This window comes from Dyella sp. (genome assembly GCF_035685805.1).
Classification (GTDB): Bacteria; Pseudomonadota; Gammaproteobacteria; order Xanthomonadales; family Rhodanobacteraceae; genus Dyella_A.
This window is the reverse complement of record NZ_DASSAB010000014.1, coordinates 1-57,671: the sequence shown is the minus strand read 5'-3', so window position 1 is coordinate 57,671 and position 57,671 is coordinate 1. Positions and strand designations below refer to the sequence as shown.

Genomic DNA, 57,671 nt, shown 5'->3' with positions numbered 1-57,671 from the left:
ACACGCCCGCCCTGCGCCGAGCCGGGTCGCATCGGCACCCTCGCACGCCGCGCTGTCGATCGTTCGATCCATGCCCACCGCACCTCCTGTCCCACCGCATCGTGCCGCCAGGGCTCCTGCCCCGCCGCAGTGTAACGGCTGTCTGCCAGGCCACCGGCCGCCGCCGAGGGCCACCACCGCAGCGACGCGACCAAGCGCCAATGGCGGGCCGCGCGCCATCCGGCATAGACTGCCGGTCCACGGGGGTTTCACCAGGGTCTGTCATGGATGTTGAGCCGCAAGGTCGGGGACGGTCGCCAGTGCCGCATGGCGCGGCCGCCCAGGCACAGGACGCATGGTCCGGGCGCGCGCGCCGGCTGATCGAGCGTTGCCGCACGCTGAGCGTGGACTGGCTGTCGCGACCGTTGCGCGTATGCCTGGATGATCTCGAGCGGCAGCTGTTCGTGCTGTCGGAGAATGCCCACGATCCATTCAACCAGCAGCGCCACTTCAACGTGCGCTTGCGGCTGTTGCGCGAGCGGCCGACGCTGGAAAAGCGGTTCATCGAGCAGGTCAGCAGCGCGTTCCAGTCGCTGGGCGCGCCGGCCCCGACGCCAGCGGACAACCCCGTCGGCCAGCCGCTGAGCCTGGTCGATCAGGCCGACCACGAAATGACCGTGGCACTGGACAAGCTGGCCTCGCGTGGCGAGGCCCGTGGCGGCGCGGCGATCTACGAACTCGGTTATCGCCTGGCGGTGCTGGTGGCCGCGCCGCCGCTTGAAGCGGGCGAGCTGCCGATGGGGCCGCTGACGCTGGCCAAGGCATTGCGCGAAGCGGTCAGCACGATGGAGCTGCCGGTCGAACACGACCTGTTGCTGCTCAAGTGCCTGGAGAACGCCTTGCTGCCGGAGCTGCCCCGGTTCTACGGCATGCTCAACGAGGTGCTGCAGAAAGAGGGCATCCTGCCGCAGCTGCGGCCCTATCCGCTGCTGCGTACGCCGGTGAAGCCGGCCCGTGCCGGCGGCAACGCCGAGCCGGCGCGGGCCGAAGCCGCCGCCACCCCGGCTGCGTCGGCCGCGGCGGCGGGTGCGCCGAATGAACCGATTGCGGTGCTCGACAGCCTGCGCGAGTTGCTGGCGCGCCGGCGCAGCGGCCAGACCACAGTGGGCGGCGAAGTCGCCGAGGTGGCCACCGCCGACGAACTGCAGACGGCGCTGTCGGCCCTGCAGCAACACCTGACCCAGGTGACCGACAAGGCCAGCCGCGAGTTGCGCAGCGCCCAGCTGCTGCGCGAGGAGTTGCTGACCCAGCTCAATGCGGGCAAGCCCCCCGGCGCCGCGCGTACCGGCCTCAGCGCCGAGCAGGGCGATACGGTGGAGCTGGTGGCGATGCTGTTCGAGCAGCTCTCGCGCCAGCTGCAGCAGGGCGAGGAAACCCATGCGCTGCTTGGCGGCCTGCAGCTGCCGGTGCTGCGCATGGCGGTGGGCGATCGCAATTTCTTCGAGCAGAAGGAGCACCCGGCGCGCCAGTTGCTGGGCACCGTCACCGAGGTGGCACACGAGTGGCTCGATGACTCCGGCAGCGAAGCGGACCGCAGCCTGCGCGCCAAGCTCGAGCAACTGGTCGAGCGGGCCAGCCGGGAACCGCCCAGCGCCGGCCTGTACACCACGTTGCTGGCGGACATCCAGCAGCATCTGGCGCTGCTTTCGCGCAAGGCGCAGACCGCCGAGCGACGACACGTCGAAGCCATGCAGGGCCGCGAGCGGCTCGACCAGGCGCGTCAGCGTGCCAGCGCGCTGATCGGCGAGCGCTTCGCCCAGGCACCGCCGCGCGGGCTGCTGCGCGCCCTGCTCGACCGCGCATGGTCCGACGTGCTGGCGTTGACAATCCTGCGCCACGGCGAAGACAGCGACGCCTTCGCCAGCCAGTTGCTGATCACCGACCAGCTGCTGGGGCGCAAGCCGGTCGACGATCGGGCACACCTGCAATCGGAGGTGGAAACCGGCCTGCAGCAGATCGGCATGCATCACGAGGAAGCCGCGCAGGTTGCCCAGCGCCTGGCCAATCCTGGCGAAGCCGCCATCCCCGCAGCCAGCGGCGAGACGCTGAGCACCACCGACCTGGCGATGCGGCTCAAGCAGCATCAGCGACTGGGCGAACAACATCCGCCCACGGCGGCCGTGCCAGCCGCTTCGGCCGAACCGGCGGAGCTGGCGGCCAACCCGGCCGAGCCGGCGCCGACTCCCGGTCGGCGTGCGCCTGCCGGCGTCACCGCGGCCAAGCGTCCGCAGCCGCGCAGCCAGCCGGTGCTGGACCCGCGCGAAGTGGAGCTGCAGGAGCGGCTGCGCCTGCTGCCGTTCGGGCGCTGGTTCGAATTTACCGACCCCAAGACCGGCAAGCTCTCCCAGCGCAAGCTCGCATGGTTCTCGCCCGTGTCCGGGCAGACCCTGTTCGTCAACCGTCGCGGCGTGCGTGCCGACGACATGACGTTGCCGCAGCTGGCCCACGAGATGGTCAAGGGCCGCGCGCGCGAGCTGACCGAGGTGAAGGAGTCGCTGCTGGACCGCGCCTGGCGCACCCTGACCGGCAGCCTGCTGCGCCCGCCCGGCGGCGGTCGCCCGTCCTCGAGCCGAGTCGGAGCCTGATCCCATGAACAGCCAGTCCGCCTCCAACGAGCAGCGACGCGCCCTGCGCAAGCGGGTCAATTTCACCGCTGCGGTCACCGACATGATCAGCGGCCAGCCGATGGGCTTCCTAGGCAATCTTTCCGCCGGCGGCATGCTCCTGATCTGCGCGCGCGCGCCGCGCCCCGACGCGATCTATCAGGTACAGCTGCCGCTGCACGGGCTGGAGGCACAGCCGCAGACGATCGAAGTGGGCGTGCAGGCGCAGTGGTACGACCCCGGCTCCGCGCCAGGCCAGATCTGGGCCGGGTTCCGCATCATCGCGGTGTCACCGAAGGATTCGGCAGTGATCGACCGCTGGATCGCGATGGCGCCGTAAGGCGTCCGCTTCACGCCTCGTCGGCGCGCACGCGCGGCGGGGAAATTTCTCGCTGCTACGGAGCCATGGCGCGTGCGCGGGTGGCGCGCGCGGGCGAGGGTTGCGATCATGGGCGGCGACCCGGCGCGCCGTTGTGCGCCTCGCCCCATCCGTCGGGCGCCCTGCCGGCACGCTTCCAGCTGCCGACGACCGATGCGCCCCCACCGGCCAAGGAATCCCATGACCGCTTCGCTCGCTCCGCTCTACGCCCAGCATCTGGCCACCCTCACCCGGCGCGCCGACGAGGCACTCGCCCGCGGCGGCTTCGATCACCTGCTGATCGCTGCCGGCATGCCGGGCGTGAAGTTTCTCGACGACAATCACTACCCGTACGCCGTGAACCCGCCGTTCAAGCACTGGCTGCCACTGACCCGCGTGCCGGGCAGCTGGATCGCCTACACGCCGGGGCAGCGACCGAAACTGGTGTTCCTGCAGCCGCGCGACTACTGGCACGTGGTACCCGAGGCGCCCAGCGGCTACTGGGTCGAGCACTTCGACATCGTCACCGTGCGCAGCGCGGAAGAGGCGATCGCCCAGCTGCCTCGGCAGAACGCCGCGGTGATCGCCGAAGCGTGCCCGCCCATGGACGGGTTACAGGCGAACAATCCTCAGCCCGTGCTCGACTACCTGCACTACTACCGCGCGTACAAGACGCCGTACGAACTGGCGCTGATGCGCGAGGCCAGCCGCATCGGTGCGCGCGCCCACCGGGCCGCCGAGCAGGCGTTCCGCGCCGGCGAGAGTGAGCTGGGCATCCACCAGGCGTATCTCGCCGCGGCCGGCCAGACCGACGCCGAGCTGCCCTACTCCAGCATCGTGGCGCTGAACGAGCACGGCGCGGTGCTGCACTACATGGACTTCACCCGCACGCCGCCCGAGGCGTCGCGATCACTACTGATCGATGCCGGCGCCAGCGCCAGCGGCTACGCCAGCGACATCACCCGCAGCCATGCCGCGCACGGTGCCGATGAGTTCCAGGCGTTGATCGATGCGATGGACGCCGTGCAGCAGCGCCAGGCGGCCAGCGTGCGCGCCGGCGTGGATTACGCCGCGCTGCACGTGGCTGCGCACCACCAGCTGGCCGAGGTGCTGCGCACGCACGGGTTGATCCGCATGAGTGCCGAGAGCGCGGTCGAGAGCGGCGTCACGCGGGCCTTCTTTCCGCACGGGCTGGGTCACTCGATCGGCCTGCAGGTCCACGACGTGGGCGGCTTCGCCAGGAACGACCGCGGCGAAACCGTGGCGCGACCGGACGGCCACCCGTTCCTGCGCATGACGCGCACATTGGAACCGGGCATGGTCGTGACCATCGAGCCGGGCCTGTACTTCATCGACATGCTGCTGGACGAAGTGCGCCAGACGCCGGCGTCCAGGGACATCGACTGGGACCGCGTGGAAGCGCTCAAGCCCTACGGCGGCATCCGCATCGAGGACGACGTGGCGTGCACCGAGGGCGACCCCGAAAACCTCACGCGTGACGCTTTCGCCCAGCTCGGCTGAAGACCCGCGACGGCGGTCGCGGCATGGCCGCGACCGTCGCCGTCAGGCGCCGACAAGCTCAGTGGTAGCCCGCATCATCGGCGACCTTGCCGCGGAACACGCGGTACGAGTACACCGTGTACGCCAGCACCGCGGGGATCAGGAACGCCGCACCGACCAGCACGAACCCCTGCGAACTCGGCGGTGACGCCGCTTCCCAGATGGTCAGGCCGGGCGGCACGATGTTCGGCCAGATTCCGACCACCAGGCCGATGAAGCCCAGCAGGAAAAAGCACAGTGCCAGCACGAACGGCTGCGCATCGCGCTGCTTCACCACCGAGCGCCACAGCATGACCGCCGTGAGCGCGGTGAGCAGAGGTACCGGCGAAAGGTAGAGAAAATGCGCGCCGGTGAACCAGCGCCGCATCAGCGCCGAGTGCAGGTAAGGCAGCGAGGCGCTGACCAGCAGCATGAACACGATCACCGCCACCATCAGCGGGCGCGTCAGGTCGAACGCAATGCGCTGCAACCTTCCTTCGGTCTTGAGGATCAGCCAGGTCGCGCCGAGCAGCGCATAGCCGCAGACCACCGCCACGCCGGTCATCATCGCGAACGGGCTGAACCAGTCGAATGCGCCATGCAGCTGCCCCGGCGCCAGCGGGGTGATGCCATCGACCAGCGCACCGAGGATCACACCCTGGGCAAATGCGGCAAACACCGACCCCAGATGGAACGCCACGCCCCACAACCAGCGCGAGGTGTGCGCCTTGAAGCGGAACTCGAACGCCACGCCGCGCAGCACCAGTGCGATCAGCATCAACAGGATCGGCAGGTACAGCGTCGACAGCACCAGCGCGTAGGCCTTGGGAAAGGCCGCCAGCAAGCCGGCGCCGCCGAGCACCAGCCAGGTCTCGTTGCCGTCCCAGATCGGCGCAGCGGTGTTCATCATGTGGTCGCGCTGGTGCTCGTCGTCGGCAAAGGGCGTGAGGATGCCCAGCCCAAGCACGAAGCCGTCCAGCAACACGTACATCATCACGCCGAAGCCGATGATGAAGTACCACACCACGGGCAGCACGGTAGCCAGATCCATCGGTCAGCCCTCCATCGAATCGCTGGGGGCAGACAGCGGGCGCGCCGGCGTGCGGCGATCGCTGCCGTGTACCGGCGTCGCCGGCACATGCTGCGGCGCCGTCACCGGGCCGGTACGGAACAGCTTGACCAGGTAGTACAGGCCGGCGCCGAAGATGCCCAGGTAGACGACCACGAACGTCGCCAGCGAGGCCAGCACGCTGCTCACCGGCAGCGGCGTCAGTGCCTCGGAGGTCCGCGTCAGGCCATAGACCACCCACGGCTGCCGACCCACCTCGGCCACCCACCACCCGGTCAGCACGGCGACGAAGCCGGACGGGATCATCGCGACCCACGCGCGCAGGTACCACCGCTTCTCCAGCGTGCCCCGGCGCCACCGCCACAGGCCGATCACCGCCAGCGCGAGCATGGCGAAGCCCAGCCCGACCATGATGCGGAACGAGAAGAACGGGATCTTCACCGGCGGGCGCTGGTCCTTCGGGAAATCCTTCAGACCCTTGACCTCGCCGTGCAGCGAGTGGGTGAGCAGGATGCTGCCCAGCTGCGGCACGTCCACCGCATAGTGGTTGGTTTCGTTGGCCTCGTCGGGCCAGGCGAACAGGGTCAGCGGCACGTCGCCGCGCGTCTCCCAGCGCGCCTCGATCGCGGCCAGCTTGGCTGGCTGGTTCTCGCGCACCTCCAGGCCCGACAGGTCGCCGATCACGATCTGCAGCGGAATCACGATGGCGAGGAACGCCAGCGCGAGCTTGAGCATCGCCCGCGACTTGTCCGCGAAACGATTCTTGAGCAGGTAGAAGGCCGACACGCCGCCGATCACCATCGCGGTGGAGATGAAGGCCCCCATCACCATGTGCGGCAGGCGCACCGGAAACGACGGATTGAAGATGACCTTCATCCAGTCGTCCGGAAAGAACACGCCGTCCTTGATCACGTAGCCGGCCGGCGTCTGCATCCAGCTGTTGGCCGACATGATCCAGAAGGTGGAGATCAGCGTGCCCAGCGCCACCATGCAGGTGGCGAAGAAATGCGTGCGGTCGCTGACCTTGCGCCAGCCGAACAGCATCACGCCGAGGAAAGTAGCCTCTAGGAAGAACGCCGTGAGCACCTCGTAGTTGAGCAGCGGGCCGATGACGTTGCCCGCGACCACCGAGAATCCCGACCAGTTGGTACCGAACTGGAAACTCATGACGATGCCCGAGACCACGCCCATCCCGAATGCCACGGCGAAGATCTTCAGCCAGAAGAAATAGAGGTCGCGCCAGAGATCCGTGCGTTTGACCAGCCACACCCCTTCGAGGAACGCCAGCCAAGACGCCAGCCCGATCGAGAACGCGGGAAACAGGATGTGGAACGACACGACGAAGGCAAACTGCAGTCGTGACAGGAATTCAGCCGTCAACATGATCGACACCTCGTGAGGTCGTGCTGCAACGCAATATACGCCCGCGCATGGAGGGCGGTTGCGCTGCGCGACGAAACGCCGTGCGTCCATCGGCCACGTTGAAGCGACCGGCACGGGCGAGACGATGTCGGCGTAGTCTTGCCTCTCCGGCGTGGAGATCACATGAGAAGTCGCGAGGCAGCGTCCGACCCTCAGCAGCACCGACACCGCCGGTCCACCGGTTTCGGCCATGCGCGACGGCCGGTGCGCCTGCTGCTGGAACTGGCGCCCGTGCTGCTGGCCAAGCTGGTCGCGGCGCTGCTGCTGTGGTGGCTCGCGTTCGGCCACGCGCAGTGAGCCAGCGCGCCGTCAGCGCGCCGCGAGCAGGGCCTCCAGCGCCTCGGGCTCCTTCGGCACCGCCGCCGTGAGCACCTCGCAGCCGCGGCGCGTCACCGCCACGTCGTCCTCGATGCGGATGCCGATGCCGCGCCAGCGCTCGGGCACGCTGCGGTCGTCCAGCGGCACGTAGATCCCGGGCTCCACCGTGACCACCATGCCCGGCTCCAGCACACGGGGCTCGCCGTCGACGCGGTAGTCGCCCACATCGTGCACGTCCAGGCCAAGCCAGTGCCCGGTCTTGGCCGGAAAGAAGTGTCGGTAGCTGCCGGTGGCGACGGCGACCTCGGCTCCCCCCTTGAGCAGGCCGAGCGTGCACAGCCCCTCGGCGATCACCTGCACCGCCGCCGCATGCGCCGCACTGAACGGGCGCCCCGGACGCACCTCGTCGATCGCCGCCAGCTGGGCGGTCAGCACGATGTCGTAAAGCGCACGCTGCTCGCGCGAGTAGCGCCCCGCGACCGGAAAGCTGCGGCTGATGTCCGACGCATAGCAGTCCACTTCCGCGCCCGCGTCGATCAGCAACAGCTCGCCGGCGTCGAGCCGCGCGCGGTTGGCGGTGTAGTGCATGGTGCAGGCGTTCGCGCCGGCAGCCACGATGGGCGGGAACGCCGCCACCGCGCCACGCAGCCGCATCGCGCGCAGCAGCTCGGCCTCTACTTCGTATTCATGGCGGCCCGGCATTGCCACCTGCATCGCCGCCAGGTGTGCCTCGGCGGCGATCGCTGCCGAAGCGCGCATCAGCTTCAGCTCGGCCGGCGACTTGAACAGGCGCAGGTCGTGCAGCAGGTGCCCGAGCGCCACGAACTCCTTCGGCACCACGCCACCGCCGCGCAGCTGGCGCAGGCGGCGCATCCAGCCCAGCAGTTGCGCATCGAACTGCGGTTCGCTGCCGAAATGGCAGTAGACGCGGGCGCGACCCTCGATCATGCCCGGGAGGATGTCGTCGATGTCCTCTACCGGAAAGGCATCGTCCATGCCGTATTCGGCCACCGCACGCTCGGTGCCGATCGACGCGCCGTGCCAGCGCTCGTGCTCGGCATCGCGCTCGCGGCAGAACAGCACCGCCTCGCCGTGCCGGCGCCCGGGCAGCAGCGCCAGCACCGCGGCCGGCTCCGGGAAGCCGGTCAGGTAATGGAAGTCCGAATCCTGCCGGTATGGCCAGGCGGCATCGGCGTTGCGCATGCGCTCCGGCGCGGCGGCGACCAGCACCACGGCATCCTCGCCGGCCATCTGCATCAGCTGGCGGCGACGGCGGGAAAATTCGGCCGGCGTGATCAACGCGGGCGGATCAATGCACGGTATCGTTGCCGGCCGCCGGGTCGCCGGCGCACTCGGTCTGCAGCAGCATTGCGCCGACCCGCACGAACTCGTGCAGCTCGATCAACGCGTCCTCGTCGTCGGCTTCGTTTCCGAGGTCGAGACTGGTGGCGGCAATGGTGCCCAGGTCGCGCAGAATCTCCCGGGCCTCCTCGGACAGGTTCGCATGCGCGTCCGTGCCGGCCAGGCCGAATCCGCCGAGGAATCCCCGGCACCACTCCACGGTAGCCTCCGCGCGCTCGGCCAGCGGCCGGTCGTCGGCCGGCAGCATCGGCTCGAAGCCCAGATCCGGATCCGCCAGCTGACTGCCCGCCTGCACCGAGAGCCGCTCCAGCAGCGCGGCGTCGGCCGGCGCCGGGGCCGGTGCCTCCCCATCCAGATGCAGCAGCGAAAGCAGCGGCTGCCTGCCCACCCGCCCGCCACCGGCCAGGTAGCCGCAGAGCGACCCGTGCAATTCGCTGGCGCTGGTGCCGAGCTTCAGCCGGTGGATCAGGTCGTCAAGATCGTCGAATTCGACGTGCGTGCGGGCCGTCATGGCGGGCTCCTTCAAGGTCAGGCGCGCAGTCTAATGCCTGTCCCTCCGCACAGCGGCACGGGCCACGGTTTTGCGTCTGCGTGCTGATATAGTTCCGGCCCATGAGCACGCCCGACCTCCAGCAGGAACTCGCCGCATTGAACCAGCAGGCCGACCGGCTGATCGAGCTGGTGCGGCGGCTGTCGGAGGAGAACCGCAGCCTGCGCCACAGCCAGGAGCAGCTCTCCAGCGAGCGCGCCGGACTGATGGCCCGCAACGAGCAGGCGCGCGGTCGGGTCGAAGCGATGATCCAGCGCCTCAAGGCCCTCGAGAGCAACAACTGACATGAGCTCCTCCGCCAGCGAACCGGTTGCCCTGCGCCTGATCGACCGGGAGTTCCTGATTGCCTGCGCACCGGAAGAGCGCGAAGGCCTGCTCGAGGCAGCCGGCTATCTGGACCGCAAGATGCGCGAGCTGCGGGCCAACGCCAAGACGCCGGGCTTCGACCGCCTGGCGGTGCTGGCCGCGATCAGCGTCACCCACGAGTACCTGGGCTTGCGCAAGCAGCACTCCGGCGCCGACCAGAGTGTCACCGACGGCCTCGCCGCATTGCGCCGCAAGCTGGAAGCAGCGCTGGAACCGGCGCCGCCGCGCGGCTGAACTCGCGCTGGGCGGACGCACCGATAACAAGGCACGCGCCGCGCGTTGCTGATAAAATCGTCCTCGGCGTTTACTGCGGTGTGCGCCAGCACACTCTTACATTTGCCTTGTTCCTAAATACGGCCCCGGGTCGGTTTTATCCTGGCTGTTGTGCATGTCCGCCGCGTGCGGAAAGCCTCGAAGCCTTGATAGCCCTCCCACCTGATCCTCTTGGATCAAGGTCGTTTGGTGGGCAGCGGCATCGCGGTTGACGCCACCCCATGCCGCACCGGTCGATGCCATGCATCGGCCGGTGCAACGTCGGCGGCGCCCCTGTTGGCAGCCTCACTCGGAAACGTGCCCATGGATGCCACCGCCCAGCGACGCGAGCTTCGCCAACGTCTCGCCGAGCGCCGCCGGGCGCTCACGCCACAGCAGCGCATCGCCGCGGCCCAGGGCCTGCGTCGGAGCCTCGAGCAACTCCCCGAGTACCACACCGATGCCCGCGTGGCGGGCTATTGGGCGGTGAACGGCGAACTGGCTCTGAACCTGGTGATCCCTCCCCTGCTCGCCCGGGGGCAGCAGTTCCTGCTGCCGGTGCTGGGCAGCGGCCGGCAACTGCGCTTCGCGCCGTGGCAGGCAGGCGAGGCCGTGGAGCCCAATCGCCACGGCATTCCCGAGCCGGTCCATGTGACGGTCCCATTGGCGCCGTTCCAGCTGGATCTCGTCCTGGTGCCGCTGCTTGCTTTCGATCGTCGCGGACAACGGCTGGGCCACGGCGGTGGCTATTACGACCGCAGTTTCGCCTTCCTCAACGAGCAGACTCGCCCCACGGAGCCGCTGCTGGTCGGCATCGGCTACGACTTCCAGGAGCTCGACGCAATCGAGCCCGCGCGCTGGGACGTCCCGCTGGACTTCATCGCCACCGACCGCGAACTGATCGACTGCCACGCCGCCCCTCAGGAGACCGACGCATGAGTCCTGCGCGCATCAGCCACTGGCTGATGAAGTCCGAACCGGAAACGTTTTCCATCGACGATCTGCACGAACGCGGCGTGGAGCCCTGGGACGGCGTGCGCAACTACCAGGCGCGCAACTTCATGCGCGACGGCATGCGCAAGGGCGACAGCGTGTTCTTCTATCACTCCAACTGCGCCGAGCCGGGCATCGTGGGACTGGCGACCATCGCCTCGGACGCCTACCCCGACCCCAGCCAGTTCGATCCGAAGAGCGACTACTTCGATGCCGGCAGCAGCCGCGACAACCCGCGCTGGCTGCTGGTCGATGTGGCGTTCAAGCGCAAGCTCAAGCGCACGATCACGCTCAAGGAGCTGCAGGCCATGCCTGCTCTGGCCGACATGGCGCTGGTGCGCAAGGGCAACCGGCTCTCCGTGATGCCTGTAAGCGCGGCCGAATGGAAGACGATCCTCGCGCAGGAGTAGCGCTTCCGAGCGGCGCCGCGTCGCGCCTCCCTTTCCCGTCCCGGACCATTCCGCATGAGCAATGAAAAGAAACTCGCCGGCGAAGCCGCCATCCGCTTCGTCGAGAACGGCGCCATCGTGGGCGTCGGCACCGGCTCCACCGTGGCTTATTTCATCGATGCACTGGCCGACCTGCGCGATCGCATCCAGGGCGCCGTGTCGAGCTCGGAGCAGTCCACAGCGCAGCTGAAGAAGCATGGCATCGAGGTGCTGGACCTCAACAGCACCGGTCCGCTCACGCTGTACGTGGACGGAGCCGACGAATGCGATCGGCACAAGCGGCTGATCAAGGGCGGCGGCGCTGCGCTGACGCGCGAGAAGATCATCGCCCAGGCTAGCGAGAAATTCGTCTGCATCATCGACTCCGGCAAGCAGGTCGATCTGCTCGGTAAGTTCCCGCTACCGATCGAGGTGATCCCGATGGCACGCAGCCTGATCGGTCGCGAGATCGTCAAGCGCGGCGGCCATCCGGTCTGGCGCGATGGCGTGGTGACCGATAACGGCAACTGGATCATTGACGTGCACGGCTGGCAGATCGCCGATCCGGCAGCACTGGAATCGGACCTCAACCAGCTGCCGGGCATCGTCAGCGTGGGGCTGTTCGCGCGCAGGCCTGCCGATGTGGTGCTGGTGGGCGACCGGGAGATCTGACGAACTAGGGGGTGCTGCCGTGCCCGCTGCTGGCGCACGGCAGGCCGCAGCTACCGCCAGCATCAGGCAAAGAAAAAGCCCGCCGATTGGCGGGCTTTCTTTTTTATCGGGCCTACCGAGCCTTCAAACTCGGCAAACCGTGTGTGGCAGCCCCGGATGGATTCGAACCACCGATGCCTGAGTCAGAGTCAGGTGCCTTACCGCTTGGCTACGGGGCTATACAGCTAGATTAACGCTTGGAGAACTGGGTAGCGCGACGTGCCTTGTGCAGACCGACCTTCTTGCGCTCGACCTCACGGGCGTCGCGGGTCACGAACCCGGCCTTGCGCAGCGGCGTCTTCAGCGCTTCGTCGTACTCGATCAGCGCGCGGGCGATGCCCAGGCGGATGGCACCGGCCTGACCGGTGATGCCGCCGCCGGCAACCGTCACCTTGATGTCGAACTTGGCGGTGTTCTCGGTCAGCTCGAGCGGCTGGCGCACGATCATGCGCGAGGTCTCGCGGCCGAAGAACTGCTCGAGGGTCTTGCCGTTCACCTCGATTGCGCCGCTGCCCTTGCGCAGGAACACGCGGGCGGCGGAGGTCTTGCGGCGGCCGGTGCCGTAATTCTGCTGAATCGCCATGAGGTTTCCTTAGAGTTCCAGCGCCTGCGGCTGCTGTGCGGTATGCGGATGTTCGGCGCCGCCGTACACCTTGAGCTTGCGGTACATCGCGCGGCCCAGCGGGTTCTTCGGCAGCATGCCCTTGACGGCGATCTCGATCACGCGCTCCGGGTGCGTCGCCAGCAGGTCACGAAGGTTCGTGGTCTTCAGGTTGCCGACGTAGCCAGTGAAGCGGTGGTACTTCTTGTCGTCCAGCTTGGCGCCGGTGACGGCCACCTTCTGCGCGTTGACGACGACGATATAATCGCCGGTGTCGACGTGCGGGGTGAACTCCGGCTTGTGCTTGCCGCGCAGGCGGCGCGCAATCTCGGTGGACAGACGACCGAGCGTCTTGTCCGTGGCGTCGATCACGAACCAGTCGCGCTTGACGCTTTCCGGCTTGGCGCTGAACGTTTTCATTTCGGAATACCTGTGTGCCGCCACGAGGGGCGGTAAGCGAAATCGGGTAGAACAAAGGCGCGAGATGATAGCGGAGCTTTCATCCATCGCACAAGTCCGCCGACCGGCGGGCTGTGAGCTGGCAAGCATAGCATGCCAACGGGGGGCGTTGAAAAGCCCCCCGCCTCTGTGTGCCGCCGTACCGGCGCGACGTTACGGCGCCCAGAGTCCGGGCGGCGTGCGGCTACGATGTGAGGCCCTGACCCCACCCCGGAGATTGCATGTCCGCACGCACCCTCAGCCCGCTCGACCGGTGGCTGTCCGGCATCGAGCGGGCTCTCGAAACCGTTGCCGGCGCACCCGAGGCCGCCCGCCCCTCGCCCGCCATCGGCATGGCCGAACCGGCCATGGATGCGCACGAACGTCGCCACGCCGCCGGGCTGATGCGCATCAACCACACCGGCGAGGTGTGTGCCCAGGCGCTGTACGACGGCCAGTCGGCCCTTGCCCGCAGCGACGACACGCGCCGCCACCTGCAGCACGCGGCGGCGGAAGAAACCGACCACCTGGCCTGGTGCGCGGAGCGCCTGCGCGAGCTGGACAGCCGACCCAGCCTGCTCAACCCGCTGTGGTATGCGGGCAGCTATGCCATGGGCGCGGCCGCCGCGTTGGCCGGCGACGGGGTCAGTCTCGGTTTCGTGGTCGAGACCGAGCGACAGGTCGAGGCCCACCTGGCGGAGCACCTGGAGACCTTGCCGGCGCAGGACGCGCGCTCGCGCGCCGTGCTGACGCAGATGCAGGTCGACGAAATCCGCCATGCCGACGAGGCGCAGGCGCGTGGCGGCGTCGAGCTGCCCTTCCCGATCCCGCCGCTGATGCAGCTCACGTCGCTGCTGATGAAGAAGGTGGCCTACCGCGTGTAGACGGCCCCCCGGCGTGGCCGGCCTCGAGCCGGCGACCCGAGTTGTCGGTGGCCCCTCCCATCGCACGAGTCCTCGAGTCGCCTTCCCGCTGAAGCGGACATCCACTTGAGTTCGTGCCAGAGCCCAACGGATTCGCGTTTTCGCGGGAATGACGGCGCTGAGGCTCACTCTTGTCCAGAACCGCGCGCCCGGAGGACGTGGCGCACTTCAGACGATGCACGCCGGAAAACAAAAACCCGCCTTTCGGCGGGTTTCTGGTCACATCAGGTTGCGGCCGTGGAAGAGCTCCTCGATCTCGCGGCGCAGCAGCGACTCGATCCGCTGGCGCTCCTTGAACGAGAGGTCGTCGGCATGCGCCTCGAACAGGTACGTATCCAGATCGAAGTCCTTGATGTGCATCTTCGTGTGGAACATGTTTTCCTGATACACGTTGACGTCGAACATCTCGTACTTCTGGCGGATGTGGCGCGCCAGGTAGTCCTGCACCGAGTTGATCTTGTGGTCGATGAAGTGCTTCTTGCCCTTCACGTCGCGGGTGAAACCGCGCACGCGGTAGTCGGCGATGACGATGTCCGACTCGAAGCTGTCGATCAGGTAGTTCAGCGCCTTCAGCGGCGAGATCACGCCGCAGGTGGCCACGTCTATGTCCGCACGGAAGGTCGCGATGCCGTTGTGCGGATGCGTCTCCGGGTAGGTGTGGACGGTGATGTGGCTCTTGTCCATGTGGGCCACCACGGCGCCGGCGATCGAATCGCGGCCGAGCTTCTCCACCACCGGCTCCTCGGAGATCAGGATGGTGACCGAGGCGCCCTGCGGGTCGTAGTCCTGGCGCGCGATGTTGAGAATGTTCGCGCCGATGATCTCCGCCACGTCGGTGAGGATCTGCGTCAGGCGGTCGGCGTCGTACTGCTCGTCGATGTACTCGATGTAGCGCTGGCGCTGCTCTTCGGACACCGCGTAGCAGATGTCATAGATGTTGAAGCTCAACGCCTTGGTCAGGTTGTTGAACCCTTGCAGGCGCAGGCGGGGAAGCGGTTTAACCACGAAAACTCTCCATGGCCGCGCGGCGGCCAGCAGCAGAGGCGGGTTAGCGACAAGGGTCCCCGCTGGATGGTACGGCACGAAAACAACTAGCTTCCGCGACCCTTGTGACCGTCGTGCAACAGCACGGCGGTTGTGGAAGACCGCAAAGTATGGGCCAAAACCGGCGAAAACTGAAACTGCGCCCGCGCCACGGGTTTGCCATAATGCCGTGCACAGGGGAAACGCTTACGCACACGCAGGGTCCGGCCTTCTGGCGGCGGCCCGGGTCACCTCAATACCGGAAAACATCGTGGCGCAACTCAAATACCAGCTGCAGCAAGCATTCGAACTGTCCCAGGCCCCGCTGGGCTTTGCGCCGGATCCGGCCTCGATGGAGCGCTTCCTGGCGCTGTGCCATCGCCGCCGCTACCCCGGCAAGACGGCGATCATCCGGCCCGGCGACCCGGCCAACACCCTCTACTACGTGGTGGAAGGGTCTCTGGCCGTCTGCACCGAGGACGAGCAGGGCCGCGAGCTGATCCTCGCCTACATCAGCCGGGGCCAGTTCATCGGCGAGATGGGCCTGTTCGTGGAGCAGGCGCAACGCGAGTCGATGGTGCGCACGCGCACCCCATGCGAAATGGCCGAGATCAGCTACGAGCGACTGTTTCAGCTGATGGAGGGCCAGCTGCGCGAGGAGTGCCCGAAAATCCTGTTCGCGATCGGTGCCCAGCTGACCAACCGCCTGCTGCGTACCTCGCGCCAGGTCAGCCGCATGGCCTTCATGGATGTCACCAACCGGATCTCGCGCACCCTGCTGGACCTGTGCCAGGAACCGGATGCCATGACCCACCCCGATGGCACGCAGATCCGCATCTCGCGCCAGGAAGTGAGCCGCATCGTCGGCTGCTCGCGCGAGATGGTGGGACGCGTGCTCAAGCAGCTCGAAGAGCAGGGCATGATCCAGGTGTCCGGCAAGACCATCGTGGTGTTCGGCACGCGCTGATGTTCTTCCGCCTCCCGCCAGAGCGGGAGGCGATCACCCCGATGCCCACACTCGCGCTCCGCCCCGCCGACGGCCGAGCCGGCGCCTACGCGCGCGGCTGGTAGACCATGTAGACGTCCGCCCGTGCGTAGTGCGAGTCCGGGCGAATCGTCGGCTGCATCACGAAGCCCGCCTTCTCGTACATCCGCAGCGCCGTGCTGAGACGGCTGTTCGATTCCAGGAACAGCGTGCGCCCCTTGCGCCGGCGGAATTCGGCAAGACATGCATCGAGCAGGCGCTGGCCGGCGCCCAGACCGCGGAAGGTCTCGTCGACCGCCATCTTGGTCAGCTCGAACACCCCGGGAGCCTCCTGCAATAGAGCGCAGGTGCCGATCACGTCCTCGCCCAGCCGCGCGAAGAAGATCGCGCCGCCGGGCTGCAGGATGTGGCGCTCGGGTTCGGTCAGCACCGCGCGATCGACCGCTTCGATCTGGAAATAGCGCTCCAGCCATTGCGCGTTCAAGCGGTAGAAATGCCCACGCAGGGCCGGCGCGAACGGCACGATCTCCACGGGCGTGGCAACGATCGCCGCGTGCTCGGCGAGGATCGCCGCCGCCACCGGCCGCTCCGCGAGCGCGCGCTCGCACGCCGCCGTGGCGTCGAGCAAGTGCGTGCCCTGCTCTTCCAGCGCCACCTCCACCCCGCGGCGCACCGCACACCAGATCGGCCCGAGGCCGCCAAGCGACGCGTGCGCCTTGTCGGTGAGCGTGAGCACGCTGCGGCGACGGTCGGCGGCATCGCGCCGACGACGCACCATGCCGGCCCGGACCAGCTTGTCGGTGAGCTGGCTCACGGCCGAATGGGTCTGGCCAATGGCCTCGGCCACCGCCGTGACCGTACTGGGGCCGGTTTCCCACAGGTAGCGCAACACCGGCAGCCAGCGTGCTTCGATCGGCGCGTCGAGCGTGCGGTAGACCTCGTCTGCCGCCGCGTAGAACTGGTCGCTGAGTGCCTTGAGTCGACTGCCGAGGGCTAGCTTGCCCAGCGATGCGAGGTACATGGAGTGGGACCGGGCGATATACGTTAGCGCTAACGTATATCGCGGGATGCCGGCGCTCAAGTGCCTTTCGCCAGCCAAGGCGGCGCTGTGGCACTGCAGACTTCACGGGTCGCGAAAGCTCGCCCCTCAGAACCAGGCCACGCGCTCCACCGGTCGCCCCAGTGCCTGTTCGATGCGCTTGCACAGCTTTGGCGTGCCGTTGACCAGCACGGGTTCGGCAGCGGCCTTGAGCATCTGCAGATCGTGCAACGAGTCGCCATAGGCGCGCTGCCAGGCCGACACGCCGTAGGCAGCCAAAGCCAGGACCTTGCCGGCACCCACGTTGTGGTGGGCCAGGCGCATGCCCAGCGCCCCGGGCTTGAGTCGCGAGGCGACCAGCTCCACCCCGACCAGCCCGAGTTGCGAAAGCAGGCTCTGCGCCAGCGTGTGCTCGCTGCCGGTCACCACGATGACCCGGTCGCCTTGGGCCTGGTGACGGCGAAGCACCAGCAGTGCGTCGCGCTGGAACTGCCGGGGCCGGCGCACCAGCCGCGAGGCAAAATCCTGTGCCAGTTCGCCGTAGCGCCGCTCGCTCACTCCCAACAGCCCCACGTGTACCAGCGTGCGCACGGCGAGCCGCCAGGAAAACAGCCGGACCAGCGCCAGCCACGGCAACGCGGGCAGCAACAGCAACTTGCGGCCCAGACCGGCGTAGCGCTCGCGCATGAAGCCGGCAAACGAATCGCCCACGGTGATCACGCCGTCCAGGTCGAACAACACCGTGCGCGGCATGGCAGCAGGCTCCGGCGCCGCTCCGCCGGGCGCCGGCATCGGGACCTCGACCACGCTCAGTCCGCGTCGAACAGGCGCTTGAGTTCGGTACCGGGATCGACCGCGCGCATGAACGCCTCACCGACCAGGAACGCGTGCACACCGGCCTCGCGCAGCTCGCGCACGTGCTCGGGGGTGTGGATGCCGGACTCCGCCACCAGAATCCGGTCGTACTCGACCAGCGGCTGCAGCTCCAGCGTGGTCTCGAGGGTGGTGTCGAAGGTGCGCAGGTTGCGGTTGTTGACGCCGATCATCGGCACCGGCAGCGCCTGGGCACGCTCGAGCTCCTCGGCATCGTGCACTTCGCACAGCACGTCCAGGTCCAGCTCGGCGGCCAGCAGCGCGAGGTTCATCAACTCCGCATCGCCCACGGCCGCGGCGATCAGCAGGATGCAGTCCGCACCGATCGCGCGCGCTTCGTACACCTGGTACGGGTCGATCACGAAATCCTTGCGCAGGATCGGCAGCGAGCACGCGTTGCGCGCCTGATGCAGGAATTCCTCGCTGCCCTGGAAGAAGTCCTTGTCGGTCAGCACCGACAGGCAGGCCGCCCCGGCCGCCTCGTAGCTGCGCGCGATGGCGGCGGCGTCGAAATCGGCGCGGATCACGCCCTTGCTCGGGCTGGCCTTTTTCACCTCGGCGATCACCGCCGGCAGGCCCGCCTCGATCTTGCTCTCGATGGCCGCGGCGAAACCGCGCGTGCCGGGCATGTCGGCCACCCGCGCGGCCAGCTCGTCGAGCGAGACCTTGGCGCTGCGCTCGGCGATTTCTTCCGTCTTGCGGACGAGGATGCGTTGCAGGATGTCGGCCATGATGATGCTGTCGTTGGGCGCCGCACGCGCGGCAGTTGCACAGGATAGCGCGCCCGCAGGGGGCGTCAGCGACCCGCGAGGCGTCGCGTGGTGGAAGCGAACTGCTGGAGTTTCGCACGGGCGGCGCCGCTGGCGATGGTGTCGCGCGCCAGGGTGATGCCGTCGTCGATGCTGTCGACCACGTCGGCCGTGTAGAGCGCCGCGCCGGCGTTGAGGCACACGATGTCGTGCGCCACGCCGTGCCGGCCGGCCAGCGCGTCCTCGAGCATGGCGCGCGATTCGGCCACGCTCTCCACCCGCAGGTTGCGGCTGGAGGCCATCGCCAGACCGAAGTCCTCCGGCTCGATCTCGTATTCGCGCACCTGGCCGTGGCGCAACTCGCCCACCAGCGTGGCGGCGCCAAGCGATATCTCGTCCATGCCGTCGCGCCCCCACACGACCATCGCGTGCCGCGCGCCCAGCTGCTGCAGCACGCGGATCTGGATACCGACCAGGTCGGGATGAAACACGCCCATCAGGATGTTCGGCGCGTCGGCCGGGTTGGTCAGCGGCCCGAGAATATTGAACAGGGTGCGCACGCCCATCTCCTTGCGCACCGGCGCCACCACCTTCATCGCCGGATGATGGTTCGGCGCAAACATGAAGCCGATCTCGGTCTCCGCCATGCACTCGGCAACTTGCGCGGGGCTCAGGTCGATCGATGCTCCCAAGGCCTCGAGCACGTCGGCGCTGCCGGATTTGGACGACACGCTGCGTCCGCCGTGCTTGGCCACGCGCGCCCCGGCCGCCGCGGCGACAAACATCGACGCGGTGGAGATGTTGAAGCTCGACGCGCCGTCCCCGCCGGTGCCCACGATGTCCACGAAGTGGGCATGCGGCGGCGCCTCGACCTTGGCCGAGAGCTCACGCATCACGCGCGCCGCGCCGGTGATCTCGCCGATGGTTTCCTTCTTCACGCGCAGGCCGGTGATGATCGCCGCGGTCATCAGCGGGCTCACTTCGCCGCGCATGATCTGGCGCATCAGCGCGATCATCTCGTCGTGGAAAATCTCCCGATGCTCGATCGTGCGCTGCAGGGCTTCCTGCGGGGTGATGTGCAGCTCGCGCGACATCATGCCGCAAGCTTCCGGGCCGGCAGGCCGAGGAAGTTCGCCAGCATCGCGTGGCCGTGCTGGGTGAGGATGGACTCGGGATGGAATTGCACCCCTTCCACCGGCAGCGTCTTGTGGCGCAGGCCCATGATCTCGTCGATCGAACCGTCGGCATGCTCGGTCCAGGCGGTCACTTCCAGGCACTCCGGCAGCGAACCCTGCTCGACCACCAGCGAGTGATAGCGCGTGGCCTCGAAGGGGTCCGGCAAGCCGGCGAACACGCCCTGCCCGCGGTGGCGGATCGGCGAGACCTTGCCATGCATGATCTGCTTGGCGCGGATCACCCTGCCGCCGAACGCCTGACCGATCGCCTGATGCCCCAGGCACACGCCGAAGATCGGCAACTCGCCGGCCATCTCGCGCAGGATCGCCAGCGACACGCCGGCATCGTCGGGCGTGCCCGGGCCGGGCGAGATCATGATGTGCGAGGGCTTCAGCGCGCGGATGGCGGCTACGTCCAGCGCGTCGTTGCGCACCACCCTCACCTCCTGCCCCAGCTCGCCCAGGTACTGGACGAGGTTGAAGGTGAAGCTGTCGTAGTTGTCGATCATCAAGAGCATGCGCACGGTTCCGTGGGTTCGTCGACGCCGGTGGCCAATGCCTCGGCCGCTCGCGAACCGCTCCGCAGCTGCACGGCGGAGCCAGCTCGATCAGCGATTGTTGGCCGGGAGCATCGATCGCAGGATTGCGATGATGCCACGCCGCCGCGGCCGCACGCATGGGCGGGCGCGGCCCTTGGGTCAGTCGGCCCGGTCCGCCGCCCGCGCATGGCGCGGCTCGTGCTCGAAGCGGCCGCCGGGGCCGCTGGAGTGATCCTGCGCGGCCTCGCCGTGGGTGGAGCGGTCCGCACCTTGATCCTCTTCGCGCGGCGGCGCGCGCAGCTTGCCCTTGCGCCGCAGGGCAAGGCTGGCCAGACCCACGGTTGTGAACGCGAACGCGCCGATCGCCAGCGCACCGATGCACTGGCTCAGCAGCAGCTCGCCGCTGCCATAGATCAGGCCCGCGGCGGGAACCTCCGCCTCGTGAGAGCGGCGTGCGATGGCCGGCGAGGCGAAGAGGCCGGTGGTGAGCAGGCCGAGCGCCCCGCCAACCAGGTTCATTGTGAGGTACTCGGTCGGATCGTCCACGCGCAGACGGGCCCACAAGCTCATCGAGCCCACCGCCGCCGCCCCGGCGAGGGTGCCTATGCACGCCGCGGCCCACGGCGCGACGACCGCGGGGGCCGCGGTGATCGCCACGTTGGCGGTGAGCAGGCCGACCATCGTGGGGCGCAATCGCGCATAGCCGCCGCGGCTGGCGCCGTAGGCGCAGGCCATCGCCGTCACGCTGCCAAATCCGCCGGCCAGCGCCGTGTTGGCGATGACCAGCCCGATCGAGCCATTCACCGTCATGGCGAAACCCGCGTTGTAGGCAAAGAAGCCGAGCCAGAGGATGAAAACGCCCAGGAACACCATCGGCATCGCATGCGGCGGAATCGGGTCGGTCACTCTGCGGCCGGGGGCAAAGCGGCCGCGCCGCGGGCCAAGCGCCAGTGCCACGGCAAGCGCGCTGAAGCCGCCGGTGAGATGCACGAAGCCCGAACCGGTATCGACCATCGGCGTGCCGCGCCGGGCAAGCCAACCGCCGCCCACCACCCAATGCGCCGCCACCGGGAACATCAGCGTCGACATCAACAGGGTCAACACGATCACCGCGCCAAGCCGTATCCGCTCCGCCCCGGTGCCCGCGATCAGCGTGGCCGGGGTATCCGCGAGCGAGAGCGCAAAGGCAAACGCCACCGCCAGCGGCACGTGGCGTCCTTCCTGCAGTGCGCGGAAGCTCGACCAGCCCGCGTCGTCCAGGTCGGGAAAGAATCCGACGAGGCCCATCAGGGGATGCCCGTTGCCGAACCCGAGGGCGAACCCCGCGGCCCAGAACACCACCAGCGTGATCGCGAGGATCACCAGGTTGTGCGCCAGCGTGTCGACCGCGTTCTTGTAGCGGCACATGCCGGCCTCGTAGAAGCCGAACCCCGCGTGCATGAACATCAACAGCACCGCCGTAAGGGCGGTCCAGGCAGTGTCGGTGGCGATGCTCGATGCAGAAGACATGGGTCAGGTCCGGGCCGCACCGACGACGCCGCACGTGGCCAGTCAGATGCAACCGGGATGCTCTGCAGTGGCAGATCGAGACACGGTGATGGCAGGCAGCTGCAGCGTTGGCGTCGCCTTCATAACTGATCGGTCCTGCGGGGCGGCTCCAGCAGGGCGCCGCCGCGTCCACGGCTGCGGTGCCGCAGCAAAGGAAGGCCGGCGCGGGGGGGCTACGCTCGGAAAGGGCACGCCAGATGTTTCCTGCGTCGGCAAGCAACATCCACCCCCGGCCGCCCCCGCGGGTGGTCATATGCGCAGCGCGGCGCGCGGCGCGCAGCGTGCGTCGACAGCGCAGGGACTCTGGCGGGCGCACGCCCATCGCGGAGCCGCTGCAGGGCGCAGCCGCGTATCGCGACGGCCGCCACACCTGGCCAAGCGCGGCCCGGCCACCACGGGCGCGAGCGGCGTCCGGAGAGAGATCAGCGACGCAGGCCCGCCCGCTGCGGCGCCAGCATCGCGGCGGTGAGCCCCGCGTCCTGCAGATGCCCAGGCAGTGGCCGACCCAGCGCCAGGCTCGCACAGGTCTCGCCCATCGCCGCCGAGGTCTGGATGCCGTAGCCGCCCTGCGCGGCAACCCAGAAGAACCCAGGCGCATCCGGCGCGAAACCGCCGACCAGATCGCCGCCGGCGACAAACGAACGCAGCCCGGCCCAGGTTCGCGTCGGCCGGCGGATCTGAAGGGTGGTGGCCTGCTCGATCTGGTGGATGCCCAGCGCGATGTCGAACTCTTCCGGCTGCACGTCATGCGGATGGGTGGGATCGGCATTCGCCGCCGAGCCCAGCAGCTGGCCGGCATCCGGTTTGAAGTAGAACGTCTCGTCCAGATCGCACACGAACGGCCAGTGCGTGACGTCCATGCCCGCGGGCGGCTCGAACACGAACGCCGAACGCCGCTTCGGCACGATGCCCAGCGGCGTCACGCCGGCCAGCGCGGCGACCTGATCGACCCATGCCCCGGCGGCGTTGAGCAGCAGCGGCGCGTGGAAGGCAACGTTACCGGCATGCACGGCCCAGCCGTCGGCGCCGTGCTCGATGGCGCCGATGGCGACGTTGACGTGCAGCTTCCCGCCGCGGGCACGCAACCCGCGCAGGAAGCCCTGGTGCAGTTCATTGACGTCGATGTCGGCCGCGCCCGGCTCATGCAGGCCGAGCATCGCCGCCTCCGGCCGCAGCACCGGCACGTCGTGGCGCACCCGCGAGCCGTCGTGCAGCTGCAGATCCGGCGTGTCGCGGCGCATGTCCTCGAACATCGCGCGCATGCGGTCGGCCTGCGCCGCATGAGTGACGATGGTCGCACCGCGCGGCGTGAGAATCGGGTGCGCCGCGAACCCCTCCGGCGGCCGTGCCAGGAACGGCCGCGTCGCCCGCGTCAATGCGCGCACCTGCGGCGAGCCGTAGGTTTCGCTGAACAAGGCGGCAGAGCGTCCGGTGGTGTGCATGCCGGCATACGGTTCGCGCTCCAGCACGACTACGCGTGCGTGAGGCGCCAGGAAATACGCGGCCGAGGCGCCGGCGATGCCGGCACCGATCACGATCACGTCGGCAGCCTCGCGACTCATGGCGCGTCCTCCGCCGACTGGCGCACCACCACACTGGTCGCGGCGAGGTCGCAGGTGACGTTGCCCAGCGTGGCGAGCGTGTCCGGCAAGGTGTCCACCGCCAGCATCAGGCCCAGCGGGCCCACCGGCACTCCCATCGCCTGCGCCACGGGCAGGTTGGTGGCGATGAAGGTGACCTGCCCCGGCAAACCGACCGAGCCCAGGCTGATCACCACCGCCAGCGCAGCGCCGGCGCACAGCGCGGCCGGCGACAGGTCGATGCCGTAGGCCCAGGCAATGAACGACGCCGAGGCCACGTACTGCACCGGACTGGTCAGCCGGCACAGCGACACCGCCATCGGCAGCACCAGCGCAGTGACACGCTCGGGGTAACCGAGGGTGCGGTTGGCCCCCTCGAGCATGGCCGGCAGCGAGGCCAGCGACGACTGCGTGCTCAGCGCCACCACCTGCGCCGGCACCAGTGCGGGAGCGAACCGGCGCAGCGTTTCGCCGCCCCAGGTCACCGCCACGGCCAGCATCGCCAGCGTCACCGTGAGGTACAGCAGGCACTCGACCAGCACGTAGATGCCCAGCGCGCCGAGCATGCTGAGCCCGGCACGCGCGCACACCGCCAGGATCAGGGCGAACACGCCCAGCGGCGCCACCCACAGCACCCAGCGCACGATCACGATCATCGCGTCGGCGATCGACTGGAAGAACTCCACCAGCAGCGCGCGCCGCTCCGGCTTGATCTGGGTGAGCGCAAAACCGAGGAACAGCGCGAACACCACCAGCGGCAGCATCGCGCTCTGCGCGGCGGCCGCAATTGCATTGGTCGGCACGATCGAGGTCACTGCCTCGACCCAGCCGGTGGGCGCGGTGCGTGCCGACAGCGGCACGGTGGCGTGGCTCAGCGCCTCGCTCAGCGCCGGGTCATGCGGAAACAGCCGGAACAGCCACGGCGCCAGCAGCGCCGCGAGGAAGGCGCCGCCGGCGAGCAGCACCAGGAATACGCCGATCGCCCGGCGCGCCACGCGGCCGGAGGCGGCCGCGTCGCTGGCGGTGTTCACGCCCACCACCACCAGCGACAGCACCAGCGGCACCACGGTCATCTGCAGGGCGGCCAGCCACAGCTTGCCCACCGGCTGCACCACCGCGGCCACGGTCTGTGCCGTCGAGGGATCGAACGCCGCCAGCGCCAGCCCGATCGCCGCACCCAGCGCCAGGCCCAGCAGCACGCGTGCCGTCGGGCTGACCCCGCGGCCACCGGCGCGGCGCGCGCTCATCGGCTGCCCTCCAGCGCCGGCAGTTGCCAGTCATCCTTCACCGCCGCGTACGCCTGCCGCGGCAGCAGCACGAATACCGGATGGTCCTCGGGCTTGAGCCAGCGGAGCAGGTTGCGCATCGACCCGGGTGTCATCGCGGTACAGCCGGCGGTACCGGCATCGGGCGAGGCCCACAGGTGGCCGAAGATGCAGCTGCCGGCGCCGGGCACGGCGTCCGGGTTGCTCTCGATGACGAAGCCCATGCGGTAGCGCTGGTCGCCGTGCACGTGGATGTCGCGGCGCATCGGCTCGGACGAACCCTTCACCGCGTCCGCGCCGACCACCGCGGCGTCGACGATGCGGTTGTAGTGCGGCGCTCCGCTCACGTCCATGCACCAGTCGGTGGCGCTCAGCGCGCGGTAGGGCATCGCCGTCGCCAGCGCCCTGGCGTAGCCGAACGCGGTGCCGATGGGGAACACACCGGCCGGGCTGCGCCCGTCGCCCTCGTGCTTGACCGGGCCGTCGGTGCGCGGCGCCTGCAGCCCCAGCCCCCAGGCCGCGCCGTGTTTGCCGATCACCACCGGCACCGGGCTCGCCGCGGGCACCCAGCGGCCGTCCTGGCGGGAATAGCGGCGCAGCGTGCCGTGGTCGTCGTCCCAGCCACCGGTGGTGACCAGCACCAGCTGGCGCGCGCCGTGCCAGGGCGGTGACGCAGCCGACGCCGGTGCCGATGCGGATGCGACCAGCACGGCAAGCACCAGCACGCGGCATGAAAGGGGAACGGAAAAACGCATGAAAACCTGCCTGCCGAAGCGTCGATGTGCGGGATCTAGGGTTCGAGGATGTGCTGGATCCGCTCGAGGTTGCCGAGCAATTGCGCGTGGCGGTCGTCGTGGCCTTCGCACAGCAGCACGAACACGCTGTCCAGCAGGTGCTGCATCGCCGACTGGTACAGCAGCGACTGGATGTACGGCTGCTCGTCGTGCGCCGACACCACCAGTGACAGGTCGGCCAGCGTGCGCAGCGGGTTGGCCGTGTGCCGGGTCAGCGTGACCAGCTGCCCGCGCCGCTCGCGGAACTGGCGGGCGATCTTGCCCAGTGCCACGTGGTTGCCGAACTCGGAGATCACCACCAGCACGTCGCCGGCCTGGGCGGCGGACACGTTCGAGGTCATCCGCACCATGTCGAAGCTGTGCACCGTGAGGATGCCCAGCAGTGCCAGTCGCAGCGCAAAGGCACGCACGTGCACGTCGTCGTCGCCCATGCCGAGCAGGAACACCCGCCCGCTGCGGCTGGCGCGATCGATCGCCTCGGCCACCGCACGCAGCGTCCCGGGGTCGTTGATCACGCGGGTTTCTTCCTCCGCGGCACACTTGCGCCGCCACAGGCTGTCGCCAGGCGACTCGCCCGCATCCACGCCCGGTGCCGGCGAGGCCGGCGCGCGCTCACCCGGCGCGGCGCGGGCAATCGCTTCGCCGATCGAGTACTTGAGATCCGGGTAGCCCTTGAAGCCCAGCTTCTGGGTGAACTTGACCACGCTCGACTGGCTGATGCCCAGCGCGTTGGCCAGCTGCTGCGAGGAGTAGTCGCGCAGCAGCTGCGCGTTCTCCACGATGAAATCGGCGATGCGCCGCTCCACCGCCGACATCTGGTCGCGCTCGGAACGGATCTTCACCAGCGGCGACATGCTCAGGCCGCTCCCTGCGCCGGGATCGGTTCCAGCCCGCGGATCTCGCGGATACCCAGGCCGGGCGCGTCGCTCACGGAGATCTCCGACTCGTTGAACAGCACGCCGCCGTCGACCGGGTTGAACCGGCACAGCGACGGCCCGTCCAGGTCGACCTTGGTGATCACGTCGGCCTTGGCCACCGCCACGTGCACCGCGGCCGCCACGCTGATCGAGGTCTCCAGCATGCAGCCGATCATGCAGTCGATGCCGTGCATCGCGGCGATGTCGGCGATGCGGATGGCGTTGGAGATGCCGCCAGTCTTCATCAGCTTGATGTTGATGATGTCGGCCGCGCGCAGGCGGATCAGCTCGATGACCTCCATCGGGCCGAACACGCTCTCGTCGGCCATCACCGGCGTGTGCACGCGCTCGGTGACATAGCGCATGCCGGCGAGATCGCGCGCCTTCACCGGCTGCTCCACCAGCTCCAGCTTGACCCCGGCGTCCTCCAGCGTCTGCAGCGCATAGACCGCCTGCTTGGCGGTCCAGCCCTGGTTGGCATCGAGCCGCAGCAGCGCGCGGTTCTCCACCGCTGCGTAGATCGCGCGCACCCGCTCGATATCCACGCCGATGTCCTTGCCGACCTTGATCTTGAGCGACTCGAAGCCGCGATTCACCGCGTCCACGGAGTCGGCCACCATCTTGTCGATGTAGTCCACGCTGATGGTGATGTCGGTGGTGATCACCGGGTCGCCACCGCCGAGCAGCTTGTACAGCGGCGCGTTGTAGAGCTGGCCCCACAGGTCGTACAGCGCGATCTCCACTGCCGCCTTGGCCGAGGAGTTCTTCTCCATCGACGACTGGATCAGCCCGGTCAGCCGGTTGAGGTCGGCCACCTCCTGGCCGATCAGCCGCGGCGCGATGTAGTGGCGGATCGCATCGACGATCGAGCCGTGCGTGTCGCCGGTAATCACCGCGGTGGCCGGCGCCTCGCCATAGCCGACCTGGCCGGTGTCGGTGTGCAGCATCACCACGATGTCCTCCACCGTGCTCACCGTGCGCAGCGCGGTCTTGAACGGGGTCTTCAGCGGGACCCGCAACATGCCGAACTGGATGTCTGTGATCTTCATGGATGTGCTGTCACTTGTCCTGGAAACTTATGGGGCCCGCGTGGGCAAGTGTGTCTTGGCGGGTGAAGAGCAAGGTGGATTCCCGCTTTCGCGGGAATGACGCCAGTGGGGAGATTCCCGTGTGCCTGGTCGTCTTCGTGGCTTCTTGCTTGACGTAGAAACCGAAGGTTCCCTCAGGGCCCCGTCAGCCCTCACCGTCATTCCCGCGAAAGCCGGAAGTGCCTTCCAGCGGCGGAAGCCGGTCATCCATTTCGCTTTGGCGCCGGAAGGACCCCGCCCCATCACGGCCGTATCCGCACGATGCTGGTCATGTGGTCGATGAAGGTGGAGCCATCCTTGCCGTAGAGCATCGGCAGCAGCGGCGTCACCGAGACGGCGTTGAGCTTCACGTGGCGCACGCTGCCATCGGCCTGCCGGTAGCTCATGCCGAGCACGTCGTGGATCACCCACGGCTGCCCCTGCCACTGGCCGATCACCATCATCACGTGGCCGGGGATGTAGACCAGATCACCCACCTCAAGCGCCTGCGCCGCCCTGACGCGCTCGTCGTGGCTGTCTTTATCGGTGAACGCGCGATGCGCCAGCGCCGGGCTGATGGCCTGCCGGCTGGTGTTGCGCGGCATCTGCACGCCCATCGAGCGGTACACGTCCGAGACGAAGCCGGAGCAGTCGCGGCCATCGTAGGCGTGGCCCCAGCCATAGCGCTCGCCGAGGAACTTGAACGCCTGGCGCAGCAGGTTGGCGCGGGTCAGCGGCAGGTAGTCCGCCGCGGTGTCGGTGTTCTTCTGCAGCAGCGCCGGTGCGAACGCGAGGGCGCCATCCTTGCCGTGGATCGGCAGCTCCAGCACGTGCGACGTGTAGGGCGTCTGGCCGTTCACCGCGGCGTCCGGCGCCAGCCCGGTAGCCAGTGGCAGGCGGTCGCCCATGTCCAGCTGCAGCTGCGACAGCTGCGGCTGCTCGCGGGTGAACACGGTACGCACAGTGGCGCCGGTGACCACCCGGTACGGGGTCTTTTCCGCGTAGCCGAACACTTGCGCCGCGCTGCCTTCGGCGATGTTCGCGCGCCGCGTCCACGCTGCGTAGCGTTCGCTCACCACGAACAGCCACTGGCCGTCGCCACTGGTGTGCGCGATCACCACCGGCGTGCCGGGAAATTCGGCGGTCTCCTGGAAGCGGTCGATGTCGGTGTCGCCGGCCTCGCTGAACACGCGCAGCGCGGTGGGGAAGCTGCGCAGCGCGGCGCGCTCCACCACCAGCCCGTAGCGCGTTTTCTGGTGGGCCGGCACGGCGTCGATGGCGGCATTGGCGACGACCCCGTCCAGTGTCGCCTGCGGCACCGGCGTGCCCTGCACGTCGTAGAGCGCATGGGTGGGACGGCTGGAAACCCCGCTGATCCAGCCCTGCACGCGCGCACGATCGAGTTGCGCGGGCAGCGCGCGCAGATCGTGCATCGAGGGGTCACGAGCCAGCAGCGCGGCGTTCTGCGCCGCGATGCGGGCCGGCGTGAGCACCACAGCGTCGGGATGCGGCAGCCGGTCGATCCAGAACTGCGGGTCGAGTTGGGCGTCGCCCACGCCCAGCACGCCCGACGGCGGCACCGGCAGGCTGTCCGCGGCCCGGGACGACGGCACGGCGAGCAGCAGGCCGAGCAACACGGCAGAGAGGGCGGAGCTTCGAAGGTGCATGATCAGGTCCCGTCGTTTGAAAGGCTCAGGGCACCGCCAGCATCGCCATCAGCGACGCCACCAGCAGCCCGAAACCGGTACCGAGGATGTAGCCCAGCAGGGCCAGCAGGATGCCCACCGGCACCAGCGCGCGCGAATAGCTCGCTGCCAGCACCGGCGCCGCGGCGACGCCGCCGATGTGCGCCAGCGAGGCGATGCCGCACAGGTACAGGTCGAAGTGGAACACCCGCGCGCACAGTGCCAGCACCACGGCGTGCAACGCGATGACCGTGATGCCGCACAGCAGGTACAGCGGCGCCTCGCCGAGGCCGTGGAAATTGCTCTGCGAGGCCAGCACCGCCACCACGAAGATCAGCATCGCGCCGGAGATGCTTCCCGCGCCGGGGAACCGCGCCAGCGGCGTGTGCGCCACCGCCAGCCCGGCCAGGGTCGACAGCAGGATCGTCCAGGTGGTGGCGCTGACCATGTCCGACACCGGCAGCACGCCCGCGAGCAGGCGTGCGAGCGCGGTCGCCAGCAGCGCCATGCCCAGCCACAGCAGCACGTTCTCCGGCGTGGTGGGGCCGCGCTCGGCCACCTCGGCCACCTGCAGCTCGCCGCTGGAGCGCGCCCGCGTCCAGCGGTTGAACGCCGGTGCCAGCCGCGCCACCGAGAACAGCACCACCACCCACATCGAGTAGCACACCGCGTCGGTGAGCAGCGACATCGCCAGGTGCGGGTCGGACATGCCGATCGCCTGCTTCACCCCGATCATGTTGGCGGTGCCGCCAACCCAGCTGCCGGACAGCGCTGCCAGCGGATGCCAGTCGTCCCCGGGCAGCCAGCGGCGATAGAGCATGAAGGTGACGAGGAAGGCGATGAACAGGCTGACCGTGGTGCAGGCGAACACGCCCAGCACGCGCGGCCCCAGCGCGAAGATCGCGCGCAGGTCGCAGTTGATCATCAACAGGAACAGCAGTGCCGGCACGAGATTGCCGACCAGCAGCGACTGCGCCGCCCGGATCGGCGCATTGACCTGCCACACCCCGGCGATCGCCAGCGCGGTCACCAGCAGGTAGACCATGACGATCGGCGGCAGCACGTTGAACACGCGCCAGCCGAAGCGACGCTCCAGCGCCGGAAACAAGCCCGCCACCACCAGCATCAAGCCCAGGAACGGCCACACCGTCTGGATCACCCGTACCCCCTCTGCGAGCCGCCCGCGGCACCGCAGGCAGCGCCGCCTTGGAATATCTGATTCTTTATCGCGTCGACCGCAGCATAAATTATTGACCCGCTTTTGCAAGCATGCTACACAACCGTCACGCAAGTTCATGCCAGCGGGGGTCGCGTGACGATGAGCCGACGGGGAAAACCAGGCAGGTACTGCGCCGCAGCGGTGTTCCGTCACTCGCTGCAGGCCGCCGTCTGCACACTCTCGCTGGCCACGGCGGGCGCCGCGATGGCGGTACCCACGACAGGGGCGACCACCGAAGCCCTGCCCGCGATCATCGCGCAGATCGACGCCGGCCACTTCCAGGCCGCCAACGCCGCGATTGATGCGGCGCTCGCCAAACCCGGCCTCGACGCCACCGAACGCGAACGCCTGACGTTCCAGCGCGAGCGGATGCGGCGCATTCGGCTCGACTTCTCGCTCGACGCCGACGCCGCCCGGGCGCGCGTGCGCAAGCAGATTCCCGACCTCACCGACGCCGAATTCGCCCGCTGGGACCGCGCCGGCCTGTTCGAGCACCTGACCATCGACGGTCGCACCTGCTATTTCAACCGCGCTCCCGGCAACCTGTTCCGCCTCAGCGAGGAGGCGCGCCAGCGCCGTGCGGTGCAGACGCCGTTCGACGACGGCCCCAACGAGATCCTCAACGACCACCATCGCGCAGTGCGGCGCGAGGCACTGGCGAGCGGTCGCACCGGCGTCGCGCCGAACCGGGTGGAAGTCACCCAGACCCTGACCGTGGATGCCGATGCGGTGCCGGCGGGAGAAACAGTGCGCGCGTGGATTCCCTACCCGCGTGCCATCCCCGGCCAGCAGGAGGGCATCCAGCTGGTCGGCAGTGCGCCCGCGGGCGCACGCATCGCGCCGGAATCGGCGCTGCAGCGCACCGCGTACCTGGAGAAGAAGGCCGTTGCCGGCCAGCCCACGGTGTTCTCGATCACCTACGACGTCACCGTGCTGGCGCAGTACCACCGGATCGATCCGGCCAGGGTCACCGCCGAGCAGATCACCCCCGCGCTGGCGCCGTACGTCGCCGAGCGCCCGCCGCACATCGTATTCACCGACGACCTGCGCGCGTTTTCGCGCAAGGTGGTGGGCGACGAGAAGGATCCCTACCGCATCGCGCAGAAACTGTTCGCCGCGGTCGACCGGATCCCGTGGGCCGGTGCGCGCGAGTACTCCACCCTCAGCAACATCAGCGACTACACCCTGCACGCCGGCCACGGCGACTGCGGCGAGCAGACGTTGCTGCTGATGACCCTGCTGCGCCTGAACGGCATTCCGACCCGCTGGCAGTCCGGCTGGATCTTCTCCGACGCCAGCTACAACAACATCCACGACTGGGGCCAGCTGTACCTGCCGCCTTATGGCTGGGTGCCGATGGACGTGACCTTCGGCCAGCTCCAGCCCGCTTCCGGCGACGACCCGGCGCTGCGCTGGTTCTACCTGGGCGGGCTGGATGCCTATCGGATCGCCTTCAACGACGACTTCAGCCAGCCGTTCGTGCCGGCCAAGACGTTCCCGCGCTCGGAGACGGTGGATTCGCAGCGCGGTGAAGTCGAGTGGAAGGGCGGCAACCTGTACTTCGATCAATGGGATTACCACTTCGACTGGCACACCGTGCCGGCGCAGGGACGCTCGGACAACTAACCGGCCGCACCACAAGCGGCCCGAGCAGCAACGGGGAGATGGGGCAATGAGCAGCAGTCGGCACATACGCAAGACCGCGTTGAATATCGCCATGGGCCTGGGTTTGATGGCCGCGCTTCCAGCCGCGTTCGCGGCCAACAACGACGGCACCGTGGTCGGCCACACCCGGCCTGGCGCCACCGTGACGGTGGTCAGCCCGGACACCGGCTTCACCCGCACCGTGACCGCCGACGACAGCGGTAACTACCGCCTGCCGTTCCTGCCGATCGGCCGCTATACGCTCACCAGCGAAGCGGCCGGCCAGGCCGTGGGCGCGCCGGTCAACGTCACCGTGTCGCTGGGCAACGCCACCACCGTGAACCTGGTGTCGCGCGACGCGGTGGAGCTGGGCGGCGTCACCGTCACCGGCGCCAGCGTGGCCAGCGCGGTGGACGTGACCTCCACCGAATCGGCCACCAACGTCACCCGCCAGGAACTGGCGCGGCTGCCGGTGGACCAGAACGTGGCCTCGGTGGCGCTGCTCGCGCCCGGCGTGGTCAAGGGCAACGCCGGCTTCGGCGGGATCTCCTTCGGCGGCTCGTCGATCGCCGAGAACTCGTTCTACGTCAACGGCCTCAACGTCACCGACTTCTACAACCGCAACGGCTTCTCCGAGGCGCCGTTCGCGTTCTACCAGGAGTTCCAGGTCAAGACCGGCGGCTACTCGGTGGAGTTCGGCCGCACCACCGGTGGCGTGGTCAATGCGGTGGCCCGTTCGGGCACCAACGAATTCCACGCCGGCACCGAGATCACGATGGAGCCGGGCAACTGGCACTCCCGCGGCGGCGATTACACCTTCGACGGCGAGCGCTATTACACCTCCAGCCGCGACCGTGACTCGCTGATCAAGACCAACGTGTGGGCCTCCGGACCGATCGTGAAGGACAAGCTGTTCTTCTTCGCGATGTACGAGCAGCGTGGCGCCAGCCCCCGCAACACCAACGACACCGGCACGTCGATCACGGACCACAGCGCCAACCAGGGCTTCTGGGGCGGCACCATCGACTGGAACATTACCGACAGCAACACCCTGTCGCTGATGGCGTTCTCGGACAAGAACCGCGATGTCGGCGACGTCTACAACTACGACTACGACACCGACACGCGCACGGCCAAGAGCAACGAGGTCTACACCGACACCGGCGGCAGGAACTGGGCGCTGACCTGGACCAGCTACCTCACCAACGACCTGTCGATGAAGCTGATGTACGGCCGCAACGAGCGCCAGGCCGACGTCAGCTCGCAGCGCGACGAGGAGTGCAACCGCGTGGCCGTGAGCACCGGTGCGCCGCAGCCGCCCGGCGGCCTCACGCCCGGCTGCACCAGCAGCTCGAACATCGCCTCGCGCGTGGACACCCGCAAGCAGTACCGCGCCGACTTCGAGTGGACGCTGGGGGACCACCTGCTGCGCTTCGGCTACGACCACGAGCTGGACACGTCCGACTACGCCCGTCGCTATCCTGGCCCGGGCGGTTATTACTACAACGTTTACGCCAACACCGGCGATCCGGCCGACACCGATGGCGGCGGCAGCATCCCGGCCGGCGATCCGGCCTGGGTTCGCGTGCGCCGCTACGAGATTGCCGGCACCTTCGAGACCGAGAACTCGGCGCTCTACCTGGAAGACAACTGGCAGCTCACGCCGAACCTCGTGTTGAACGCGGGCCTGCGCAACGACAGCTTCGACAACCGCGACGCCAGCGGCCGCAGCTATATCAAGATCAACAAGCAGATCGCGCCACGGCTGGGCTTTGCCTGGGACATGAAGGGCGACGGCAGCACCAAGCTGTTCGGCAACCTCGGCCGCTACTACCTGCCGGTGGCCAACGTGATCAACATCAAGCAGGCCGGCGGGCTGCTGGACGAGCGCTCGGCGCATCGGTTCCTGGGCTGGGAAACGCGGGAGATCAACGGCGTGCAGTACGCCTTCCCGATCGTCGGCGACGCGCTCCCTGGCAGCCATACCGATACCTCGCAGGGTGACGGCACGGTCGGCGACCTGCGCTCGGAAGTGGACAAGGACATGGACCCGGTCTACCAGGACGAGGCCATCCTCGGTTTCCAGCAGATGATCAATGCGCACTGGTCGTGGGGCGTGAGCGGCACCTACCGGCGCCTGCACAACGCCATCGACGACATGGAGATCAGCGCCACGCCGCAATGCGGCGGCGATGGCTACATCGGCTACGTGATGGCCAATCCGGGCAAAAACCTCACCGTCTACGGCGATACCGACTGTGACGGCACGGCAGACGGCTACATCAACATCGACACGTCCAAACAGGGCTTCGCGCTGTACGACTCCGACGGCAACTATCTGGGCCAGCGCGGCTGGGTGAAGCCCAAGCGCACCTACAGCTCGCTGGAGTTCCAGCTCGACCGCGCGTGGGACGAGAAGTGGTCGTTCAACGCGTCCTACGTGCTGGCCTGGAACCGCGGCAACGCCGAAGGCCCGGTCAACTCCGACACCGACTTCGACGACACCGGCCGCACTGAGAACTTCGACGATCCGTGGGTGAACTTCGGTGGCGACGGCTTCCTGCCGAACGACCGGCGTCACCAGTTGAAGCTGCGCGGCGTCTATGCGCTCACGCCCCACTGGCAGGTGAGCGGCGACATGGACATCCATTCGGGCGGCCCGATCACCGGCTTCGGCGTGGGCAACCCGTACGACGCGTCCAACTACCACAGCTACTTCATCTGCGTGGACAAGTGCGGGAACATTCCCGGCGCCACCGACGCCGATGGTGACCCCGTGCCTTACCCGTCCGAGGACCGCGTCTATGAGCGCTCGCCGCGCGGCAAGTACGGGCGCCTGCCGTGGACCTACACCCTCAACGCCGGCATTGCCTACATCCGACCGTTCAACGGCGGCAACCTGCGCGTGAAGCTGGCCGTCTACAACCTGCTCAACCAGCAGCGCACCGTGCAGGTGGACCAGGATCTGCAGACGGGCCTGGGCGACAACGACACCGGCACAGGTCCCGCGTTCAATGACACGTTCCGGTTGCCGATCGGTTTCCAGAGCCCGCGCTTCACCCAGCTGACCGTCGCGCTGGATTTCTAGGCCACCCTCCCCTGGCCGGCCCGCCCTCCCCGGCGGGCCGTTTTTTTTCGGCCATGCCGCAAAAGGAGTCTTCTTGTTCAACAGCCCCTGCGATCCCGGCCTGATCGACGAACATGAGCGGCCCGCTGCCGACACCGCGGCGCACCTGGACGACGTCGACCTCGTTGCGCTGGCCGCCCAGATGGGCACGCCGCTGCATGCGTATTCCGCCAGCGCGATCCGCGCCCGCATCGACGGCCTGCTGGCGGCCCTCGAGGGCACGGACGCATTGGTCTGCTACGCGGCCAAGGCCAACACCAATCTCGCCATCGTGCAGCTGATGGCCGAGCGCGGACTGGGGGCGGACATCGTGTCGTCCGGCGAGCTGTGGCGCTGCCTTCGTGCGGGCATCCCGGCGTCGCGGATCGTGTTCTCCGGCGTCGGCAAGACGGCGCAGGAGATCGCCGAGGCGCTGGAGGCCGGCGTCGGCCGCTTCAACCTGGAATCGCGCGACGAGCTGGAGACGCTGCAGCGGGTCGCCGCTGCGGCCGGCGTGGTGGCGACCGCGGCGGTGCGGATCAATCCCGACGTGGACGCGCTCACCCACGCGAAGATCTCCACCGGCCGGGCGGAAAACAAGTTCGGCGTGAGCATCGACGAGGCGCGCCACTGGTTCGACACGGCCGCCGAGTATCCGAACGTGCGGCTGGACGGCCTGCACGCGCACATCGGTTCGCAACTGCTGCAGCTGGCGCCGATCCGCGCCGCGCTGGCGCGCGTGGCCGCGTTCTGGCGTGAGCTGGAGCAGGCCGGCCACCGCGTCGCCAGCATCGACGTGGGCGGCGGCCTGGGCGTGTGCTATCGCCACGGCGAAGACCGGCCGATTGCCGCGGCGGACTACGTGGCGGCGATCCGCGACGCGCTGCAGGGCTTCGGCGGCCGCCTGCTGCTCGAACCGGGCCGTTACCTTGTGGCCGAGGCCGGCGTGCTGCTGACCCGCGTGGTGCGGGTCAAGCCGGGCGAACAGCGCCAGTTCCTGGTGGTGGACGCGGCGATGACCGAGCTGATCCGCCCGAGCCTGTACGACGCCTGGCACGACATCGCCCCGGTGCTGCCCAGCGGCCAGCCTGCGATGCGTTACGACGTGGTCGGTCCGGTGTGCGAAAGCAGCGATACCTTCGCCCGCGATCGCCAGCTGCCGCGCTGCGCGGCCGGCGACCTGCTGATGATCCGGGGCACCGGCGCCTATGCCGCGTCGATGGCCTCGACCTACAACTCGCGCCCGCTTGCCGCCGAAGTACTGCTGGACACCGGCCGGTACGCGGAAATCCGCCGCCGCCAGAGCTTCAGCGAGATGATTGCCGGCGAACAATCCGTACGGCAGTGGCAGACCACCTGAGGACCCTCACCATGATCGGACGCCTTGCGCTCGCGCTGACCCTTGCCGCAGCCCTGCCCGCCATCGCCACCGCCGACGGCAAGGACCCGCCGATCACCATCGACACCCACGTCGACATCCCCTTCGGCTACATGCACGAGCCGCGTTTCGACGTCGGCACGGCGACACCGCTGCTGGTGGACCTGGGCAAGATGGAGCGTGGCGGGCTCGACGCCGCGTTCTTCGTGATCTGGGTGCCGCAGCACGCGCTCGATCCAGCCGGCTACGCAAAAGCGGTGCAGCAGGCGGAGCAAAAGTACGACGCCATCGGCGACATGCTGATGAAATACCCCGACCGCATCCGCCTCGCCACCACGCCCGCGCAGGCGCTGGCCAACCGCAAGGCCGGGTTGCTCTCGGCGATGATAGGCATCGAGAACAGCTACTCGCTCGGGCACGACCTGCACCGGCTCGACGCCGCCTACGATCGCGGCGCACGTTATGTCGGCCTGGTGCATGTCGGCAACAACGACCTGTGCACCAGCTCGCTGCCCGATACCGAACACGGCGAGCCCGCGATGAGCAGCGCCGGCGACACCGGCATGAGCGACTTCGGCCGCGCGGTGGTCAGGCGCGCCAACGCGCTCGGCATGATGGTGGATATCTCGCATGCCTCCGATGCCTGCGTGCGCGATGCCTTGCAGGTTTCCACCGCACCGCTGCTCGCCTCGCACTCCGGCGCACGCGCCGTGCTCGATCATCCGCGCAACCTGCCCGATGACCTGCTGCGCGCCATCGCGGCGAAGGGCGGCGTGATCCAGGCGGTGGCGTACAAGGAATTCCTGAAGAAGGATCCGGCGCGCGAGGCGGCCGAGAAGAAATTGCAGGCCGCGATCGCCAAGCAATTCGGCGAAAAGGAATACGACAGCGACACCGACGACTACCGCCCCGAGATGGGCGCCGGCATGGCCGACATCCAGAAGAAATATCCGCTGGCCACGCTGGACGACTACATGGACCAGATCCAGCACATGGTGAAGGTCGCCGGCATCGACCACGTCGGCATCGCCTCGGACTTCGACGGCGGCGGCGGCATCACCGGCTGGACCGACGCCAGCGAAACCCGCCACGTCACCGCCGCCCTGCGCAAGCGCGGCTTCAGCGACGCCGACATCGCGAAGATCTGGGGCGGCAACCTGCTGCGGGTGTGGGGCGAGGTGGGTTGCGATGCGCTTTGACGCGCGCCCACCTCAGGCTATCGGCGGCCGTTGTTCGTCGTGGGGAATCCCAGTTGATGGCGATGGCGCCGCGGTAGAACCCTGTCCCGTTGCCTCCGTGACGCCAGCGATCGCAGGCACCCGGTGCGTTGACGGAGGCAGCATCGAAGACGGCCGACCGCGCGCGCGGCGCCGCGCCATTAAGGAGATGCTGAATCACGGCCGGCGCCGGGATCACGACGTGGCAAGACTCCTCCTCGCCCCAGCCGCACCTTCCGTTATGCCAGCGGACGCTGGCGTCCCGCGCCTCGCGTCCCGCACACGGCCGAGAGCATGGCGGTGTTCCGCAGGCCCGTCCGCCCTGCTCTGTGCCATCGCGCTCGCCTTCGCCGGCTCGGCGCACGCCACGCACCAACCCGCCGCGTCGCCCGATGCTCAGGCCACCTACGATCCCATCGTCGACGCCGTCGTCGCCCGCTACCACCTGCCCGGCATTGCCGTCGGCGTGATCGAGAACGGCAGGGTCGTCTACACCGCCACCCGCGGCGAGACCGTCACCGGCTCCGGCCAGAGGATCGACACCGACACGCTGTTCAAGATCGCCTCCAACAGCAAGGCGATGACCACCGCCCTGCTCGGCCGCCTGGTCGACCAGGGCAAGCTGCACTGGGACGACCCGGTCACGAAATACCTGCCCGACTTCGCCATGCACGACCCGTGGGTCACCAGGAACATGCGCGTGGCCGACCTGCTCACCCACGCCAGCGGCCTGCCCGAAGGCGGCGGCGACCTGATGCTGTGGCCGGAACCCAATGCGTTCACCCGGCAGGACATCATCCACGGCCTTCGTTCCATCGCACCCGGCTACAGCTTTCGCTCGAAGTACCAGTACGACAACCTGCTCTACGTGGTGGCCGGCGAGGTCGCCGCGGCGGCGGGCGGCGCGTCGTACGAGACGCTGATGCATCGCGAGGTGTTCGCGCCGCTCGGCCTCACCCGCTGCCAGGTTGGCAGGTGGAACCGCGACGCGGTGGGCAACGTGGCGCAGCCGCATCGCCAGACCGATGGCCACAACGAACCGATCCGCGAAGACGGTGCGACCATTCCCGCGATCACCTCGGCACCGGCCGGCGGCATCCGCTGCGACCTCACCGACATGCTGACCTGGGCGACCAGCTGGCTGGCCCCGACGCCGGCACAGCTGGCCTGGCTATCGGCCGAACAGCGCCAGATCCTGCAATCACCGCACATGCTGATCCCGGTGTCGGAGCAGCGCCGCGCCTGGGACCACAGCCACGTGATGGCCTACGGCTACGGCTGGCGCATGGCCGACGTCGACGGCCAGTGGACGGTGTGGCACACCGGCACGCTGTCGGGCATGTACTCCGAACTGATGCTGCTGCCGGATCGACGCAGCGGCTTCGTGTTCCTGATCAACGGCGAGGCCGAGGATGCACGCACCGTGCTGGGGGAACTGCTGCTCAAGCACTTCACCGCGCCGCACGACACGCGCGATGCCACCTGGTACGCCGATGCGCTGGACCATGCGGCCCAGACCGACAACCGCGGCACGCCGGCACCGGACACCACGCGCGCCGTGCCGCTCGCCGCGGCGGAGGCAACGGCGTGGACCGGCCACTACCGCGACCCCTGGCTGGGCGAGCTGACCTTGTGCGCGGCCGGCAACCGCGTGCGCTTCGCAGTGGCGAAATCGCCCAAGCTCAGCGGCGACGTGCAGCGCCTGGACGGTCGCCTGCTGGTGCACTGGGACGACGCCACCGTCTCTCCCGACGCCTGGCTGGACGTGCATCCCGGCAGCCCGGTGACGCTGACCATGGCCAAGGTCGACGCACAGGCCGACTTCAGCTCCGACTACGAGGATCTGCACTTCACCCGCAGCGGAGACTGCCCATGACGCAAGACAGCTATGCACGGGCGCACCCGGTGCGCGACCCGCGCCTGCCGCTGCGCACGGTCGCGCACCGGGTGCGCTCGTGTGTGATCGCGGCGTTTCTGCTGGCGCTCGCCGTGCCGGCTTTCGCCGAGCAGCCCGTCACGCTTTCCTCCGCAAGCACGGCCGCCGAAGCAAACCTGGTCGATATCCGCAGCCTGGTGCCGGACATCCACGAGGACATCAAGTACGCCGGCCACGACAACTTCGTCGGCCGCCCGGTGGATGGCTACCTCGCGCCGAAATGCCTGCTGCTGAAACCCGTCGCCGCGGCGCTGGCTCGGGTCGAACACGACCTGCGCCGCGAGCATGCGCGCCTGCGCCTGTGGGACTGCTATCGCCCGGCCCGCGCGGTGGCCGACTTCGTACGCTGGGCGCATGACCTGTCCGACCAGGCCACCAAGGCCGCCCACTATCCCGATCTGCACAAGTCGCAGCTGCTCGGCGACTACATCGCCCCGGTCTCCGGCCACAGCCGCGGCGCCACCACCGACCTGACCATGGAGCAGTGCGACGCGCACGATCGCCACTGCGTGCCGCTGGACATGGGCACGCCGTTCGACTGGTTCGGCGTGCGCGCCAACACCGACAACCCCGGCGTGACCGCCGCGCAGCGCGCGAACCGCCAGCGCCTGCTGCACGCCATGGCAAGGGAAGGGTTCGGCAACTATCCAATGGAGTGGTGGCACTACACCTTCCAGCCCGAACCCACGCCGCACACGCTGTACGACACGCCGATCCGGTGACCGCCATGCGTCTTGCCCTGAGCCTGCTCGCCACCCTCGCCTGCATCGCGCCCTGCCGCGCCGGAGAGCTGCCCGCTGCCGTCGCGGAACGCATGCAGCCCTACACCGGCGACGTTCCCGGTGCCTCGCTGCTGATCCTCAAGGACGGCAAGCCGGTGGTCCGACGCGGCTTCGGCTACGCCGACCTCGAGCAGCATGTCGCGGCCACGCCGGCCACCGACTACCGGCTCGCCTCGGTGAGCAAGCAGTTCACCGCCGCGGCGATCCTGCTGCTGGCCGAGGACCACAAGCTCGCGCTGGACGATTCGGTCCGCCACTGGCTGCCGTCGCTGCCGCCGTTTGCCGACCGCATCACCCTGCGCCAGCTGCTCGACCATACCGGCGGCCTGCTCGACTACGAGGACCTGATCGAGCCCGCGCAGACCGCGCAGGTCGGCGACGCCGACGTGCTGCGGATGATCGCCGGCACCGACCACGGCTACTTCGCGCCCGGTTCCGCCTACCGCTACAGCAACACCGGCTACGTGCTGCTCGGGCTGGTGATCGAGCGGGCGTCGGGCATGACGCTGCCAGCGTTCCTGAAGGCGCGCATCTTCGCGCCGCTGCACATGGACCACACCCTGCTCTACGAGCACCACCGCGGGCCTGCCGTGCCCCACCGCGCCTACGGCTACAGCTTCATCGACGGCCACTGGCAGCGCACCGATCAGAGCGTCACCTCCGCCACCCGCGGCGACGGCGGCATCTATGCCTCGGTCGACGATCTCGCCAGGTGGGACGCCGCGCTGTACGACGACCGCCTGCTCAGCGATGCCTCGCGCGCGCTCGCCTTCAGCCCACACGTGAGCGTGACCGGGGAGCCGTACCAGGCGCAGTACGGCTTCGGCTGGCGGATCACCGGCGAGACGCTGTGGCACTCCGGCGAGAGCATCGGTTTCCGCAACGTGATCGTGCGCTGGCCGCAGCGGCACCTCACGGTGATCGTGCTCAGCAACCGCAATGATCCGGAGCCGTATCGCACGGCCTTGCAACTCGCGCAGCCGTATCTGGCGCGCTGACCCGCCGCCCGCTTCACGCGTGCGATGCGCCCTCGAAGGAATCCTCGTCCCGATGCCAGTCCCGTCCCCCACACCCGAAGCCTTCCGCTGGCCGCTGCGCATCGCCACGTGGTGCGCGATGGTGCTGCTGGCCGCCTGCTCCCATGCGCCGCCGCGCAATCCGCTGGCGACCTGGGTGCCGTCGCCCAACCACGACATCCGCCGGCCGGTGCTGGTCGTGCTGCACTTCACCAATCAGCACTCGGCGCAGGAAAGCCTGGACACCTTGCGCACACGCAACAGCGGCGGGCCGGTCAGCGCGCACTACCTGGTGGGCGGCGACGGCCACATCTACCAGCTGGTAGCCGACGCGCAGCGTGCGTGGCATGCCGGTGGCGGCCGCTGGGGCACCGTCACCGACCTCAACTCCGCCTCCATCGGCATTGAGCTGGACAACGACGGCCATTCGCCGTTTGCGCCGGCGCAGATCGCCAGCCTGCTGCGCCTGCTGGCCGACCTCACCACGCGGCTGGATATCCCGCCCACCCAGATCATCGGCCACGAGGACCTGGCACCCACGCGCAAGGACGACCCGGGTCCGTACTTTCCCTGGAGCACGCTGGCTCAAGCCGGTTTCGGCTTGTGGCCGAAGGGGCCGCTGTGCGATCCGCCCGCCGGCTTCGACCCGTGGATGGCGCTGGCCGCGGTCGGTTACCCGCTGGACGACCGCCCGGGCGCGGTGCGCTCGTTCCACCACCACTTCCGCGCGATGCAGGGCGAGACGCTGGACGCGGAGGATGCCCGGATCCTCTACAACCTCGCGCAGCAGATCGATGGGGGCGGTAACGCCTGTGTGCCCTATGCGGCCAGAGAGACCGAAAGTAGCCCCTAGAAGCGTCCCTCAGACCTTTTCGTTATTTCCGTGATCGATGGCAATGGCAATGACCGTGCGCCCCACTCGGCCCGGGAGAACCGGACGTGGCCAACCGGAAGCACCGCCCACATTGCCGTCATTCCCGCAAAAGCGGGAATCCACGGTGACCGCTGCATCAGAGATCGATGGATTCCCGCTTTTGCGGGAATGACGGCTCTTGGGCTTCTGCGCAGATAGAGAGCTTCATCGCGCCAGTGGTATCCAGCGTCACGTGCGCACGCTGCTGCACGACCAGGGCAGCACGGCGCACCATGCGCTCAGCCCCCGTCGCCGGTCCGCGATAACCGCGGTGCCAGCCCGCCGGCACGCTGCACCGGCCGATCCAGCGCCGCCGCGACCGCCTCCGCCGTGCCCCACAGCTCGACCTGACGCTTCGCACGCGACAGGCCGGTGTAAAGCAACTGGCGCGACAGCAGGCGGTGCTGCGGATCCGGCGGCAGCAGCACGGCGGCGAGGTCGTACTCGGAGCCCTGGCTCTTGTGCACGGTGATCGCGAAGCCGCCCTCGTGCGGCGGCAGCGTGCCAGGCGCGAAGCTGCGCGCACTGGCGCGGCCGTGCTCGTCCACCGTCTCGAACCACACCCGCAGCGAGCCGTCCGGCTCGGCCAGGCACAGACCGACGTCGCCGTTGTAAAGGCGTGCGGCGTAGTCGTTGCGGCTGACCAGCACGGCGCGGCCGGCGTACCAGGTGCGCTCCGGCGGCACGCCCCAGAGCTGTTTCAGGCGCTGCTCGATCCAGCCGTTGAGCGCCAGCGCGCCGAAGCCGTCCTCGCGCAGCGCGGCCAGCAGTTGCCGCTGCGCCAGGGCGCGCAGGGCCTGCACCGCCATCACGGCCCTGGCCTCGGTCCGGGCCTCGTCGCGCGGTGGCAGTTCCGGACGGATCGGCAAGGCCGCCAACGGCTCGCACCACGCCGCCAGCGCGCGGCGCAGCGCCGCCACGTCGGCGACCTCGCGCCAGCGCGCGTCGTCACCCGCCGATGCCATCGCCGCGCGCAATCCGTCCCCGTCGCCCACGCGCACGGCCCGGTTGATCGGCACCAGCTGTCGCTCGGCGCGGAAGCTGTGCTCCAGCCGCACCAGGTCGCCGCACGGATCGGCCTCGAACGCGCCCACCAGGTCCATCAGCACCGAGCCGGCGGCGACCGAGGTGAGCTGGTCGGCATCGCCCACCAGCACCAGCGTGGCCTGCGGCCGCACCGCGTCGAGCAGGCCGCGCAGCATGGCCAGATCGACCATCGAGGCCTCGTCCACCACCACCACGTCGGCGGCCAGCGGGTGGGTCACGTCGCGGGTGAAACGGTTGCGCCGCGGGTCGTAGCCGAGCAGGCGGTGCAGGGTCAGCGCTTCGGTGTCGGGGATCGCCGCCAGAGCAGTGCTCCAGTCCTCGCCGAGCCGGGCAGCCAGGGCCTGCTTGCCCTGCCGCAGCGACTGCACCAATCGCTGCGCGGCCTTGCCGGTGGGCGCGGCAACCTGGATCGACAGCGTCGTCTCCGCTCGGGACCGCTGCAGCGCCAGCAGCATGCGCAGCACGGTGGTGGTCTTGCCGGTGCCGGGGCCGCCGGTGAGCACGAACAGCCGGCGTCCGCCGACCGCGGCCACCGCCTCGCGCTGGCGCTGCACGGCCTCGGAGCGTTCGCCGTGGAAGAGGCTGTCGACGAGCGATTCGTCGACCGGCAGGGGCCCGGCGGCCGCGCGACGCGCACGCACGGCGCGCGCCACGGCGACCTCGTGCGCGTGGTTGCGCCACAGGTAGAAGCGATCGTCGGCGTCGATCACGTACGGCGTCGGCACCCGGCCGTCGCCGACCAGCGGCTCGGCGCGCAGCGCGAGCAGCGCGTCGGCGTCTGGCCGCGGCATGCCGTGGCGTCCCGGGCCGTCGCCGGACAGCGGCAGCGCGGTATCGCCCTCGCCGTCGGCGTAGCTGGCCCACGCAGCCATCTTCGCCAGCAGCGGCGAACCGCCGTGACCGAGCGTCCAGCGCAACACGGCGCGGTCGAGCGGACGCCACGGCGCGTCGGTGGTCAGCTCCAGCGGCGAAGGCTCGAAACGGTAGGCGCTCATGCGACAGCTCCTTCCATGTGCCCGGCCAGCGCCGCATCGACGGCGGCGATCAACCCATCGTCGAAGCGATGGCGCCAGATACCGGCCGCCGGCGCCAGCCCGACTGCCCGCACGAACAGGTAGATCGCTTCACCCAGATGCCGCTCGCGGCGGTAGCCGGGCAGGCGCTGGCGCAGCATGCGGTCGACCGCCACCGTGTAGAGCAGCGCCTGGAAGCGGTACTGGTGGGCGTCCATGGCCGCCTCCAGCGCGTCCGGCATGTAGCCGTCCAGACGGTCGCCCAGGTAGTTGCTCTTGTAGTCGAGTACGCCGTAGCGGCCATCGTGCTCGATGATCAGGTCGATCTTGCCGGTCATGCGGCCGCGCAGCTGGTTGACCGCCGTGAATGGCACCAGGGTCGGCTGGCCGTGGCGCACGCAGGCCTCGCGCAGCGCGGCCACCGAGGTGTCGTCGAGCACGTAGTGGAACTCCATCTCGGCGAGCTGGCGCGCGGGCGGCAGGCTGCCCAGGGTGAGCCCCGGCAGCAGCGCGGTGTCGAGCACGCCTTGCAGCCGTCGGGCCAGTCGCTGGATTACCGCGCCGCGCTCGCGCTCCTCCAGCGGCACGCCGAACGCGCGCAGCTCGCGGTCGACCAGCTCGAGCTGGCGGGTCATCGGTTCGCCGATCACCCGGTTCTCGAACATCGCGTGCAGTGCGTTGCCGATGTCGGCACCACGGATCGGCGCCAGCGCGAGCAGCTCCGGATGGTCCGGCGCTGGTGCCGGCAGCACCGCGTCGAGCCCCGGCTCGACGTCGTCAGCGGCGGGCGATTCGTCGCTGGCGGAAGAGTCCTCCAGCGTGCCGGCGTGCGCACCGCGGGTCAGCGTGGAAAAACTGTAGACGCGCGCATCGGGATGCGCCGACGGCATCGGCAGCACCCGGCGCGGGCGGTCGTCGGCCGCATCGGGGCCGATGCGGCCGCTGGCCCGCCACGGCCATCCGTCAGGCAGCCAGGCCAGCTGGGGCGCCTCGTCCGCCAGCACCAGGCCGTTTGCCAGCCGCGCCAGCAAACGCCCGACCGAGGCATCCAGCGGCGCACGCTCGGGGTCGCCGGCGGGCTTGTCGCTGTTGGCCTGCTTGGGCCGGTCCGGTGGCAGCACGTAGACGTGGCAGGCGTGGATGGCGCGGGTCAGCGCCACGTACAGCACGCGGAAGCGCTCGTCCTGGCCCTCACGGTCGTACTGCGCCTTCGCCGCCTTGCCGAAGCCGATCACGCGCTGGCCGCACAGCGGCTCGTCGATCACCGGCGTGGTGTCCTGGCCGCTGCGGGTGTGGTCCCACATCAGCGGCAGGAACACGATCGGAAACTCCAGCCCCTTGCTCGCGTGCAGGGTCATCAGGCGCACGCGGCGGGCATCGGACTCGATCCGCAACTGCTGTTCCTCGGCGGCGTCGCCACCGGCCGCCTCGCCCTCGCGCTGGCGCGCGAACCACGCCAGCAACTGCTCGCTGCCGTGGAGCTTTTCCGACTGCGCCTGCAGCAGTTCGCCCAGGTGGCGCAGGTCGGTCAGCGCGCGCTCGCCGTCCTCGCCGGCCAGCAGCGTCGGCGCGGCGCGATCGATCAGTGCACGCACCACCGCCAGCACGCCCTCGCGCTGCCAGCGCACCCGCCACTGCTGGAACTGCTGCTCGTAGGTCAGCCATGCCTCCGGCTGTTCGCGCAGCGCCTTCAGCGCGTGGAACGACATGCCGTACAGTCGCGTGGCCAGTGCCGCGCGCACCGCGCCCTCATCGCTGGCATGGTCGATGCCGTAAAGCACGATCTGCAGCTCGCGCGCCAGGTCCAGCGCAAACACGCTCGAGCGGCCCGCGCCCACGCAGGGGACGCCGTGACGCTGCAGCAGCCCGCGCAGGTCGGTGATGTCCTGGTTGCCCGGCAGCAGCACGGCGATGTCGCCCGGCTGCACCGGCGCGTCGCCAATGCGATGCGTGCCCGCCTGCAGCAGCGCGGCGATCTGCTGCGCGCACGCTTCCAGCGCCAGCCGCGAACGCGCCGGCACGGCGGCTGGACAGTCGCTGCGCAAATGCAGCTGCAGCGGTTGCGCCAGCGGCGTACCGCCGACGGTATAGACCTCGCCATCGCGGCGCGCGCTGGCGTGCACTGCCTCATAACGGATGGGCGCGTCGTCACGGGTCGAGAGCACCGGGCCGACCACCGCATAGAACTGGTTGATCGCCGCCACCAGCGCACGCGAGGAGCGATGGTTGGTGTCCAGCCGCAGCACCTCGTCCGCGGCGCGGGCGGCGCGCAGGTAGGTGTCGATGTCACCGCCGCGGAAGCGGTAGATCGCCTGCTTGGGATCGCCGATCATCACCAGCCGCCCGCGCGCGGCGCCGGCCGCGTCGCTGTAGATCGCGCGCAGGATGTCGTACTGCTGGCCATCGGTGTCCTGGAACTCGTCCACCAGCGCCACCGGCCACGCCGCGTGCAGGCGGTCGGCCAGCGCGCGGTCCTCGCGCCTGAGCGCCTCGCCGACGCGGCCGATCAATTCGTCGAAGGTGAGCTGGGCGCGTGCGGCCAGGCGCTGTGCACGCCACGCGCCGACTTGCGCCAGCCAGTCCTGCCAGGCCTGCACGTGATCGGCCTCGGCCGCGTATTCGAGCACCCGCCCCGCGCGGCTGGCGAACCCCAGCAGCGCGCGGGTCGCCGGCGAGGCTAGCGTCTCGGGCTGCAGCTGGTCTGGCGCGTCGGTCTCGGCAGCCAGCAGGTTGGCCAGGGCGGAGGGCTTGAGCGGTTCGTCGCGATCGCGCAGCCAGCTGGCCAGAGCCAGCAGGGCGTTCTTCAGCGCGCTCTTGCGCGGCAGGAAATGCGACTTCTCCTGGGCGAACGCTTCCAGCGTGTCGGCCTGCGCTGCGGGCAAGGCGGCCTCGAGCGCCTGCGCGTCGGGCGTCCACAGCGCCACGCCCGGTTGCAGGTACGCCTTGAGCAGGCGCCGCAGCGCCGCCAGCGAGGCCGGAGCGGCCGCGACCGCGCGGTCGCCCTGCTGCAGCCGTCGCCACAGGTCGGCGGCCCATTCGTCCAGCAGCGCATCGGCGGCGACCATCTCGCCCAACTGGAAGCCCGCGCCGCTCTCGAACGGGTAATCGCCCAGGATGCGGCGGCACAGGCCGTGGAGGGTGCCGACCGGCGCCATGTCGAGTTCGGCCTGGGCCAGCCGCAGGCGCAGGCGGTCGCGCTCGGCGTCGGCACGATCGTGCTGCCAGCGCGCCTGCAGCCAGGCGCGGTCCGGCGCGGGGGCCGGCGCAGCGCGGCCGGCCAGCCAGTCCTCCGCCGCCATCTCGCCCCACACCAGCTTGGCGCGCAGGCGCTCGCGCAGTTCCTGGGCGGCGGCATCGGTGAAGGTGGTGACCACCACCTGGCGCGGACTGAGCCCCTGCTCCAGCAGCAGGCGCAGGTACAGCACGGCGATGGTCCAGGTCTTGCCCGTGCCGGCGCTCGCTTCGATCAACGTGCGGCCGTGTCCGGCCAGCGCCAGCCGGGTCCAGTCCAGTGCGGGAGTCGATGCGGCGGCGTTCATGCGTGGGGCTCCAGCAGCGTGACCGGATCGATCAGCGCCGCCAGCCGGCGCGCCAGCGCCTGCAGCGCCGCGTGATCGGCATGACCGGGCTCGAAGCGGGCGGCGCCCGCCAGCAGCCGCGCGTAGCCCGGCGCGAAGTCGCGCTCGCCGATGCCGAAACCGCTGCCCTCCCACGCCAGGCGCGCGGCATCGTCGCGCTCGTCCAGCGCGGCCCAGCTGGTGCGCGGAAAATAATGCTGCGGTTGCTGCTGCGCCTGCTGCCACCACGCCAGCAGCGCGGTGACGCGCTCGCCCAGCGCCGCGCGCATGGCATCCGCCGCGGCGTGGTCGCCGTTGCGCAGGTGCAGCGCCAGCAGCTCGGCCCAGGCGTTGAACGGCGCCTCCACCTCGGCACCGCCGTCGGCGGTCAGCACGCCCACGTGCACCGGCACCGCCAGGTCGCAGGACAGGCGCAGCAGCGCCCATTCCAGGAACAGCGGGATGCGCTGGGCAAAGCTCAGGCTGGCGGTCTTGCGGCCCGGCCATGCCTCGAACAACCATAGCCCGTCGCCCTGGCCGAACACGCGCTCCAGCGTGCCCTCCACGCTGACCGGCCCGAGCGCCAGCGCCAGCGAGACCGGCTGGCGCCGCGGCGGCACCGGCGCAAACAGCGGATGCGACTGCGCGCGCTCGAGCAGCGCCTGCACCGCCGCGCGTTCGGACGTCCAGGCGTCTGTTCCGAGCCGGCCGCTGGGCAGCATGCCGCTCAGGCGCAACCACGCAGGGGCCTGCTCCGGCAGCGCGAACGCGCCGCGTTCGATCGCCTCGAAGAAGAGCCGCTTCGCCACCTGGTCCAGGGCACTGAAGCCGGCCTGCAGCGGCTCGCTGTCCTGCAGGGGATCGTCGTCCAGCGCATCCAGGCGGATGTTGAGCTGCTGCGCCAGCACCTGCCGGGCGGGGTCGCGGAAGTACGCCTGCACCTCGCGCAGCGGCACCGTGGCCGCAGGCATCGGCGCCGGGCCCGCGGCCGGCTGCATGAACGAGCCGCCGGCCTCGCCCCGCACCATGCCGGCGAACCCGGCGTCGAACGAGAACAGGCGCGGGTCGCTGCCGTCGAAGTAGCGCGCGTCGAACGGCTGCAGCGGATGGCGGATGCGCCACGGCCGCCGGATCACCGGCGCGGCACCGGGCGCCGCCGGCCGCTCGTCGATATCGCCGTCTTCGCCGCGCAGGCCGGCCTGCTCGTCCAGCAGGCCCAGCAGTTCGGCCAGCGGCGCGGCCGGGTTGCGGGGCTTGCCGTCGCGGATGCCTTCGCCGAGGTACGACAGGTGCAGCACCTCACGCGCGGCCATCACGGTTTCCAGGAACAGATAACGGTCGTCGTTGCGCACGTCGCGATCGCCCAGACGGCGGTGGCGCTGCATCAGGTCCAGCCCGGCGTCGCCGACGGTGCGCGGGAACTCGCCGTCGTTGAGGCCGAGCACGGCGATCACCCGGAACGGGATCGCGCGCTGCGGAACCATGCCGCAGAAGGTGATGCCGCCGAGCAGGAAGCGCTGGCGCTCCGGCGCGGCCGCCAGCCGTTCGCGCAGCACCTCGCGCACCACGGAAAAATCCAGCACCGGGTCGAGGCCGCAGTCGGCCGTCTCCAGCTTGGTCGCCTGCAGAAACCGGCGCAGCAGCGACAGCGCCTCGACCGCCTCGTGGTCGCGCGGGTCGACCCGGAACAGCGTGTCCAGCAGGCTTTCCAGGCGGGTCGCCCAGGCCGAGGCGCTGCGCGGCGTGCCGGCGTCGCGATGCAGTTCGGCCAGCGCCAGCAGCAGCCGGTCCAGCGCCCCGAGCACCGCTGCCTGCGGGCCATGCACGCCCTCCACCGGCCACAGTTCGCCGCCGGGCAATGTCCAGCCTTCGCCCGCCTGGTCGGAGGCGTCGCCCATGACATAGCCGGCAAGCAGGCGATCCATGCCCCAGGCGAAGGTGTAGTCGTCGATGCCGGGCACGCCGAAGCCTTCGCGGAAGGCACCGTCGAGCGCCCACGCCACGCGGCTCTGGCGCAGCCAGCGCGTCAGCGTGTCCAGATCGCTGTCGTCCAGGCCCAGGGCGCGGGCTACTTCCGGCACCTGCATCAGGTCCAGCAGCTCCGGTGCGGCGAGACGCGATTCGGGGATCGACAACAACCGGCTGAACGCCTCGAGCAGCGGATGCGTGCTGGCTACCGCCACGTCGGCCAAGTGGTAGGGCAGCGGCCCCTGGTGGCGCCCGGCCTCGCCGAACACGGCCGGCAGCAGCGGCACGTAGGCGGCGATATCCGGCGCCATCACCACGATGTCGGAGGGCTTCAGGTCCGGCCGCTCGGACAGCTCGCGCAGCAGTGCGTCGCGCAGCACCTCCAGCTCGCGCAGGCGGGTGTGGCACAGGTGCACGCGCAACGAGCGGTCGGCCAGCGCCGCCGCCGCGCCGCCACGCAACGGCTGCACCCGCGTGGTATCGAGCTGACGCATGCTCTCCTGCAGGCGCTGCAGCAGGCCGTCGCCCTCGCCGCGCTGGGGCGCCTCGTCCTGCCAGTGGCGCACGTCCATGGCGATGGCGTCGTCGAAGGCCTGCAGGTTGAGCATGAAGTGCTGGCCCATGCGGCCCCAGCTGGCCAGCAGCGGATGCCCCATCTGCAGGAAGAACTGTTCGGAAGCCTCGCTGAAGTCCACCTGCTGCGCCCGTTCGCGCAACTGCTCGCGCTCGCCGCGCAGGCCGGCCCAGTAGTCGCGGCACGGGTCCGGCACGTACAGGATCACCGGCCGCAGCTGCGCCACCGCGCGCAGCAGGGCCAGCTCGGCCGGCGCCAGGTGGCTGACGCCGAAGATGTGCAGCGGCTCGTCGCTGGCCTGGCGCTGCGGCCGGCGGGCGAGGTCCTGTACCAGCGCATCGACCCGCTCGCCGCGATGCGGCAGGCCGATGTCGGCGCGCAGCTGGCGCCACAGCGGCGCCATGAAGGTGGCTTCGGGCACGTCGTCGCGGCCGCGCTGCCACGCCGCCAGCCAGTCCGGCCGGTAGACCAGGTACTGCGTGTACAGCCGCGCCAGCCGGTCGGCCAGCTGGTAGCGCCGACGCGGTGCGTCCGCACCGGCGAGATAGGCGCGGACGGCCGCATCGTCCACCGCGGGCAGGTGGTGGTGGATGCGCCAGCGCAGCCGGTCGCGCCGATACGGCGTGAGCGCCACGGCGCCGCTGCCCAGCGCGCTGAGCGCCAGTTCGTCGAGCCAGGTGCTGGGCAGGCTGATGCGCAGGTTGGCGACGATGCCGGCCGGCCCGCGACGACGCGCCAGCGCGCCGGCCAGCCAGTGGCGCATGCCCGGATGGGCGGCGATCACCGTCTGCGGCGCCAGCACATCGGCCGGCGGCGCGCTGTCGAGCAGGGTCAGCAGCGGATCGAGCAGGGCCTCGAGCCGGCTGGCGCGATAGACCACGAGGCCGTGATGGAGGTCGTCCGTGGGGGCGGTGTGCATCGTGGGGATGATAGCCGTGCGCGAAGACGGCACAGCGAACCACCGACGCATCGCAGCGACTGCGACGCGCGAGCGCTCATCCGGCCGCTACCACTCCAGCGGCACCGCTTCGGCGTCGGGATCGGCAGCCGGCACGGCGGCATCGACACCGGCTTCGGCAGCGGGCGCCGCCGTGGCATCCGCATCGACGTCTGCGGGCGCAGCATCCGGCGGTGCGTCGGCGGCGTTGCGCGCGGCCTCGGCCTGGGCGAGCCGCAGCGCCAGCACCGTGCGCACGTTGCGCTCCATCTCGGCCAGCGTCATCGGGAAGAACGACGCGTCGCGGTCGTTGACGGTCCAGCTGCGCACGCGCCGCAGGTCCACCGGCACGCCGGCGGCGTGCAGCGAGGCCATCACCTCGTTCGCGTCGATCGAGCCGAGCTCGCAGATCAGCCGCCACAGCCAGTTCATGCGTTTGGGGTCCACCCCGCGGGTCATCGGGGGGTGCCGGTAGGGCAGCTGGCTGAGATCCGGTACGTTCATGGAGGCGTGCCTTCGCGGACCGCGCGGACCATCCGCGCCGGGCCTCACGATAGCGGCCATTCCGAGGTGATCTTTAACGGGCCCGCTGCTCCCCGGCGGGCGGCGAGGGCGGCGTGAACGCCAGCACCTGGCCGGTGTAGGTCTCGATCAGCGCGCTGAACGGCCGCCCCTCACCGTCGACCAGCACCGCGCGGTGCTGCAGCACCCGATCCGGAATCGCCAGCGCGCCGGCGCGATCGGCCGGCAACCGCGGCGCCCGCTCCCAGCCGGCCGGCAGCGGCGCCCACAGCAGCACCGCAGACAAGGTGCGGCGGCGGAAATGCAGCGACTGCACCACCTTGCCGAACGGCGCGTCGGTGCGCTCCAGCGTGCGGTTCATGGCGGCCGTCAGTCGCGACGGCACGTACCAGTTCTCCGCCTCCGACAGCGTGTGCCCGCCACAACGCAGTGCCACCCGGCGATAGGCCACCGGCGCATCCGCGGGCAACCCCAGCTGCGCGCGCAGATCATCCGGCAGCGGCCGCGCCGCGCCGCGTGCGTGTTCGGCGATGACCCTCGCCGGCGACGCCATGCCGTGCGCGCCGCACCAGCGCTCCAGCGTCAGCGTGGCGCTGTCGTGGCTGAGCAGGTCGGCGTTGAGCGTCTGCAGCAACGCCAGCGCCTCGGTGCGGGCCAGCGCGGTATCGGGCCAGGCGGGCGCGGGTGGGGACGCACTGGCACCGGCTGCAAGCGCGGTCGCCAGCGCCATGGCTACGCCAGCGCAGGTCGCCCCGCGCCTCACAAGCCCTTGGCCGCCTGCGCCACGGCGCGGAACAGTGCGCGGCCCTTGCTCATGGTCTCCTCCCACTCGGCGGCGGGGTCGGAGTCGTAGACGATGCCGGCGCCGGCCTGCACGTGCAGGCGGCCGTCCTGGATCACCGCGGTGCGGATCGCGATGGCGGTGTCGGCGTCGCCCCACCAGCCGATCCAGCCGATCGCGCCGGCGTAGATGTTGCGCTTGTACGGCTCCAGCTCCTGGATGATCTCCAGCGCGCGGATCTTCGGTGCGCCGCTGAGCGTGCCGGCCGGGAAGGTCGCCTTGAGCACATCCATGTAGCTGAGGTTCGGCTTGGCCGTGCCCTGCACCTGCGAGACGATGTGCATGACGTGCGAGTAGCGCTCGACCACGAACGACTCGCTCACCTCGACCGTGCCGGTTTCGCTGATCCGGCCGATGTCGTTGCGGCCCAGATCGATCAGCATGACGTGCTCGGCGCGCTCCTTCGGATCGGCCAGCAGTTCGGCCTCCAGCGCCCGGTCCTCTTCCTCGGTAGCGCCGCGCTTGCGCGTGCCGGCGAGCGGGCGCACGACCACCTTGCCGTCCTTCATGCGGGCGAGGATCTCCGGCGAGGAGCCGACGATCTGGGTGGTGCCCAGATCGACGAAGTACATGTACGGCGAGGGGTTCAACGCGCGCAGGGCGCGGTACACGTCCACCGGGCGCGCATTGAAACCCACGCTGAGGCGCTGCGACGGCACCACCTGGAAGATGTCGCCGGCGCGGATGTACTCCTTGGCCTTCTCCACCATCGCCTCGAACTCGGCCTTGGTGAATGACGATTTGAAGTCGCTCTCGTCCAGCGCCACCGACTGGGTCATCTGCGGATACGAGGCGCCGCCCTGGCGCAACCGGTAGACCAGCGCATCGAGCCGGCGCTGCGCCTGCGCGTACGCATGCGGCTGCGACGGATCAGCGTGCACGATCAGGTACAGCCGGCCCTTGAGGTTGTCGAACACGGCGACTTCCTCGGCCAGCATCAGCAGCACATCCGGCGTGCCGAGTTCGTCGGGCCGGCCCCACTGCGCCAGGCGCGGCTCGATGTAGCCGATCGTCTCGAAGCCGAAGTAACCGACCAGGCCGCCCGAGAAGGCCGGCAGCTGCGGCAGCCGCGGCACGTCGTACTGCTGGCGGAGCTTCTCGATCTCGGCCAGCGGATCGTCCAGATGGCGGCGCTCGGTGACTTCGCCGGCGTCCTCCACTTCCAGCTCGTGCCCGCGCAGGCGATACACGCGGCGCGCCGGCAGGCCGATGATCGAATAGCGTCCCCAGGTGGCACCGCCCTCGACCGATTCGAACAGGAAGGTGTACGGGCCATCGGCCAGTTTCAGGTACACCGACAGCGGCGTGTCGAGGTCGGAAAACACCTCGCGCACCAGCGGAATGCGCGTGTGGCCCTGGGCCACCAGCGCGTCGAACTCGTCTCGGGATATCACGTGGGGTGGGTCCGGCTGATTCAAACGGACGGCCATTGTAGGCATGACGCCGCGCCACCGCGCGACGGCCGCACGACGGGCGGCGCACTGCGTCCGCGCGCCGCAGCGGCCGGCAGCGCCCGGCGGGGTGGCGGCGAGGCGCCGCTTGGGTAAGCTGGCAGGCACCCATCGGAGGGAATCACGGGCATGGACACGTTCTGCCTGGTGCTTGCGGGCGACCACCTGGACCACGACGCGGAGGCGAGCGAATCGCGCCTTGCCGCAGCGTTCGGCATGACACCGTCGGCGTTTCGCGAAAACGTATGGCAACGCGCGCCGCTGATCATCCGCCGCGCGCTGGACGAGGCCACGGCCGTCAGCCAGGCCGGACAGCTGCAGCAGATGGGCGCCGCCGCAGCGGTGCACGTCGATCACGGGGCGCTGATCTGGCTGCTGCGCGGCGAGCGGGTGCTGGGGCCACTGCCCGCCGCGGCGCGCGCAGCCTATGCCCGCGCCGGCGACCGCTGGTGCCACGATGGCGACGCCAGCTGGCAGGATCTGCCGTCCGCCTCGCCGCCACCGCTGCCCGCAAACGCTGCCCTGCTGCCACCGCCACTGCCTGGCGCCCGGCCAGTGCGGCGCCGGCGCAGCACCCTGGCCTGGCTGGGCGGACTGGCTGCCGCGGTGCTGCTGCTGGCGCTGTGGGCACATCATCACGCATCGCCACCGGCGCCGGCGCGCCGGGCCGTCACCTATGTGCCGCGACCGCTGCAGCCGATGGTTGCCGATGCGCCCGCCTCCACAACTACCTGCCCGGCCGGCCCCGCGCCGACCGGCGAGGAGGATCGCTTCCTGCTCACCGGCGGCGAACGCCAGTTGACTGGACGCGCGCAGCGCAGCACCGACGCGTACGTGGCCGAGGCGGTGTTGCAGCGGGACGCGCAGTGCCAGCCAAGCGCAGTGCAGCTTTACGTCTTCCGCCACGGCGCCTTCGTCGGCACCGCGATGGATGCGCCGATCGATCCGCGCCGCACGCAGCTGCTCGATTTCTCGATCGACGAGCAGGGGCAGCTCGGCTATCGCCTGCGCCGCTGCGACGGTCGCTCGGACCGCTGCGACGAGCCGGAGGCCTATCAGGCCCGGCTCCAGCGGGGCCACGGCGGCTGGGTCGTGGCATACGGCGCGGCGGATGCGCCCGCCGCGGTGGAGATCATCAGCCGTCCGCCGCCGGACTACCCTGCCGAAGCGGTGCGCCAGCGGCACGAAGGCACCGTGCTGCTGCTGTTGACCATCGATACCGATGGCCTGCCGCAAGAGATCGCGGTGGCGCAATCAAGTGGATTTGCCGAGCTGGATGCCGCAGCGGTGGCGTCTGCCCGGAAGTGGCGCTTTCGTGCGCTGCGCAGCGACGGCGGCGCCACCACGGCGACGGCGCGCGTGCCGGTGCGCTTCCACCTGGAAAGCCCGACGCTATAGCCGCGGGCGTGGCATGCCGAACAGCTGCAGGGTAAATGCCACGCCGCTGCCATCGGCCAGGTTCTGCGCCAGCGCGTTGCCGCCGTGGCGCTCGGCCACCAGCCGCACCACGTACAGCCCCAAACCCAGGTGCGGCGCATCGCCGGGCGTGGCCTTGTCGCGCAGGCTCACCAGCGAGTCGAACAGCCGGGCCTGCATCGCCTCGGGCAGCAACGGGCCCTGGTTGGCCAGGGTGATCCGGGCGCCGCCGTCGATGGCATGCAACTCCAGCCGCAGCCAGCCGTCGATGGGCGTGAACGAGAGCGCGTTGTCGAACAGCTTGTCCAGGGCTTGCGCGATCAGCTCGGGCGCGCCGTGGAACGGCAGCGGCGCCTCGGGCAGCAGGCACTCGAACGGCCGCGTGCCGGCGAGCGCACGGTAGGACTCGGCGCAGCCGCGCAGCACCTCGCGCAGGTCGACATCCTCCGGCTCGGCGGCGGCGATCGCGCGCTCCATCCGGCTGGCCTCGCTCATCGCCCGCACCAGAGCGCCCAGGCGCGCGGTGCCGTCGCGTGCGCGCTCGAGATACGGCGCGGCGTCGGCCGGCACGCCGCCGTCCGCGGCCAGCGCATGCTCGAGGTTGTCCAGCGAGGATTTGACGATCGCCAGCGGGGTGTTGAGTTCGTGCGACAGCTTGGACGCCAGCGTGCGCAGGTAGTCGGTGTAGCCGCCGACCGCCTCGAACAGCTTCTCGAAGCTGCGCGCGAGGTCGCCGACTTCGTCGGGCGCATCGGTCATCGGAAAGCGGCCACGCTGGAACAGGCCGTCAAGACGTCCATCGGCCGCCTGCGCCCGCTCGGCTGCATCGCGCAGCTTGCCCAGGCGCAGGCTCAGCCGCGTGGCGAACGCCAGCAGGATGCCGCCGGCCACCAGCAGCACCGCAAAGCTGGTGAGCAACAGGCCGAACAGCGCGCGGTTCGCCAGCAGCGGCACCGCCCGGCTGGCCTGCTCCAGCAGCAGCACGCCGCGCACCTGACCGTCGCGCTCGATCGGCACGGCGGCATCGAGCACCACGCTGGCGCGCGTCTCGCCCTCGCGCCACACCGCGGCAGGCGTGCCACGGCGTGCATGGGTTACCTCGTCGGTGAGCAGGCGCGGCGCGTCCTGCATCCACGGCTGCGAGGCCTGCACCCGGTCGGCCAGCAGCGAGCGGTAGATCAACGCGGCGAACCAGCCCGGTTGCGGGCCTTGCCCGCGCTTGGTCGCACCCGCGCCGCTGCGGGCCAGCAGCCAGCCGCCCGGCGACAGCACGCGGGCGTGCACATCGTCCGGTGCCAGCTGCGCCAGTTCTGCCGACAGCGTGTCCGAGTACGCCAGCAACGGACGCTGCTCGAACGCCAGCGGATCGCCGCCGTCGGCCGGATCGAACACGCCCAGGCCCAGCCCGCCGACCCCCGCCGCACGCGGCACGCGCAGTTCGATGCGGTAGCCGCTGCCGTCCTCCTGCCACTGCGCGGCAAGCTGATCGGGCAGTCCGTCCACCGGCGGATCCAGCGCCCGGGCGCCGACCGGCCCCGGTGCCGCGCTGGCCAGCAGGTAGCGACGACGCGCCGCCCCACGCACCAGCGTGAGCACCACATGATCGGCGCGCAGCACCAGCGGATCGTCGACCTCGGCGCGCGTGCGGCGGCTGTCACGCACGTCCAGCCACAGGTAGAGCCAGTGGTCGTCCTGCGCCAGCAGCAGCTTGGCGCGCGCACCCACCGGCTCGCTCCACGGCGTCAGCGGCGCCCAGTCGTCGCCGTAGCCGTCGATCGTGATCGGCGTGCTGGCCTGCTCGACGTACCAGCCCTGCGCCTCGCGCGGCAGCGTGGCGCCGGTCGCCACCAGGCTGCGCGCCACCGCCCGCGCGGAGGCGGCAAGCGCCTGCGCCTGGCCTTCGCGCAGCAGGGTTTCCATCTG

The 57,671-nt window shown here is 69.7% G+C and carries 48 protein-coding genes, 1 tRNA gene and 1 other RNA gene (1 of these 50 running past the window's edge); 21 read left to right on the top strand and 29 right to left on the bottom strand.

All coding sequences use genetic code 11. The annotated features are described in order from the left end of the window. Positions 1–72, bottom strand: partial view of a PP2C family protein-serine/threonine phosphatase gene (locus VFG40_RS03025; protein ID WP_324894750.1) — the beginning only. 780 nt of this gene lie to the left of the window's left edge; the window shows 72 of its 852 coding nt (coding positions 1–72); it begins with the start codon at positions 70–72; its stop codon lies beyond the left edge, outside the window. Between the two features lie 191 nt (positions 73–263). On the opposite strand from VFG40_RS03025, the gene VFG40_RS03020 reads away from it, so the two are divergent. The 3 genes from VFG40_RS03020 to pepQ all read left to right on the top strand — a co-directional run bounded on the left by VFG40_RS03020 (position 264) and on the right by pepQ (position 4,521). Further along, complete coding sequence (locus VFG40_RS03020) at positions 264–2,624, top strand: DUF1631 family protein (protein ID WP_324894748.1); 2,361 nt, start codon at positions 264–266, stop codon at positions 2,622–2,624. Between the two features lie 4 nt (positions 2,625–2,628). Continuing rightward, positions 2,629–2,982: a PilZ domain-containing protein gene (locus tag VFG40_RS03015; protein WP_324894746.1), complete on the top strand. Its 354-nt coding sequence runs from the start codon at positions 2,629–2,631 to the stop codon at positions 2,980–2,982. A 219-nt stretch (positions 2,983–3,201) separates the two neighbouring features. After that, positions 3,202–4,521, top strand: coding sequence for a Xaa-Pro dipeptidase (pepQ, locus tag VFG40_RS03010; protein ID WP_324894744.1), 1,320 nt, complete (start codon positions 3,202–3,204; stop codon positions 4,519–4,521). 58 nt (positions 4,522–4,579) lie between these two features. Here pepQ and cydB read toward each other — a convergent pair whose 3' ends face one another. Then, the gene (gene cydB / locus VFG40_RS03005; RefSeq protein ID WP_324894742.1) at positions 4,580–5,590 is read right to left on the bottom strand and encodes a cytochrome d ubiquinol oxidase subunit II; all 1,011 of its coding nucleotides are present in this window, start codon (positions 5,588–5,590) and stop codon (positions 4,580–4,582) included. A gap of 3 nt (positions 5,591–5,593) precedes the next feature. Further along, complete coding sequence (locus VFG40_RS03000) at positions 5,594–6,988, bottom strand: cytochrome ubiquinol oxidase subunit I (protein ID WP_324894818.1); 1,395 nt, start codon at positions 6,986–6,988, stop codon at positions 5,594–5,596. 165 nt (positions 6,989–7,153) lie between these two features. On the opposite strand from VFG40_RS03000, the gene VFG40_RS02995 reads away from it, so the two are divergent. Further along, the gene (locus tag VFG40_RS02995; protein WP_324894740.1) at positions 7,154–7,327 is read left to right on the top strand and encodes a hypothetical protein; all 174 of its coding nucleotides are present in this window, start codon (positions 7,154–7,156) and stop codon (positions 7,325–7,327) included. A 12-nt stretch (positions 7,328–7,339) separates the two neighbouring features. On the opposite strand, the gene VFG40_RS02990 is transcribed toward VFG40_RS02995, so the two are convergent. Continuing rightward, positions 7,340–8,605: an aminopeptidase P N-terminal domain-containing protein gene (locus tag VFG40_RS02990; RefSeq protein WP_324894816.1), complete on the bottom strand. Its 1,266-nt coding sequence runs from the start codon at positions 8,603–8,605 to the stop codon at positions 7,340–7,342. Between the two features lie 52 nt (positions 8,606–8,657). Then, positions 8,658–9,221, bottom strand: a complete 564-nt coding sequence (locus VFG40_RS02985) for a UPF0149 family protein (RefSeq protein ID WP_324894738.1) — start codon at positions 9,219–9,221, stop codon at positions 8,658–8,660. Positions 9,222–9,322: 101 nt separating this feature from the next. Here VFG40_RS02985 and VFG40_RS02980 point away from each other — a divergent pair, with 101 nt between their 5' ends. From VFG40_RS02980 to rpiA, 6 genes are all read left to right on the top strand, one after another. Continuing rightward, complete coding sequence (locus VFG40_RS02980) at positions 9,323–9,544, top strand: TIGR02449 family protein (RefSeq protein WP_324894736.1); 222 nt, start codon at positions 9,323–9,325, stop codon at positions 9,542–9,544. 1 nt (position 9,545) lies between these two features. After that, a complete protein-coding gene (locus VFG40_RS02975; protein WP_324894734.1) occupies positions 9,546–9,860 on the top strand; it encodes a cell division protein ZapA in 315 nt (104 codons plus the stop codon). Positions 9,861–9,927: 67 nt separating this feature from the next. After that, positions 9,928–10,114: non-coding RNA, 6S RNA (ssrS, locus tag VFG40_RS02970), on the top strand. An 88-nt stretch (positions 10,115–10,202) separates the two neighbouring features. Then, positions 10,203–10,817: a 5-formyltetrahydrofolate cyclo-ligase gene (locus VFG40_RS02965; protein ID WP_324894732.1), complete on the top strand. Its 615-nt coding sequence runs from the start codon at positions 10,203–10,205 to the stop codon at positions 10,815–10,817. Continuing rightward, complete coding sequence (locus VFG40_RS02960) at positions 10,814–11,281, top strand: EVE domain-containing protein (RefSeq protein ID WP_324894730.1); 468 nt, start codon at positions 10,814–10,816, stop codon at positions 11,279–11,281. The genes VFG40_RS02965 and VFG40_RS02960 overlap by 4 nt, the downstream gene beginning before the upstream one ends. A gap of 54 nt (positions 11,282–11,335) precedes the next feature. Beyond that, complete coding sequence (rpiA, locus tag VFG40_RS02955; protein WP_324894728.1) at positions 11,336–11,971, top strand: ribose-5-phosphate isomerase RpiA; 636 nt, start codon at positions 11,336–11,338, stop codon at positions 11,969–11,971. Positions 11,972–12,115: 144 nt separating this feature from the next. On the opposite strand, the gene VFG40_RS02950 is transcribed toward rpiA, so the two are convergent. The 3 genes from VFG40_RS02950 to rplM form a co-directional block, all read right to left on the bottom strand. Beyond that, positions 12,116–12,189 (bottom strand) — tRNA-Gln (locus VFG40_RS02950). 11 nt (positions 12,190–12,200) lie between these two features. Next, positions 12,201–12,593, bottom strand: coding sequence for a 30S ribosomal protein S9 (gene rpsI, locus VFG40_RS02945; RefSeq protein WP_324894726.1), 393 nt, complete (start codon positions 12,591–12,593; stop codon positions 12,201–12,203). Between the two features lie 9 nt (positions 12,594–12,602). Beyond that, positions 12,603–13,031 (bottom strand): 50S ribosomal protein L13, encoded by a 429-nt coding sequence (gene rplM / locus VFG40_RS02940; protein ID WP_324894724.1) that lies wholly within the window; start codon positions 13,029–13,031, stop codon positions 12,603–12,605. A gap of 260 nt (positions 13,032–13,291) precedes the next feature. On the opposite strand from rplM, the gene coq7 reads away from it, so the two are divergent. Then, the gene (gene coq7, locus VFG40_RS02935) at positions 13,292–13,933 is read left to right on the top strand and encodes a 2-polyprenyl-3-methyl-6-methoxy-1,4-benzoquinone monooxygenase (RefSeq protein ID WP_324894722.1); all 642 of its coding nucleotides are present in this window, start codon (positions 13,292–13,294) and stop codon (positions 13,931–13,933) included. Between the two features lie 258 nt (positions 13,934–14,191). Here the strand turns inward: coq7 and speD are convergent, their stop codons facing one another. After that, positions 14,192–14,977, bottom strand: coding sequence for an adenosylmethionine decarboxylase (gene speD / locus VFG40_RS02930; protein WP_017463029.1), 786 nt, complete (start codon positions 14,975–14,977; stop codon positions 14,192–14,194). A gap of 289 nt (positions 14,978–15,266) precedes the next feature. Between speD and crp the strand changes: the two genes are divergently transcribed. After that, positions 15,267–15,962, top strand: coding sequence for a cAMP-activated global transcriptional regulator CRP (gene crp / locus VFG40_RS02925; RefSeq protein WP_324894719.1), 696 nt, complete (start codon positions 15,267–15,269; stop codon positions 15,960–15,962). 85 nt (positions 15,963–16,047) lie between these two features. On the opposite strand, the gene VFG40_RS02920 is transcribed toward crp, so the two are convergent. The 13 genes from VFG40_RS02920 to VFG40_RS02860 form a co-directional block, all read right to left on the bottom strand. Further along, positions 16,048–17,001, bottom strand: a complete 954-nt coding sequence (locus tag VFG40_RS02920; RefSeq protein WP_324894717.1) for a bifunctional helix-turn-helix transcriptional regulator/GNAT family N-acetyltransferase — start codon at positions 16,999–17,001, stop codon at positions 16,048–16,050. Positions 17,002–17,127: 126 nt separating this feature from the next. After that, a complete protein-coding gene (locus tag VFG40_RS02915) occupies positions 17,128–17,772 on the bottom strand; it encodes a haloacid dehalogenase-like hydrolase (protein ID WP_324894715.1) in 645 nt (214 codons plus the stop codon). A gap of 56 nt (positions 17,773–17,828) precedes the next feature. Next, a complete protein-coding gene (gene trpC / locus VFG40_RS02910; RefSeq protein ID WP_324894713.1) occupies positions 17,829–18,623 on the bottom strand; it encodes an indole-3-glycerol phosphate synthase TrpC in 795 nt (264 codons plus the stop codon). Positions 18,624–18,688: 65 nt separating this feature from the next. Next, the gene (gene trpD, locus VFG40_RS02905) at positions 18,689–19,738 is read right to left on the bottom strand and encodes an anthranilate phosphoribosyltransferase (RefSeq protein ID WP_324894711.1); all 1,050 of its coding nucleotides are present in this window, start codon (positions 19,736–19,738) and stop codon (positions 18,689–18,691) included. Then, positions 19,735–20,334: an anthranilate synthase component II gene (locus VFG40_RS02900; protein WP_324894709.1), complete on the bottom strand. Its 600-nt coding sequence runs from the start codon at positions 20,332–20,334 to the stop codon at positions 19,735–19,737. Before VFG40_RS02900 ends, trpD begins: the two co-directional genes overlap by 4 nt. A gap of 180 nt (positions 20,335–20,514) precedes the next feature. Beyond that, entirely contained in the window at positions 20,515–21,864 is a 1,350-nt protein-coding gene (locus VFG40_RS02895; RefSeq protein WP_324894707.1) for an ammonium transporter, read from the bottom strand. 461 nt (positions 21,865–22,325) lie between these two features. Then, on the bottom strand, positions 22,326–23,465 hold the full coding sequence (locus tag VFG40_RS02890; protein WP_324894705.1) for an NAD(P)/FAD-dependent oxidoreductase: 1,140 nt from the start codon (positions 23,463–23,465) through the stop codon (positions 22,326–22,328). Then, complete coding sequence (locus VFG40_RS02885; protein ID WP_324894703.1) at positions 23,462–24,730, bottom strand: dicarboxylate/amino acid:cation symporter; 1,269 nt, start codon at positions 24,728–24,730, stop codon at positions 23,462–23,464. Before VFG40_RS02885 ends, VFG40_RS02890 begins: the two co-directional genes overlap by 4 nt. Continuing rightward, complete coding sequence (locus VFG40_RS02880; RefSeq protein WP_324894701.1) at positions 24,727–25,503, bottom strand: L,D-transpeptidase family protein; 777 nt, start codon at positions 25,501–25,503, stop codon at positions 24,727–24,729. The genes VFG40_RS02885 and VFG40_RS02880 overlap by 4 nt, the downstream gene beginning before the upstream one ends. Before the next feature lie 35 nt (positions 25,504–25,538). Next, positions 25,539–26,396, bottom strand: a complete 858-nt coding sequence (locus VFG40_RS02875) for a MurR/RpiR family transcriptional regulator (protein ID WP_324894699.1) — start codon at positions 26,394–26,396, stop codon at positions 25,539–25,541. Between the two features lie 2 nt (positions 26,397–26,398). Further along, entirely contained in the window at positions 26,399–27,508 is a 1,110-nt protein-coding gene (locus tag VFG40_RS02870; RefSeq protein ID WP_324894697.1) for a dipeptide epimerase, read from the bottom strand. Positions 27,509–27,789: 281 nt separating this feature from the next. Then, entirely contained in the window at positions 27,790–29,193 is a 1,404-nt protein-coding gene (locus VFG40_RS02865) for a C40 family peptidase (protein WP_324894695.1), read from the bottom strand. A gap of 25 nt (positions 29,194–29,218) precedes the next feature. Beyond that, entirely contained in the window at positions 29,219–30,370 is a 1,152-nt protein-coding gene (locus VFG40_RS02860) for a DUF819 family protein (RefSeq protein WP_324894693.1), read from the bottom strand. 264 nt (positions 30,371–30,634) lie between these two features. Between VFG40_RS02860 and VFG40_RS02855 the strand changes: the two genes are divergently transcribed. From VFG40_RS02855 to VFG40_RS02820, 8 genes are all read left to right on the top strand, one after another. Then, on the top strand, positions 30,635–32,056 hold the full coding sequence (locus tag VFG40_RS02855; protein WP_324894814.1) for a transglutaminase-like domain-containing protein: 1,422 nt from the start codon (positions 30,635–30,637) through the stop codon (positions 32,054–32,056). A gap of 46 nt (positions 32,057–32,102) precedes the next feature. Continuing rightward, on the top strand, positions 32,103–35,162 hold the full coding sequence (locus tag VFG40_RS02850; protein ID WP_324894691.1) for a TonB-dependent receptor: 3,060 nt from the start codon (positions 32,103–32,105) through the stop codon (positions 35,160–35,162). 103 nt (positions 35,163–35,265) lie between these two features. Continuing rightward, complete coding sequence (lysA, locus tag VFG40_RS02845) at positions 35,266–36,540, top strand: diaminopimelate decarboxylase (RefSeq protein ID WP_414649235.1); 1,275 nt, start codon at positions 35,266–35,268, stop codon at positions 36,538–36,540. An 11-nt stretch (positions 36,541–36,551) separates the two neighbouring features. Next, positions 36,552–37,757, top strand: coding sequence for a dipeptidase (locus VFG40_RS02840; RefSeq protein ID WP_324894686.1), 1,206 nt, complete (start codon positions 36,552–36,554; stop codon positions 37,755–37,757). Between the two features lie 259 nt (positions 37,758–38,016). Beyond that, on the top strand, positions 38,017–39,651 hold the full coding sequence (locus VFG40_RS02835) for a serine hydrolase domain-containing protein (RefSeq protein ID WP_414649234.1): 1,635 nt from the start codon (positions 38,017–38,019) through the stop codon (positions 39,649–39,651). Then, positions 39,648–40,433: a M15 family metallopeptidase gene (locus VFG40_RS02830; protein ID WP_324894684.1), complete on the top strand. Its 786-nt coding sequence runs from the start codon at positions 39,648–39,650 to the stop codon at positions 40,431–40,433. The genes VFG40_RS02835 and VFG40_RS02830 overlap by 4 nt, the downstream gene beginning before the upstream one ends. A gap of 5 nt (positions 40,434–40,438) precedes the next feature. Then, a complete protein-coding gene (locus VFG40_RS02825; RefSeq protein ID WP_324894682.1) occupies positions 40,439–41,491 on the top strand; it encodes a serine hydrolase domain-containing protein in 1,053 nt (350 codons plus the stop codon). Between the two features lie 52 nt (positions 41,492–41,543). Further along, positions 41,544–42,362, top strand: coding sequence for an N-acetylmuramoyl-L-alanine amidase (locus VFG40_RS02820; protein WP_414649233.1), 819 nt, complete (start codon positions 41,544–41,546; stop codon positions 42,360–42,362). A 299-nt stretch (positions 42,363–42,661) separates the two neighbouring features. Here VFG40_RS02820 and recD read toward each other — a convergent pair whose 3' ends face one another. The 6 genes from recD to trpE all read right to left on the bottom strand — a co-directional run bounded on the left by recD (position 42,662) and on the right by trpE (position 54,275). Further along, entirely contained in the window at positions 42,662–44,464 is a 1,803-nt protein-coding gene (gene recD, locus VFG40_RS02815) for an exodeoxyribonuclease V subunit alpha (RefSeq protein WP_324894680.1), read from the bottom strand. Continuing rightward, complete coding sequence (locus VFG40_RS02810) at positions 44,461–48,021, bottom strand: UvrD-helicase domain-containing protein (protein WP_324894678.1); 3,561 nt, start codon at positions 48,019–48,021, stop codon at positions 44,461–44,463. The genes recD and VFG40_RS02810 overlap by 4 nt, the downstream gene beginning before the upstream one ends. Further along, positions 48,018–51,500: an exodeoxyribonuclease V subunit gamma gene (recC, locus tag VFG40_RS02805; protein WP_324894676.1), complete on the bottom strand. Its 3,483-nt coding sequence runs from the start codon at positions 51,498–51,500 to the stop codon at positions 48,018–48,020. Before recC ends, VFG40_RS02810 begins: the two co-directional genes overlap by 4 nt. Before the next feature lie 87 nt (positions 51,501–51,587). After that, positions 51,588–52,022 (bottom strand): hypothetical protein, encoded by a 435-nt coding sequence (locus tag VFG40_RS02800; RefSeq protein ID WP_324894674.1) that lies wholly within the window; start codon positions 52,020–52,022, stop codon positions 51,588–51,590. 73 nt (positions 52,023–52,095) lie between these two features. Next, entirely contained in the window at positions 52,096–52,770 is a 675-nt protein-coding gene (locus VFG40_RS02795; RefSeq protein ID WP_324894672.1) for a hypothetical protein, read from the bottom strand. Between the two features lie 29 nt (positions 52,771–52,799). After that, the gene (trpE, locus tag VFG40_RS02790) at positions 52,800–54,275 is read right to left on the bottom strand and encodes an anthranilate synthase component I (RefSeq protein ID WP_324894670.1); all 1,476 of its coding nucleotides are present in this window, start codon (positions 54,273–54,275) and stop codon (positions 52,800–52,802) included. Positions 54,276–54,461: 186 nt separating this feature from the next. Between trpE and VFG40_RS02785 the strand changes: the two genes are divergently transcribed. Next, positions 54,462–55,730 carry an energy transducer TonB gene (locus VFG40_RS02785; RefSeq protein ID WP_324894668.1) on the top strand — a complete coding sequence of 423 codons (1,269 nt, stop codon included), beginning with the start codon at positions 54,462–54,464 and terminating at the stop codon, positions 55,728–55,730. Here VFG40_RS02785 and VFG40_RS02780 read toward each other — a convergent pair. After that, a partial coding sequence (locus tag VFG40_RS02780) for an ATP-binding protein (protein WP_324894666.1) occupies positions 55,725–57,671 on the bottom strand: 1,947 nt, incomplete at its 5' end. The genes VFG40_RS02785 and VFG40_RS02780 overlap by 6 nt on opposite strands.

Excerpts from the sequence above, each read along its gene's own strand:
- VFG40_RS03020 (WP_324894748.1), top strand. The coding sequence starts at position 264 with ATGGATGTTGAGCCGCAAGGTCGGGGACGGTCGCCAGTGCCGCATGGC.
- VFG40_RS03015 (WP_324894746.1), top strand. The coding sequence starts at position 2,629 with ATGAACAGCCAGTCCGCCTCCAACGAGCAGCGACGCGCCCTGCGCAAG.
- pepQ (WP_324894744.1), top strand. The coding sequence starts at position 3,202 with ATGACCGCTTCGCTCGCTCCGCTCTACGCCCAGCATCTGGCCACCCTC.
- cydB (WP_324894742.1), bottom strand. The coding sequence starts at position 5,590 with ATGGATCTGGCTACCGTGCTGCCCGTGGTGTGGTACTTCATCATCGGC.
- VFG40_RS02995 (WP_324894740.1), top strand. The coding sequence starts at position 7,154 with ATGAGAAGTCGCGAGGCAGCGTCCGACCCTCAGCAGCACCGACACCGC.
- VFG40_RS02990 (WP_324894816.1), bottom strand. The coding sequence starts at position 8,605 with ATGCAGATGGCCGGCGAGGATGCCGTGGTGCTGGTCGCCGCCGCGCCG.
- VFG40_RS02985 (WP_324894738.1), bottom strand. The coding sequence starts at position 9,221 with ATGACGGCCCGCACGCACGTCGAATTCGACGATCTTGACGACCTGATC.
- VFG40_RS02980 (WP_324894736.1), top strand. The coding sequence starts at position 9,323 with ATGAGCACGCCCGACCTCCAGCAGGAACTCGCCGCATTGAACCAGCAG.
- VFG40_RS02975 (WP_324894734.1), top strand. The coding sequence starts at position 9,546 with ATGAGCTCCTCCGCCAGCGAACCGGTTGCCCTGCGCCTGATCGACCGG.
- VFG40_RS02965 (WP_324894732.1), top strand. The coding sequence starts at position 10,203 with ATGGATGCCACCGCCCAGCGACGCGAGCTTCGCCAACGTCTCGCCGAG.
- VFG40_RS02960 (WP_324894730.1), top strand. The coding sequence starts at position 10,814 with ATGAGTCCTGCGCGCATCAGCCACTGGCTGATGAAGTCCGAACCGGAA.
- rpiA (WP_324894728.1), top strand. The coding sequence starts at position 11,336 with ATGAGCAATGAAAAGAAACTCGCCGGCGAAGCCGCCATCCGCTTCGTC.
- rpsI (WP_324894726.1), bottom strand. The coding sequence starts at position 12,593 with ATGGCGATTCAGCAGAATTACGGCACCGGCCGCCGCAAGACCTCCGCC.
- rplM (WP_324894724.1), bottom strand. The coding sequence starts at position 13,031 with ATGAAAACGTTCAGCGCCAAGCCGGAAAGCGTCAAGCGCGACTGGTTC.
- coq7 (WP_324894722.1), top strand. The coding sequence starts at position 13,292 with ATGTCCGCACGCACCCTCAGCCCGCTCGACCGGTGGCTGTCCGGCATC.
- VFG40_RS02920 (WP_324894717.1), bottom strand. The coding sequence starts at position 17,001 with ATGTACCTCGCATCGCTGGGCAAGCTAGCCCTCGGCAGTCGACTCAAG.
- VFG40_RS02915 (WP_324894715.1), bottom strand. The coding sequence starts at position 17,772 with ATGCCGCGCACGGTGTTGTTCGACCTGGACGGCGTGATCACCGTGGGC.
- trpC (WP_324894713.1), bottom strand. The coding sequence starts at position 18,623 with ATGGCCGACATCCTGCAACGCATCCTCGTCCGCAAGACGGAAGAAATC.
- trpD (WP_324894711.1), bottom strand. The coding sequence starts at position 19,738 with ATGATGTCGCGCGAGCTGCACATCACCCCGCAGGAAGCCCTGCAGCGC.
- VFG40_RS02900 (WP_324894709.1), bottom strand. The coding sequence starts at position 20,334 with ATGCTCTTGATGATCGACAACTACGACAGCTTCACCTTCAACCTCGTC.
- VFG40_RS02895 (WP_324894707.1), bottom strand. The coding sequence starts at position 21,864 with ATGTCTTCTGCATCGAGCATCGCCACCGACACTGCCTGGACCGCCCTT.
- VFG40_RS02890 (WP_324894705.1), bottom strand. The coding sequence starts at position 23,465 with ATGAGTCGCGAGGCTGCCGACGTGATCGTGATCGGTGCCGGCATCGCC.
- VFG40_RS02885 (WP_324894703.1), bottom strand. The coding sequence starts at position 24,730 with ATGAGCGCGCGCCGCGCCGGTGGCCGCGGGGTCAGCCCGACGGCACGC.
- VFG40_RS02880 (WP_324894701.1), bottom strand. The coding sequence starts at position 25,503 with ATGCGTTTTTCCGTTCCCCTTTCATGCCGCGTGCTGGTGCTTGCCGTG.
- VFG40_RS02875 (WP_324894699.1), bottom strand. The coding sequence starts at position 26,396 with ATGTCGCCGCTGGTGAAGATCCGTTCCGAGCGCGACCAGATGTCGGCG.
- VFG40_RS02870 (WP_324894697.1), bottom strand. The coding sequence starts at position 27,508 with ATGAAGATCACAGACATCCAGTTCGGCATGTTGCGGGTCCCGCTGAAG.
- VFG40_RS02865 (WP_324894695.1), bottom strand. The coding sequence starts at position 29,193 with ATGCACCTTCGAAGCTCCGCCCTCTCTGCCGTGTTGCTCGGCCTGCTG.
- VFG40_RS02855 (WP_324894814.1), top strand. The coding sequence starts at position 30,635 with ATGGCGGTACCCACGACAGGGGCGACCACCGAAGCCCTGCCCGCGATC.
- VFG40_RS02850 (WP_324894691.1), top strand. The coding sequence starts at position 32,103 with ATGAGCAGCAGTCGGCACATACGCAAGACCGCGTTGAATATCGCCATG.
- VFG40_RS02840 (WP_324894686.1), top strand. The coding sequence starts at position 36,552 with ATGATCGGACGCCTTGCGCTCGCGCTGACCCTTGCCGCAGCCCTGCCC.
- VFG40_RS02835 (WP_414649234.1), top strand. The coding sequence starts at position 38,017 with ATGCCAGCGGACGCTGGCGTCCCGCGCCTCGCGTCCCGCACACGGCCG.
- VFG40_RS02830 (WP_324894684.1), top strand. The coding sequence starts at position 39,648 with ATGACGCAAGACAGCTATGCACGGGCGCACCCGGTGCGCGACCCGCGC.
- VFG40_RS02825 (WP_324894682.1), top strand. The coding sequence starts at position 40,439 with ATGCGTCTTGCCCTGAGCCTGCTCGCCACCCTCGCCTGCATCGCGCCC.
- VFG40_RS02820 (WP_414649233.1), top strand. The coding sequence starts at position 41,544 with ATGCCAGTCCCGTCCCCCACACCCGAAGCCTTCCGCTGGCCGCTGCGC.
- recD (WP_324894680.1), bottom strand. The coding sequence starts at position 44,464 with ATGAGCGCCTACCGTTTCGAGCCTTCGCCGCTGGAGCTGACCACCGAC.
- VFG40_RS02810 (WP_324894678.1), bottom strand. The coding sequence starts at position 48,021 with ATGAACGCCGCCGCATCGACTCCCGCACTGGACTGGACCCGGCTGGCG.
- recC (WP_324894676.1), bottom strand. The coding sequence starts at position 51,500 with ATGCACACCGCCCCCACGGACGACCTCCATCACGGCCTCGTGGTCTAT.
- VFG40_RS02800 (WP_324894674.1), bottom strand. The coding sequence starts at position 52,022 with ATGAACGTACCGGATCTCAGCCAGCTGCCCTACCGGCACCCCCCGATG.
- VFG40_RS02795 (WP_324894672.1), bottom strand. The coding sequence starts at position 52,770 with ATGGCGCTGGCGACCGCGCTTGCAGCCGGTGCCAGTGCGTCCCCACCC.
- VFG40_RS02785 (WP_324894668.1), top strand. The coding sequence starts at position 54,462 with ATGGACACGTTCTGCCTGGTGCTTGCGGGCGACCACCTGGACCACGAC.